The sequence below is a fragment of the Bhargavaea beijingensis genome, assembly GCF_900101985.1.
GTDB classification, from domain to species: Bacteria; Bacillota; Bacilli; order Bacillales_A; family Planococcaceae; genus Bhargavaea; species Bhargavaea beijingensis.
The window spans coordinates 1-57,671 of sequence record NZ_FNAR01000006.1 but is presented as its reverse complement, the minus strand read 5'-3'; the positions used below and the strand labels follow the sequence as shown (position 1 = coordinate 57,671).

At 53.2% G+C, this 57,671-nt stretch carries 52 protein-coding genes, 1 tRNA gene and 1 pseudogene (1 of these 54 running past the window's edge); 37 read left to right on the top strand and 17 right to left on the bottom strand.

The genetic code is table 11. The features are described from left to right. Positions 1–333, top strand: the 3' portion of a protein-coding gene (locus tag BLT01_RS06390) for a TRAP transporter permease (protein ID WP_092095964.1). It extends 1,677 nt beyond the left edge of the window; only the last 333 of its 2,010 coding nucleotides appear in the window; its start codon lies off the left edge, out of view; the stop codon is at positions 331–333. Positions 334–378: 45 nt separating this feature from the next. Here BLT01_RS06390 and BLT01_RS06385 read toward each other — a convergent pair whose 3' ends face one another. The 3 genes from BLT01_RS06385 to BLT01_RS15210 form a co-directional block, all read right to left on the bottom strand. Further along, the gene (locus BLT01_RS06385) at positions 379–867 is read right to left on the bottom strand and encodes an STAS domain-containing protein (RefSeq protein ID WP_092095961.1); all 489 of its coding nucleotides are present in this window, start codon (positions 865–867) and stop codon (positions 379–381) included. A gap of 189 nt (positions 868–1,056) precedes the next feature. Then, positions 1,057–1,129 (bottom strand) — tRNA-Val (locus tag BLT01_RS06380). A 210-nt stretch (positions 1,130–1,339) separates the two neighbouring features. Then, positions 1,340–1,483, bottom strand: a complete 144-nt coding sequence (locus BLT01_RS15210; RefSeq protein ID WP_176765069.1) for a hypothetical protein — start codon at positions 1,481–1,483, stop codon at positions 1,340–1,342. 359 nt (positions 1,484–1,842) lie between these two features. Between BLT01_RS15210 and BLT01_RS06375 the strand changes: the two genes are divergently transcribed. The 11 genes from BLT01_RS06375 to BLT01_RS06325 all read left to right on the top strand — a co-directional run bounded on the left by BLT01_RS06375 (position 1,843) and on the right by BLT01_RS06325 (position 17,625). Continuing rightward, entirely contained in the window at positions 1,843–3,231 is a 1,389-nt protein-coding gene (locus tag BLT01_RS06375) for an aldehyde dehydrogenase (RefSeq protein WP_092095958.1), read from the top strand. A 76-nt stretch (positions 3,232–3,307) separates the two neighbouring features. Then, positions 3,308–4,360: a M42 family metallopeptidase gene (locus BLT01_RS06370; protein WP_092095955.1), complete on the top strand. Its 1,053-nt coding sequence runs from the start codon at positions 3,308–3,310 to the stop codon at positions 4,358–4,360. 12 nt (positions 4,361–4,372) lie between these two features. Beyond that, a complete protein-coding gene (locus BLT01_RS06365) occupies positions 4,373–5,860 on the top strand; it encodes a UDP-N-acetylmuramoyl-L-alanyl-D-glutamate--2,6-diaminopimelate ligase (protein WP_092095952.1) in 1,488 nt (495 codons plus the stop codon). Between the two features lie 129 nt (positions 5,861–5,989). Beyond that, complete coding sequence (locus BLT01_RS06360; RefSeq protein WP_092095949.1) at positions 5,990–7,564, top strand: peptide chain release factor 3; 1,575 nt, start codon at positions 5,990–5,992, stop codon at positions 7,562–7,564. 165 nt (positions 7,565–7,729) lie between these two features. Further along, positions 7,730–10,807: an efflux RND transporter permease subunit gene (locus BLT01_RS06355; RefSeq protein WP_092095947.1), complete on the top strand. Its 3,078-nt coding sequence runs from the start codon at positions 7,730–7,732 to the stop codon at positions 10,805–10,807. 211 nt (positions 10,808–11,018) lie between these two features. Then, positions 11,019–11,783, top strand: coding sequence for a TerC family protein (locus tag BLT01_RS06350; protein ID WP_092095945.1), 765 nt, complete (start codon positions 11,019–11,021; stop codon positions 11,781–11,783). 171 nt (positions 11,784–11,954) lie between these two features. Continuing rightward, positions 11,955–12,698, top strand: a complete 744-nt coding sequence (gene sigI / locus BLT01_RS06345) for an RNA polymerase sigma-I factor (RefSeq protein ID WP_176765068.1) — start codon at positions 11,955–11,957, stop codon at positions 12,696–12,698. Next, positions 12,695–13,963, top strand: coding sequence for an anti-sigma-I factor RsgI family protein (locus tag BLT01_RS06340; protein WP_092095939.1), 1,269 nt, complete (start codon positions 12,695–12,697; stop codon positions 13,961–13,963). Before sigI ends, BLT01_RS06340 begins: the two co-directional genes overlap by 4 nt. 93 nt (positions 13,964–14,056) lie before the next feature. Continuing rightward, on the top strand, positions 14,057–15,436 hold the full coding sequence (locus BLT01_RS06335; protein ID WP_092095937.1) for a TrkH family potassium uptake protein: 1,380 nt from the start codon (positions 14,057–14,059) through the stop codon (positions 15,434–15,436). Positions 15,437–15,653: 217 nt separating this feature from the next. Further along, positions 15,654–17,096, top strand: coding sequence for a sensor histidine kinase (locus BLT01_RS06330; RefSeq protein ID WP_176765067.1), 1,443 nt, complete (start codon positions 15,654–15,656; stop codon positions 17,094–17,096). Positions 17,097–17,178: 82 nt separating this feature from the next. Beyond that, positions 17,179–17,625 (top strand): MarR family winged helix-turn-helix transcriptional regulator, encoded by a 447-nt coding sequence (locus tag BLT01_RS06325; protein ID WP_092095933.1) that lies wholly within the window; start codon positions 17,179–17,181, stop codon positions 17,623–17,625. Positions 17,626–18,027: 402 nt separating this feature from the next. Here BLT01_RS06325 and BLT01_RS06320 read toward each other — a convergent pair whose 3' ends face one another. Together BLT01_RS06320 and BLT01_RS06315 are read right to left on the bottom strand one after the other, a co-directional pair. Beyond that, complete coding sequence (locus tag BLT01_RS06320) at positions 18,028–18,735, bottom strand: hypothetical protein (RefSeq protein ID WP_092095931.1); 708 nt, start codon at positions 18,733–18,735, stop codon at positions 18,028–18,030. A 78-nt stretch (positions 18,736–18,813) separates the two neighbouring features. After that, positions 18,814–19,002 (bottom strand): YkvS family protein, encoded by a 189-nt coding sequence (locus BLT01_RS06315; protein WP_092095929.1) that lies wholly within the window; start codon positions 19,000–19,002, stop codon positions 18,814–18,816. Positions 19,003–19,112: 110 nt separating this feature from the next. Between BLT01_RS06315 and BLT01_RS15490 the strand changes: the two genes are divergently transcribed. Continuing rightward, positions 19,113–19,280 (top strand): aspartyl-phosphate phosphatase Spo0E family protein, encoded by a 168-nt coding sequence (locus BLT01_RS15490; protein WP_092095927.1) that lies wholly within the window; start codon positions 19,113–19,115, stop codon positions 19,278–19,280. Positions 19,281–19,437: 157 nt separating this feature from the next. Then, positions 19,438–20,328 (top strand): NAD(P)-dependent oxidoreductase, encoded by an 891-nt coding sequence (locus BLT01_RS06305; protein ID WP_092096190.1) that lies wholly within the window; start codon positions 19,438–19,440, stop codon positions 20,326–20,328. A gap of 10 nt (positions 20,329–20,338) precedes the next feature. Here BLT01_RS06305 and BLT01_RS15205 read toward each other — a convergent pair whose 3' ends face one another. After that, a complete protein-coding gene (locus tag BLT01_RS15205; protein WP_176765066.1) occupies positions 20,339–20,863 on the bottom strand; it encodes a YkyB family protein in 525 nt (174 codons plus the stop codon). 130 nt (positions 20,864–20,993) lie between these two features. On the opposite strand from BLT01_RS15205, the gene BLT01_RS15200 reads away from it, so the two are divergent. The 11 genes from BLT01_RS15200 (at position 20,994) to BLT01_RS06250 (ending at position 34,583) form a co-directional block, all read left to right on the top strand. Beyond that, positions 20,994–21,224, top strand: a complete 231-nt coding sequence (locus BLT01_RS15200) for a hypothetical protein (RefSeq protein ID WP_176765065.1) — start codon at positions 20,994–20,996, stop codon at positions 21,222–21,224. Between the two features lie 136 nt (positions 21,225–21,360). Then, entirely contained in the window at positions 21,361–21,804 is a 444-nt protein-coding gene (gene cbpB / locus BLT01_RS06295; RefSeq protein WP_092095923.1) for a cyclic-di-AMP-binding protein CbpB, read from the top strand. 170 nt (positions 21,805–21,974) lie between these two features. Then, a complete protein-coding gene (locus tag BLT01_RS06290; protein WP_092095921.1) occupies positions 21,975–22,853 on the top strand; it encodes a LysR family transcriptional regulator in 879 nt (292 codons plus the stop codon). A gap of 65 nt (positions 22,854–22,918) precedes the next feature. After that, positions 22,919–25,252 (top strand): hypothetical protein, encoded by a 2,334-nt coding sequence (locus tag BLT01_RS06285; RefSeq protein ID WP_092095919.1) that lies wholly within the window; start codon positions 22,919–22,921, stop codon positions 25,250–25,252. Further along, on the top strand, positions 25,249–26,184 hold the full coding sequence (locus tag BLT01_RS06280; protein ID WP_092095916.1) for an ABC transporter ATP-binding protein: 936 nt from the start codon (positions 25,249–25,251) through the stop codon (positions 26,182–26,184). Before BLT01_RS06285 ends, BLT01_RS06280 begins: the two co-directional genes overlap by 4 nt. After that, positions 26,181–27,011, top strand: coding sequence for an ABC transporter permease (locus BLT01_RS06275; protein ID WP_092095914.1), 831 nt, complete (start codon positions 26,181–26,183; stop codon positions 27,009–27,011). Before BLT01_RS06280 ends, BLT01_RS06275 begins: the two co-directional genes overlap by 4 nt. Positions 27,012–27,023: 12 nt before the next feature. Further along, positions 27,024–28,388 (top strand): hypothetical protein, encoded by a 1,365-nt coding sequence (locus tag BLT01_RS06270; RefSeq protein WP_092095911.1) that lies wholly within the window; start codon positions 27,024–27,026, stop codon positions 28,386–28,388. Positions 28,389–28,393: 5 nt separating this feature from the next. Continuing rightward, positions 28,394–29,386, top strand: coding sequence for an AAA family ATPase (locus tag BLT01_RS06265; RefSeq protein WP_092095909.1), 993 nt, complete (start codon positions 28,394–28,396; stop codon positions 29,384–29,386). After that, the gene (locus BLT01_RS06260) at positions 29,383–30,249 is read left to right on the top strand and encodes a DUF58 domain-containing protein (protein ID WP_092095906.1); all 867 of its coding nucleotides are present in this window, start codon (positions 29,383–29,385) and stop codon (positions 30,247–30,249) included. Before BLT01_RS06265 ends, BLT01_RS06260 begins: the two co-directional genes overlap by 4 nt. 16 nt (positions 30,250–30,265) lie before the next feature. Next, positions 30,266–32,029, top strand: a complete 1,764-nt coding sequence (locus BLT01_RS06255) for a vWA domain-containing protein (RefSeq protein ID WP_092095903.1) — start codon at positions 30,266–30,268, stop codon at positions 32,027–32,029. Next, entirely contained in the window at positions 32,013–34,583 is a 2,571-nt protein-coding gene (locus BLT01_RS06250; protein ID WP_092095901.1) for a VWA domain-containing protein, read from the top strand. Before BLT01_RS06255 ends, BLT01_RS06250 begins: the two co-directional genes overlap by 17 nt. Before the next feature lie 51 nt (positions 34,584–34,634). On the opposite strand, the gene BLT01_RS06245 is transcribed toward BLT01_RS06250, so the two are convergent. The 7 genes from BLT01_RS06245 to BLT01_RS06215 all read right to left on the bottom strand — a co-directional run bounded on the left by BLT01_RS06245 (position 34,635) and on the right by BLT01_RS06215 (position 41,975). Continuing rightward, positions 34,635–35,855 (bottom strand): MFS transporter, encoded by a 1,221-nt coding sequence (locus BLT01_RS06245; protein WP_092095899.1) that lies wholly within the window; start codon positions 35,853–35,855, stop codon positions 34,635–34,637. Positions 35,856–36,001: 146 nt separating this feature from the next. Beyond that, positions 36,002–37,078, bottom strand: coding sequence for an ABC transporter substrate-binding protein (locus BLT01_RS06240; protein WP_092095897.1), 1,077 nt, complete (start codon positions 37,076–37,078; stop codon positions 36,002–36,004). After that, a complete protein-coding gene (locus BLT01_RS06235) occupies positions 37,075–37,875 on the bottom strand; it encodes an ABC transporter permease (RefSeq protein WP_092095895.1) in 801 nt (266 codons plus the stop codon). Before BLT01_RS06235 ends, BLT01_RS06240 begins: the two co-directional genes overlap by 4 nt. After that, positions 37,859–38,683: an ABC transporter permease gene (locus BLT01_RS06230; protein WP_092095893.1), complete on the bottom strand. Its 825-nt coding sequence runs from the start codon at positions 38,681–38,683 to the stop codon at positions 37,859–37,861. Before BLT01_RS06230 ends, BLT01_RS06235 begins: the two co-directional genes overlap by 17 nt. Then, on the bottom strand, positions 38,673–39,779 hold the full coding sequence (locus BLT01_RS06225; protein WP_092095890.1) for an ABC transporter ATP-binding protein: 1,107 nt from the start codon (positions 39,777–39,779) through the stop codon (positions 38,673–38,675). The genes BLT01_RS06230 and BLT01_RS06225 overlap by 11 nt, the downstream gene beginning before the upstream one ends. Before the next feature lie 22 nt (positions 39,780–39,801). Then, positions 39,802–40,344: a helix-turn-helix domain-containing protein gene (locus tag BLT01_RS06220; protein WP_092095887.1), complete on the bottom strand. Its 543-nt coding sequence runs from the start codon at positions 40,342–40,344 to the stop codon at positions 39,802–39,804. Between the two features lie 173 nt (positions 40,345–40,517). Continuing rightward, positions 40,518–41,975, bottom strand: coding sequence for a magnesium transporter CorA family protein (locus BLT01_RS06215; RefSeq protein ID WP_092095885.1), 1,458 nt, complete (start codon positions 41,973–41,975; stop codon positions 40,518–40,520). A gap of 67 nt (positions 41,976–42,042) precedes the next feature. Here BLT01_RS06215 and BLT01_RS06210 point away from each other — a divergent pair, with 67 nt between their 5' ends. Both BLT01_RS06210 and BLT01_RS06205 read left to right on the top strand, forming a co-directional pair. Continuing rightward, the gene (locus tag BLT01_RS06210) at positions 42,043–42,327 is read left to right on the top strand and encodes a hypothetical protein (protein WP_092095883.1); all 285 of its coding nucleotides are present in this window, start codon (positions 42,043–42,045) and stop codon (positions 42,325–42,327) included. Positions 42,328–42,434: 107 nt separating this feature from the next. Continuing rightward, positions 42,435–43,094, top strand: coding sequence for a potassium channel family protein (locus tag BLT01_RS06205; RefSeq protein WP_092095881.1), 660 nt, complete (start codon positions 42,435–42,437; stop codon positions 43,092–43,094). Positions 43,095–43,285: 191 nt separating this feature from the next. Here the strand turns inward: BLT01_RS06205 and rnjA are convergent, their stop codons facing one another. After that, positions 43,286–44,956 (bottom strand): ribonuclease J1, encoded by a 1,671-nt coding sequence (gene rnjA, locus BLT01_RS06200; protein WP_092095879.1) that lies wholly within the window; start codon positions 44,954–44,956, stop codon positions 43,286–43,288. A gap of 4 nt (positions 44,957–44,960) precedes the next feature. Continuing rightward, positions 44,961–45,170: a DNA-dependent RNA polymerase subunit epsilon gene (locus tag BLT01_RS06195; RefSeq protein ID WP_092095877.1), complete on the bottom strand. Its 210-nt coding sequence runs from the start codon at positions 45,168–45,170 to the stop codon at positions 44,961–44,963. A 284-nt stretch (positions 45,171–45,454) separates the two neighbouring features. On the opposite strand from BLT01_RS06195, the gene BLT01_RS06190 reads away from it, so the two are divergent. Continuing rightward, positions 45,455–46,225 (top strand): Cof-type HAD-IIB family hydrolase, encoded by a 771-nt coding sequence (locus BLT01_RS06190; protein ID WP_092095875.1) that lies wholly within the window; start codon positions 45,455–45,457, stop codon positions 46,223–46,225. Positions 46,226–46,379: 154 nt separating this feature from the next. Here BLT01_RS06190 and def read toward each other — a convergent pair whose 3' ends face one another. Further along, positions 46,380–46,943 carry a peptide deformylase gene (gene def / locus BLT01_RS06185; protein ID WP_092095872.1) on the bottom strand — a complete coding sequence of 188 codons (564 nt, stop codon included), beginning with the start codon at positions 46,941–46,943 and terminating at the stop codon, positions 46,380–46,382. A gap of 143 nt (positions 46,944–47,086) precedes the next feature. On the opposite strand from def, the gene BLT01_RS06180 reads away from it, so the two are divergent. The 6 genes from BLT01_RS06180 (at position 47,087) to BLT01_RS06155 (ending at position 53,905) form a co-directional block, all read left to right on the top strand. Then, entirely contained in the window at positions 47,087–47,734 is a 648-nt protein-coding gene (locus BLT01_RS06180; RefSeq protein WP_092095871.1) for a YkyA family protein, read from the top strand. 267 nt (positions 47,735–48,001) lie between these two features. Continuing rightward, positions 48,002–49,117 (top strand): pyruvate dehydrogenase (acetyl-transferring) E1 component subunit alpha, encoded by a 1,116-nt coding sequence (pdhA, locus tag BLT01_RS06175; protein WP_092095870.1) that lies wholly within the window; start codon positions 48,002–48,004, stop codon positions 49,115–49,117. Between the two features lie 3 nt (positions 49,118–49,120). Further along, entirely contained in the window at positions 49,121–50,098 is a 978-nt protein-coding gene (locus BLT01_RS06170; RefSeq protein WP_092095869.1) for an alpha-ketoacid dehydrogenase subunit beta, read from the top strand. Between the two features lie 33 nt (positions 50,099–50,131). After that, positions 50,132–51,484, top strand: a complete 1,353-nt coding sequence (locus BLT01_RS06165) for a dihydrolipoamide acetyltransferase family protein (protein ID WP_092095868.1) — start codon at positions 50,132–50,134, stop codon at positions 51,482–51,484. A 3-nt stretch (positions 51,485–51,487) separates the two neighbouring features. Further along, positions 51,488–52,897 (top strand): dihydrolipoyl dehydrogenase, encoded by a 1,410-nt coding sequence (lpdA, locus tag BLT01_RS06160; protein ID WP_092095867.1) that lies wholly within the window; start codon positions 51,488–51,490, stop codon positions 52,895–52,897. A gap of 123 nt (positions 52,898–53,020) precedes the next feature. Continuing rightward, the gene (locus BLT01_RS06155; protein WP_092095864.1) at positions 53,021–53,905 is read left to right on the top strand and encodes a polysaccharide deacetylase family protein; all 885 of its coding nucleotides are present in this window, start codon (positions 53,021–53,023) and stop codon (positions 53,903–53,905) included. Positions 53,906–53,951: 46 nt separating this feature from the next. Here the strand turns inward: BLT01_RS06155 and BLT01_RS06150 are convergent, their stop codons facing one another. After that, positions 53,952–55,424, bottom strand: coding sequence for an aminotransferase class I/II-fold pyridoxal phosphate-dependent enzyme (locus BLT01_RS06150; RefSeq protein ID WP_092095861.1), 1,473 nt, complete (start codon positions 55,422–55,424; stop codon positions 53,952–53,954). Positions 55,425–55,559: 135 nt separating this feature from the next. Between BLT01_RS06150 and BLT01_RS06145 the strand changes: the two genes are divergently transcribed. From BLT01_RS06145 to BLT01_RS06135, 3 genes and pseudogenes are all read left to right on the top strand, one after another. Then, the gene (locus BLT01_RS06145; RefSeq protein ID WP_092095858.1) at positions 55,560–56,549 is read left to right on the top strand and encodes an NAD(P)H-dependent flavin oxidoreductase; all 990 of its coding nucleotides are present in this window, start codon (positions 55,560–55,562) and stop codon (positions 56,547–56,549) included. Then, complete coding sequence (locus tag BLT01_RS06140; RefSeq protein WP_092095855.1) at positions 56,539–56,826, top strand: UPF0223 family protein; 288 nt, start codon at positions 56,539–56,541, stop codon at positions 56,824–56,826. The genes BLT01_RS06145 and BLT01_RS06140 overlap by 11 nt, the downstream gene beginning before the upstream one ends. Before the next feature lie 190 nt (positions 56,827–57,016). Next, positions 57,017–57,671 (top strand): annotated as a pseudogene (locus BLT01_RS06135) (reverse transcriptase domain-containing protein); the annotation flags it as partial.

The window sequence follows — 57,671 nt, the reverse complement described above, 5'->3', positions numbered from 1 at the left end:
GTCAATGCGGCGAAGCTTGCCATCGCGGCATTTATCATCCCGTATATGTTTGTTTATAACCCTGCGATGTTGATGATTGACGCAAGTGTTATTGAAATCATCTGGGTAACTGCAACCGCGTTTGCCGGCATGCTCGCAGTCGGTGCCGGATTCGTCGGATTCTGGTATCGTAAGCTGAATTGGCTGGAACGCCTGCTCGCTCTCCTGGCGGGAGGGATGCTGATCTTCCCGGAAGGCATGACGGATGTGTTTGGGCTTGTTCTGTTCTCCATCCTTCTGGCTGTCCAGGTCATGACACGTAACAAAGGAAAAAAAGAGGCAGTCGTCGCATAAGCCAGGAACCCCTGCAGAAAAAATCTGCAGGGGTTCTTTTTAGGCTTATTTGGTTGCACCCGTCAGTTCCATGCCCCGTTCCTTCATTAAATGCTGCAACGCGGAGCGGAACGTCGTAAACGACTTGAGCTTATTGACGAATGGCAGTCCGGACAAGGCCACTTCGCGCGCGAAATGCGGAGTGAAGCCGACAGTGATCACTTCAATACCCATCAGGCTGAGCGAAGCCGACAGTTCTTCGATCGCTCTTCCGAAAACCGAGAGGCTTTCCGACTTTTCGATGGACAGAGCGGTAAAGTCAAGAATCGCGATTTGTGTGCCGGTGGCAGCGACATGATTCAGTACTTTGGATACAACGTCCTGTGAAAATTCGGGAGTCAGTTCCCCGGCAAACGGGACTAGGATGGTATCCGGCATAATGGAAGGGATGATCGGAACCATGATCTGGCCGATCAGGTTTTCCAGTTCCTCGACCTGTTTCCTGAGATGGTCGATGGTCTGCTGCATTTCTTCGCGGGTCAGTTGGTCATTCATTCTGGATTCCTCACTGGTCTATATTTTTTCCGGCTGGTTATCTATGACTATTATACGGGAAATCCGGAAGTTCGCCATCATTAGAGAGGGAAGGGCATGTGTTGATGTTCTCCCACCATCATAGCCTGCGGGAGAGAATGAAACAAAGAAAAACCGTCCGGTCCCCGATAAGGGCCGGACGGTTTGTGATGATTCCGACTGGGCTCGAACCAGCGACCTCTACCCTGTCAAGGTAGCGCTCTCCCAGCTGAGCTACGGAATCAAATCTGGGATGTTGGCTTGTTGTTCTCTCAAGCACATTTACAATAATACAAGGGGAGAAGAGGAAAGTCAACGCAATCCGCAAAATAAAACTTTTCAGAATTCAGGTAAACGGATAAGGACCGTCCCCGCGTCTTGATGTACGGTGGACGGTCCTTATGTATGCTCTGCATGTTCACCGGCTGACGGCAAATATCGCATGGTCACGAAGTTATTGCTCCTGAGGGACGGATTCTTCTGCTTCGGAGAAGTAAAGGAAGTTTTCTTCTTCAAGCTCCGTGATCCGCTCCCGATTCAGTCCCATCTCAAGATTTCCTGTAAACATGTGATCCCACCATTGTTCTTGTTTCATCATGTCATTTCCTCCTTGATCTTTTCGTTGTTTGACCTTCTATACCCCGCATGATCGGATTCCGAAACAGAGTGAGGAACAAAACAAGCCGGAAGACCTATTTTTCTATCTAACCGGGAAAGAGGAGCTATGAAACTGTAAGGTGCGATATTCACCGTCTGTCGACCGGGTTGCATGTTGGACAGGTAACCATTTTCCTGCCCATATCCAAAGGTTGCCCGAGTCGGCGGCCGTTTATGAGCTTCAAAAAAATTTAACAAACAGATGAGACCATTGGAGAGGTATAGGTTGTCCCGGTTTATGTTTTGATATCCGTGCTTGCCGGCGATAAGATGAAGAAAGAATGAAAGGAGTGGTTGGCGATGGCATTTACGGAGGCGCAGGCCGGAAGCATGGTTGCCCGGCAACGGAGTTTTTATTGGACCGGCACGACGAAATCGGCCGCATTCAGAAAAGACCGGCTGATGGATCTGCACCGTGCGATCCGAAAATGGGAAAAAGACATCTCGGATGCTCTGGTGAAGGATCTTGGCAAAAGTGAATTTGAATCTTATATGACGGAGATCGGGTTTGTCTTATCCAGTATCCGGGAAATGGCATCCAGCCTTGAAGAATGGATGAAGCCGGAACCGAAAAAGACGCCGATTCATTTCCAGCCCGGTAAAAGCTTCGTCATCCGGGAACCATGGGGAACCGTGCTGATCATCGGTCCGTTCAACTATCCGTTCCAGCTTGTCATCGAACCGCTCGCTGCAGCGATAGCAGGAGGAAACACGGCCATCCTGAAACCTTCCGAGACGACACCGAACGTGTCTGCTGTCATCCGTGAAATGATTGCAGAGACTTTTCCCGCAGAATTCGTGGCAGTCGTGGAAGGCGGCAAGGAAGAGACATCAGCGCTGATCCACGCGCCGTTTGACTTCATGTTTTTCACGGGCAGTGCAAAAGTCGGGTCGATCGTCATGAAGGCTGCAGCCGAGCGGCTTGTGCCTGTCGTCCTTGAGTTGGGCGGGAAAAGTCCGGCCATCGTCGACCAGACTGCAGACCTGCGGACAGCTGCGGAGCGGATTGCTTGGGCAAAATTCACAAATGCCGGGCAAACGTGCGTTGCACCCGATTATTGTCTCGTGCACCACACCGTCAAGGATGCCTTTTTAGAAGAATTCACAGAGGCGATCAGAAGCTTTTATGGCGGGGACCCTGAGAAATCACCCGATTATGCGAGGATCGTTGACGAGCGTCAGTTTGACAGGCTGAGGGAGATGCTCGATGAAGAGCGCAGCCGAATTGTTTCGGGCGGCCGGATGAACCGCGATACCCGTTACATGGAGCCGACCGTGGTCGACAGTCCGCCTGCCGGAAGCCGGGTGATGGAAGAAGAGATTTTCGGCCCGATTCTGCCGGTCTATGGCTATTCAAGCCTGACTGCGGTGATCCGTTCGATCCGCGAGCGTCCAAAACCGCTGGCTGCCTACCTGTTTTCGGAGAACCGGGCTGCGATGGATCATTTTCTTTCCGAGTTGCCGTTCGGCGGCGGCTGCATCAATGATGCCCTTTCCCATGTCGGCAATACGGCGCTTCCGTTCGGCGGTGCCGGCCCGTCAGGAATCGGCAGCTATCACGGCAAATACGGGTTCGACGCATTCACTCATGAAAAAGGGATCCTGAAGCGGGCAACGGCCTTCCCGGTCAGGGTAGCATTCCCGCCATACGGCAACCGGCTCAAACTGATCAAACGATTCCTGAAATGATGCCGGCGATTCGTGACGCACACCCCATGTAGGCGTATAATGAAAGCTGGACTTTTCCAGTCGGGGGGATACACACATGAACATACCTTTTGACATTGAAGATTCAATCAAGATTCTGGAAGAACTCGTCAATACACCGAGTCCTTCGGGCTATACGAAAGATGCCATGAAGCTGGCGGAAACCTATCTTGCTGAAAGCGGGGCGGAACTGACCCGCACAAACAAGGGGGCCGTCATCGCCACATTCCGCGGAGAAGATGATACCAGAAGCCGGCTGATCACGGCACACATCGATACGCTCGGCGCAATCGTCAAGGAAGTAAAGTCTTCCGGTCGGCTGAAACTGGATAAGATCGGCGGATTCAACTGGAATGCCGCCGAAGGGGAGTACTGCACTGTCCATACGGCGGACGGCAGAAAAATTCGCGGAACCATCTTGATGCACCAGACGACCGTTCATGTGTATCGGGATTCCGCCAAAGCGGAGCGGAGCAGCGACAACATCGAGGTGCGGCTGGATGAGCGGAGCGTCAGCGCAGAAGACACACGGGCGCTCGGCATCGAGGTGGGAGACTTTGTTTCGTTTAACCCGCGTTTTGAAAGGATCGGCGGCTACATCAAGTCCCGCCACCTCGACGACAAAGCGAGCACGGCACTTTTGCTGGAGCTTGCGTCAAGGCTGAAGGAGAGCGGCATAAAACTTCCGCATACCCTGCACCTTTACATCTCTAATAATGAAGAGATCGGCTTCGGAGGCAATGCTTCGGTTCCGCAAAACACGACTGAGTACATTGCATTCGATATGGGCGCCATCGGAGACGGGCAGGCTTCCGACGAGTATACCGTGTCGATCTGCGTGAAGGATTCGAGCGGGCCCTACCATTACGGCCTGACCCGTCATCTGGCCGATCTTTGCAAAAAGGAAGGCATTCCGCACAAGCTAGATATCTACCCTTATTACGGCTCGGATGCCTCGGCGGCCATTCGCGCAGGCTTTGACGTCAGGCACGCGCTTTTCGGCCCGGGAATCGAATCGTCCCATGCACTGGAGAGGACGCATACGGATTCCCTCGTAGCGGCGGCCGGCCTGCTGAGGGCTTACATTCTTTCGCCGCTTGCGGAAGACTGAGGAGGAAACGACATGGAAACAACAGAACTGCTGGCATATCTACCGTTCAGCAAAGTGATCGGGACGCTCCCCGCGGAGATCACTGACATCACGACCGATTCCAGAGCGGTCCAGCCGGGCGGTGCTTTTATCTGCATAAACGGATACACCGTGAACGGGCATGACTATGTGCCCCAGGCACTTGCCGCCGGCGCAAGACTCATCATTGCGGAAAAGCGGGTCGAGGCCGATCCGGACAGGGCAGCCGTAGTCATCACGGATGATACGGCACGTGCGGAAGGGCTGCTCGCCTCCGCCTTCTTCGGACACCCGTCCAAGTCGGTCCGCATGATCGGCGTCACCGGCACGAACGGCAAGACCAGTGTCGCCAATATCATTGATGGCATTCTCCGGAGCAGCGGCCGGAAGTCCGCTTCTTCAGGCACGATCGGTTTCAACCTGAATGGTGTGCTTTATGAGTCGGCCAACACAACGACCGATGCCCTCACTACACAGCGGATGATCCGTCAGGCCTCTGCGGAAGGGTGCGAGGCGATGACGATGGAAGTCTCTTCCCATGGCCTTGTCGAAGGGCGACTGTCCGGCACCGAATTTGACATAGCCGTTTTCACGAACCTGACTCACGACCACCTGGACTACCATGGGACGATGGAGCATTACGGATATGCAAAGGGGCTGTTGTTCGCGCAACTCGGCCAGGATACATCCAAGCCGAAGTTCACAGTCCTGAATGCGGATGATCCGTGGTCGGACCGGTACCGGCAGATGACGCCGCACCCTGTACTTACTTACGCTGTGGACTCTGAGGCCATGTTCCGGGCACGCAACATCCGGCTGGAGGCCGGCCGCACCGTTTTCCTGATGGATACGCCCGAAGGGGAGCGGCAGGTCGCGATGAACCTGATCGGCGGGTTCAATGTCTACAACGCATTGGCTTCCGTTGCCGCACTTTATGCATACGGCCTCGGGCTCGATGAAATTATTGCCGGACTCGGCGGGCTGCCTGCCGTGAAAGGGCGCATGGAGCGGGTGGAGACGGACTTGCCGCTTACCATATATATTGACTATGCGCATACGCCGGATGCCATCGAAAAAGCGATTGCTTCGGTCCTTCCATACAAGAAAAACAAACTCATCTTCCTTGTCGGCACGGGCGGCAACCGGGACAGGTCAAAGCGGCCGGCCATGGCGGAAAAGGCATCGGTTGCGGATTACGTCATTCTCACGACGGATGACCCTAGGCACGAGGATTATGAATCCATCACCACCGAGCTTGCCGCAGGCATGACACATGAAAACTATGCCTGCATCGGCGACCGGGAACAAGCGGTCCGCCATGCTGTGGAGGTCGCGGGCGAAGGCGACATCATCCTGTTCGCAGGAAAGGGCCATGAAGACTTCCAGATTATCGGGAATACCAAATACCCGCACAGCGACGCGCAAATCGCGTTGGATGAGGCGGAGAAGAAATTCGGGCGAAAGGCAGGCGCCCGGGACTAACCCGGAAATTGACGGGTAAACTCGGCCGGAAAGGTTCGCCTTTCCGGCTGTTTTCTGAATATCGCTTGAAATGCGCTTTTCGGTCCCTATGATGGGAAAAAGCTGAAACAGATGAGGAGAAATGAAAAAATGGAAGACCAATTAAAACAAGAGATCGCATCGCGCAGGACATTCGCGATCATCTCCCACCCGGATGCCGGGAAGACCACGATGACCGAGAAGCTCCTGTTTTTTGGGGGTGCTATACGGGACGCGGGTACGGTAAAGGGAAAAAAGTCCGGCAAATTCGCCACATCCGACTGGATGGAAATTGAGAAGCAGCGGGGCATTTCCGTCACTTCTTCGGTACTCCAGTTCGACTTCGACGGAAAACGGGTCAATATTTTGGATACGCCGGGCCATGAAGACTTTAGTGAAGATACCTACCGCACCCTCATGGCCGTCGATTCGGCTGTCATGATGGTCGACTCGGCAAAGGGCATCGAGCCTCAGACCATCAAGCTGTTTAAAGTCTGCCGGATGAGAGGCATTCCGATCTTCACCTTCATCAACAAGCTCGACCGCCAGGGCAGAGAACCGCTCGAGCTCATGGAAGAGCTTGAGGAAGTGCTCGGCATCGAGTCCTATGCGATGAACTGGCCGATCGGGATGGGCAAGGAATTCATGGGAATCTATGACCGTCACAACCGCCGGGTTGAACTCGCGCGGACAGAAGGAGAAGGCCGATATCTTGAAGTCGGTGAAGAGGGCGATTTGGCCACTCCTCACCCGATCCAGGATTCATCTTATTTCCAGCAGGCCTTGGAGGACGTCATGCTGTTGGACGAGGCGGGGAACGATTTTGATGAAGAGCGTGTGCGGCGTGGCGAGCTCACGCCTGTGTTCTTTGGTTCTGCATTGACGAACTTCGGCGTGCAGACATTCCTTGAAACCTATCTGCAGTTTGCGCCGGCACCGCAACCGCGGAACACGGCGGACGGCGGCAGTGTCAGTCCGTATGATGAAGAATTTACCGGCTTCATCTTTAAGATCCAGGCCAACATGAATCCTGCGCACCGCGACCGGATTGCATTTGTCCGGATCGTTTCCGGAGAATTCGACCGGGGGATGCAGGTGACCGTCCCCAGGATTCCAAAGACCTTTAAAGTCAGCCAGTCCACACAGTTCTTGGCGGATGACCGGGAGACAGTCAATATCGCGGTTGCGGGCGATATTATCGGGCTTTATGACACGGGCAACTATCAGATCGGCGACACGATCACGGGCGGCAAGGGGAACTTCGCCTTCGAACCGCTCCCGCAGTTTACACCGGAACTATTCGTCAAAGTGTCCCCGAAGAACGTCATGAAATCCAAGCACTTCCACAAAGGGATCTTGCAGCTTGTACAGGAAGGTGCCATTCAGTATTACAAGACGCTTTATACCGAAGAAGTCATCCTCGGAGCGGTCGGGCAGCTCCAGTTCGAAGTTTTCGAACACCGCATGAAGAATGAATACAATTCCGAAGTGGTCATCCAGCATATCGGCCAGAAAGTCGCCCGCTGGATCGAAAATGAAGGAGATGTGAAGGAATCCATGACCGGGCCGCGTGCCATGCTCGTCAAGGACCGCTACGACAAGCTCGTCTTCCTCTTCGAAAACGACTTTGCCCTCCGCTGGTTCCAGGATAAGCATCAGGACATCAGGCTATTCAGCCTTCTCTGACCCTTCCGCAGGATATCCACACACGGTAGCTGGCCGGCCCTGAAAGGAGCCGGCACGGCTGCCGTTTGTTTTGGATGGCCGGGGACAGAAGGAATAGCCGGACATTGAAGGGAGGGCTTCAGTTCCGGTATGATGGATATAGCTTTTTGAAAAGGGGAAAAAAGGATGAAGATTAGCGGTTTTTCCATCAGGCGGCCGGTCTTTACGACCGTGACCATGCTACTGGTGCTCATTTTGGGGATTGTTTCATTCATAAAGATTCCGCTGACGCTCATACCCGAACTGAATCCGCCAGTTGCGGTCGTGGTGACGAGTTATCCGGGGGCGGGTCCGGAAGAAGTGAGCGAAAAAGTCACCAAGCCGCTCGAGAACAGTTTGTCCACGCTGCCGGGTCTGGATTCCATCCAATCAACCTCGCAGGAAGGCGCGAACCTCATCTTCCTCCAGTTTGATTGGTCAACTGAGATCGATGACGTCCAGATGGATGTTCTTCAGCGAATCGACCAGACCCCTGTTCCGGACGATTCCGGAAAACCGCAGTTCATGAAGTTTGATCCGTCACAATTTCCGGTGATCCAGCTGTCTCTCCGCTCGGACGGGGAAACAGGAGATATTCGGGAAATTGCGGAAAAGCTCGAGACAGAACTGAGAAGGACGGAAGGGGTCGCAAGCGTCACCGTCTCTTCCTCGCTTGTCGAGGACGTACAGATTGTCCTTGATCCCGGAAAGCTTGAGGAATACGGTCTCGAACAGCAGGATGTCGTACAGGCTATCCAGGCCAATAATATTTCCCTGCCGGGAGAGGCGGTTGAAACGGAAGACGGCAAACGACTGACGACGCGGATTATCAGCACGCTTGCCTCGCCGGAAGACATCAGAGAACTTGTCCTGACTGTCAATCCGCTGGACGGCAAGGAAATCAAGGTCTCGGATATCGGAGAAGTGAACCTGGCCGCAGATGACGGAGAGATGGAAACCAGAACCAATGATGAGCCATCAGTCATCATGTCCGTATTGCAGGAATCCGGTGCGAACACAGCGGATGTCTCCACATCATTCAAGGAGTCTCTGGTCCATCTGCTCGGCCAGCCGGAATTCGGGGGAGTCACTGCCGACATCCTCTTTGACCAGGGAGATTACATTCAGCTGGCCATCGGCAATATCGGCCAATCCCTGATCCTCGGCGGGATTTTCGCCATGCTCGTCCTATTCATGTTCCTGAAGTCGGTGAGGAGCCCGATCATCATCGGTGTGGCTATTCCCTATTCGGTCATCGTCACGTTTGTCCTCATGTATTTTGCGGACTTCGCACTGAATATCCTGACACTTGGTGCATTGGCGCTGGGAATCGGGATGCTTGTGGATAACTCGATTGTCGTGATCGAAAACATCGAACGGCATCTGGCGATGGGGAAAAAACGGAAACAGGCCGCTCTTGACGGCACGAAAGAAGTGGGCGGGGCCATTACCGCATCCACTCTGACGACCATCGCCGTGTTTCTGCCGGTCATCTTCATCTCCGGCCTGATCGGCCGGATCTTTACGGAATTTGCATTGACGATTTCCTTCAGCTTGCTTGCTTCGTTGTTTGTTGCGCTGACCGTCATTCCGATGATGGCTTCCCGAATGCTGAAAAAACCGAAACGGGACTTGGAAACGAGGCGCAGGCGTTCAAAGTCCTATCGGAATTTCGAGCGCTCGGTGACCTGGTCCCTCCAACACCGGAAAATGGTCCTCGGATTGACGGCACTACTGCTGGTGGCAGGTGCTTTCGGATTGTACAGGGTCGGAACCGAATTCCTCCCCGCAACGGATGAGGGGTTCGTCAGCATCTCGGTCAATCTTCCGGATGGCGCTTCTTCGGAAGCCACCGGAGACGTAATCCGGCAAATTGAAGAACGACTGAAGAAAGAATCGGACGTGGACGTTTATGTCAGTCTCACAGGCGGTACTCAGCAGGGACTCGCACAGGGAACGGGAGAGGCGGATAAAGGTGAGCTCTATATCAAGCTCAAACCGCTTGCCGACCGCAACCGTTCGGTATTCGAGTTTGTCGATGACGTCCAGCCGGATATCCGGAAGCTTGCGGATGAAGACACTGAAATCACCTTCAACTTGCAGACGGCGGCCGGTTCCTCGCCAAACACGCTGACCTTTACGATGTCGGATACGGATAAATCCCGTCTTGAAGCTGTTGCGGCACAAGCAGTGGACCATCTGTCAAAGATCGAAGGTGTGACCGATGTCACCAATGACCTGACAGAAGGTGTGGAGGAAATTCTGATCGAGGTTGACCGCAATGCGGCATCTGCAAACGGTTTTGCGCCGGCTCAGATTGCTTCCACAGTCAACGATATGACCCGGGGTGTGGACGCGACACAGATTGTCGGTGAGGAAGGCGACGTACACGCCGTCCGGATCAGGACCGGCGGCAATCTCGACAGTGTTGAAGCATTGGAGCAGTTAAAACTCCGTGCGCCGTCCGGTTCTTTCGTCACGCTCGCGAGCCTGGCGGAAATTGAGATTGCAGAGGGCCCGGCTGCCATCCGCCGGGTCGACCAGGCAAACGCGGTGCGCTTCACTGTCCACTACGAGTCTTCGCGCACACTTGGTGAAGTCACAGGGGACGTGGAACATACACTGAAAAAAGCGGATCTTCCACAAGAAACCGACATTTCCTATAGCGGTGATCGCGAACTGTTCGAAGATGCGATTGATGACATGCTCATGGCGGTCATTCTCGCGGTCGTCCTCGTTTATATCGTCATGGCTGCCCAGTTTGAATCGTTCAAGTACCCATTGGTCATTATGTTCACGGTGCCGCTTATGATCATCGGAGTGGCCCTCGGCCTGTTCGCAACGAATACGCCGATCAGCGTTTCCTCGGTCATCGGGATTCTGATCCTGGTCGGGATCGTGGTGAATAACGGGATTGTTCTCGTCGACTATATCAACCAGCGCAAACAAGAAGGGATGCCGTCCCTTGAAGCCATCACCGTTTCAGTCAAGGACCGTATGCGACCGATTCTGATGACAGCACTCACGACCATTCTCGGCCTCCTGCCTCTTGCTCTTGGAATCGGTGAGGGCACAGAGATCAACCGGCCGATGGGAATCGCGGTCATCGGAGGACTGATCAGTTCGACTGCGCTGACACTCTACATTGTTCCGGTCGTTTACAGTTTGTTTGACCGGGAGACGAGGAAGCAGAGAAAATCGGAGACAAATGAACGAATACTGTGATACAATAACTTCCGGGAAAACTAAATGATCTTTGACTTAGTGTCAAAGGGGAGTAGCTATAGGGAAACCTATTTCATAATCGTCATTACATGGCATTGCCATCGGTTATGATAGCCAGAATCCGGGAATGACCGGATGTCGGCTTAGCAAGACCTTTGCCCTTTTTTCGGGGTAAAGGTCTTTTTGTTTTCCAAAAAAAGGAGGGAACAACTTGGAAGCCATCTTACTCGAATACGCATGGGTGCTTATCGTCCTTGTCGTCCTTGAAGGCCTGCTTGCAGCGGATAATGCGGTCGTCATGGCGGTGATGGTGAAGCATCTGCCACACCTGCAAAGGAAAAAGGCTCTGTTCTACGGGCTCCTTGGAGCCTTTGTCTTCCGCTTTGCGGCATTGTTCATGATTACGATCCTTGTGGACATCTGGCAGATCCAGGCGCTGGGTGCAGCCTATTTGCTCTTTATTTCTGCCAAGAACCTGTATGACATGAGGAAAAAACATGGAGAAGAAGAGGACGATCTAAAAGAACCGAAAAAACAGTCCGGCTTCTGGATGACCGTCCTGAAAGTTGAGCTGGCGGATATTGCATTCGCCATTGACTCGATGTTGGCAGCCGTAGCGATTGCCGTCACTTTGCCGGAACTGGGTGACTTCCATATCGGTGGAATCAACGGTGGGCAGTTTGCCGTGATGTTCTTTGGCGGTGTAATCGGATTGATCATCATGCGGTTTGCAGCAACTTGGTTTGTCCGGCTGCTGGACCGCTATCCTGCACTGGAGGGTGCAGCGTTCATGATCGTCGGCTGGGTCGGGGTGAAACTTGTTGTCCTGACACTCGGCCACGAGGAACTCCAGATTATCGATCCGCATTTCCCTCACTCCACAGTCTGGAAAGTTATCTTCTGGTCCGTACTGTTGCTGATCGCTGTTGTCGGTGTCCTTATCGGACTGAAAAACGACAGAAAAAAGCAAGCCTGAACAAAAAGACTGCTCCTGCGGCAGTCTTTTTTCTTTCGGCCCGGATTTCAGACCCCCTGATATCGGGGGGGCGGAACGAATGATATGTGTAAGTGCGACTTGACCGCTTTCCTAATCTAGGAATTGCCGATACAATCAATTTATCGAAATCATGGCGGGAGAGGTCTAATCGTGCTGATAACGACGTTCAACGGTTTCATAAGGAAAACCCGCGGGACCGCGAGTGTAGAAGAGCGTGTCCGCCTTGCCCAGAATGGTTCTGAAGAAGAGCTGGATGGACTGCTCCGCTCATATTCTCCGTTTCTGAAAAAAGCGGCCTATCTGGCATGTAACCGGTATATCGATGAACATGATGATGAATATAGTATCGCCTTAGGCGGTTTCCACGAAGCAGTCATGAAATACGACCGCTCCCGGGATGCCTCGTTTATGACATTTGCCCATCTCGTGATCCGCCGGAAGCTGATTGACCATCTGCGGAAAGAATCGAGGGCAGGCTTGGCCGCACTCCTTGCGAAAGGAGAGGAAGAAGCCGCAGTTGCAGCTGACGCAGCCTCTTATATCCGTTTTTCCGAACAGCAGGAAGCGGACAAGCGACGCGAGGAGATCCAGCTCTATTCTGATTTGCTTGCGGACTGCGGGCTGTCATTCAGCGAACTCGCCGACGTTTCTCCTAAGCATGCGGACGCCAGGAAGACGGCGATGGACATTGCCGTGATTATCTGCAGTTCCGAAGAGATGAAAAGTGAGACACTGCGCAAAAAGCGGTTACCGATTAAAAGAATCGAACAGATGGTGGGGGTTTCAAGGAAAACGATTGAGCGTCACCGCAAATATATTCTTGCAATGGTGATTCTACATAACAGTGATCTGCCGATGCTCCAGGAGTATTTAAAAGGATGGATGCCCGAATGAACAAGATCAAGGGGATCGTAGTGGAACAAACGAAAGAAAATGTGGTCATTCTCACTCCTGACGGCAGATTTATTAAAGGGGAGGCGGACCAACAGGAAATCGGGTCAGAAAGCCGGGTTTCGCCTGCGGGGCTAAAAAGCCGGTTGCAACTTGCCACAGTACGCAGACCTTTTGCCGTTGCGGCGCTGTTCGCAACGTTCCTGCTAATTCTGCTTACCTCGCTTTTCCTGCCGCTCAGGGAGCCTGCTCTGGCATTTATCCAGCTGGAAGTGAATCCCGCCGTCGAATTCGGAATCGACAGAGATGGGAAAATCCGGGAGCTGACACCGCTCAATGAGGACGGTTCGGCACTGATCCAAGATCTCGGGAACTGGAACGGCAAGGATGTCACCGTGCTGATTGGCGGGATCATTGCCGAGTACAGCGCAGTCAATCAGGAGCTTTCCGTCATATCGGTGAAAGCAGGAGATGAAAAGCTTGCAGCCAAAGTGAATCAGACCGTTCGCTTTATTAAAGACGCAGCGCGCGAAAAAGGAATGGAACTGAGACTGTTGGAAACTGATAGTGAACTGCGGGACCGGGCGATGGCTGAAGGTGTTCCGATCAGCCGAATCATTAACCGAGACAGTCAAGCTCCTCATCCGCCCGCATCCGAGCACAGTCAGCAGAAAAGCGATAAGACCCAAAATGAAGAACACGAGATTCAGTCAGAATCGATTGTTGAAAAAAAACAAAATCCTGAGACCGGGGACGGACAGGATCAGGACGCCCGGCAAATACCTTCAGGAAATGAAGAGGTCCGGCCGCCGGGCAACTCGGGACAGGCCCCCGGCATCCGCAAAAAAGAGGCACCTCCGGGTAACGGGACCCAAGGGAAACCGGCAGAAGAACAGAAACCGCCTGTTCATCCAAACGAGAAAGGGCAGGGTCACCCTCCCGTAAAAGGGGAACAAAAAGAGAAAACGAAAGAAGGAGTGAAAAAACAACCTTCAAAGCCGGGTAATAATGAAAGCCCTCCAATCAATGACGGGCCGGCCAAGAAAGCCCAGCCTCCAGGACATTCCCGGCAGGAAAAGCAGTCAGGGCCTCCAGACCACGCCAGGCCGCATTCAAAAGATCGGCCGGATGAAAAAATGGGAGGAAATCGGGTTTCTCCGTCTCAAAAGCAGCATCCTCCTGGAGCTGGGCAATCTTCGGACAATGGCCAAGAGAATAAGAACGGTGGCAACGGGAAAGGTGGTAATGGTAACGGCTCCGGCAAATAAGCCGGAGCCGTTACCATACACCTTTCTTTTTTCGGAGGATTTCTATAAAATGAGACATCATGTAAGGCACGACGGAAAGGACACGGGATCCATATGCCATTTAAAGAATTGACACGGAGGCAGAAGTTTCTGTCCAGCATCAGGAAGCAAAAGCTGACGCCAGCACGTGTTCTTGTCATTTATTATTTCTTTGCAATCACCATATCCGCGATTCTTCTCAATCTGCCTGGTGTGCATCGTCCCGGGGTGGACATCAGCTTTATCGACAGCTTATTCACGGCAGTAAGCGCAGTGAGCGTGACCGGCCTGTCCGTAATCGACTTGAGCGCCACCTATACAACATTTGGCGTTGTCATGTTTATGATCGTCCTTCACTTCGGAGGGATCGGTGTCATGTCGATCGGAACCTTTTTCTGGTTGGTGATCAGAAGAAGGATCGGTCTTCGGGAAAGACAACTGATCATGGTCGATCATAACCAGTACAGCATGGCCGGAGCGGTCAAGCTAATCCGGGAAATCATGAAAATCATGATTCTGATTGAATTGGTCGGTGGGAGCATTCTGACTCTTTACTTTACCAAGTACTATGAGTCGTTCCGGGATGCGCTCCTTAATGGAATGTTCCATGCGGTCACCTCAACGACAAACGCCGGTTTTACGATTAACAGCGACTCGTTGTCTCCTTATTTCAATGATTATTTCGTCCAGCTTGTGACCATGGCGCTGATCATACTCGGTGCGATCGGATTCCCGGTCCTCATTGAAGTGAAGCGGTTTTTGTCGAGCAAGGAGCCTTCTTTCCGGTTCTCATTGTTCGCCAAAATCACAACCGCGACATTTGCTATTCTCCTGGTAGCCGGAACCATTGTGATCCTTCTAATAGAATCTTTCCATTCCTTCAAGGACATGCAGTGGCATGAAGCGCTATTTGCGGCAATGTTCCATTCAGTTTCCGCTCGCTCTGCAGGGCTTACGACGATGGACATTACACAATTTAGCGAAGCAACGGATGTGTTCATTAGTTTTCTCATGTTCATCGGTGCTTCCCCGAGCTCCGTCGGCGGAGGAATCCGGACGACCACATTTGCCATTGCCGTTCTGTTTCTCATCAATTTTGCAAGGGGCAAGGATATCATTCAGATTTTCGGAAGGGAAATCAAACTGGTTGATGTGTACCGGTCCTACGCGGTCATTCTCATTGCCGGATTGCTCGTGCTTGTCTCTGTGATGATCATGTCAATCACGGAAGAAGGCATTCCGCTTACCGCATTGGTATTTGAAATTACATCAGCATTCGGAACCTGCGGCATGTCACTCGGCATCACGGGGGATTTGAGCATAGTCGGAAAAGCGGTCCTGATGTTCCTGATGTTTGTAGGCAGAGTCGGGCTGATCTCGTTCCTGTTCACTTTGGGGGGCAAGCCACAAAAACTGAATTACCGATATCCGAAAGAGCGTGTAATCATCGGCTGAACCTATCCGTCAGGGCGTTGTCCCGGGCGGATATTTATTCATTTTAATGAATATTTAGATCAGGACCTTGACCTCAACCGCTTAATATGAGTAAATAGTCTTATATTAGAAGGCTGTAAAATATGGAATAATCAGAATTAAATCTCTCGGATCATGCTTGCCGAAGTCATGATCGGTTAATCACTTTCATATGCTAGTCCAAAACGGAGAAAGGCCGGTGTGGGACGTGCCAACGAAATCGATAATGGAAACCCTCGACTTCCTGTTTGATGAAGCAGATGACGCAATTGTCATGGTCAATCGGAATAACGAATGTCTGCGTTCTAATCCTAGGGCAGTCAAAACACTTGGTATTTTCCCTGGAAGCATGATGGACAAGGTGCTCCAGAATGGACAGGAAGCCGGCTGGACGACATTTATCAGTCAAGTGAACCCCGGCCGCAAGGTGACTTCTCGTTTTGGATTGGAAAATCCCTCCGGAGCAGCCTTTCAGGATATCGAAGTCATCGGCACGGTATTCAGGCATTCCAATGATGTCATTCTCCGGTTTAAGCTGGGAGAACAGTCGGGTGTTGATCGAGAAGGGGCCCAAGCCTATCACAGTATCTTCCGCCATGAGGTCAACTGCTACCTGGTGTTCGGAAAAGATGGAACGGTCCGTGACGTCAATGACCGAATCCGTCACTTTTATGAAATGGACCCTGATCATCTGATCGGGCGCCCGCATACAGAGCTTCTTAAAATTGGACTGTCCGATAAAGACATCGAACTTGTCAAGCAAGGGCTTAAGAAAAACGGACAGGCGGAATTCAAGCACTGTTTTGTCACCGCTCAAGGAGAAGAGCGATTCTATCACATCTTTATCTACTATGAACAAAATGGGGAGTTTATCTTCGCTTCTGTCCGTGACGATACGGAAAAAGTATTGCTGAAGCGTCAGATGGAGCATAATGGATCTCTTTCCGCAATCGGCCAGCTGGCGGCAAGCATCGCGCACGAACTGAAAAATGCCATGACTTCGGTCAGAGGATTTACCGAGCTGCTGAAACTGTCTGCGGAAGGAGATTCAGTCCGCTACGTACAGGTGATTGACAGTGAAATGGACAGAATGGAATCGCTCATGGCCGAGTTTTTGACGTTGTCGAAACCGACAGACCAGGAAGACGAAGTTTTCGATCTGCACAAATGTCTCGGTGACGTGGTGACAGTCATGGAACCGCAAGCGACCATGAGGAAGGTTGCCATCTTTATGGACAACCAGATAGGGGAAGCGGCACCTGTTAAAGGGAAAAAGCATCGGATGAAGCAGGCCTTCATCAACCTGATCAAAAATGCGCTCGAAGCTTCAGGAGAAGGCACGACGCTGTTCGTCTCCCTCGAACACTATGACGACGACCATGTCGTCGTCGCGTTCAGTGACGAAGGGAGCGGAATGACCGATCTGCAGATCAAGCAGGTGTTCCTTCCATTCTTCACGACCAAGCAGGAAGGGACTGGCCTGGGATTGCCGTTTGTCCTTGAGACTGCCGAATCGATGGGAGGCCATCTGTTCGTGAAATCCGAGCTGGGAAAAGGAACGCGGATTGAAATGCTTCTTCCTGTCCATGAACGCTCCCAAGCTCAGGCTGGTGCCGAAGGGGCGGCCGTCCTCACGCCATAGACCCGCGCCGATGCAGTTTTGACACTTTCCGGAAAAGCGGCCTATAATGAGTTCATCAGTATTGTCGGCAGGGGTTGAAAGCATGCAGGAGAACGGCAGTGAACAATCATTGAAATTATTCGTGGTTCTTTCAAGGGCACACAAAGTGATCTCTGAAAAGGCAAACAAACTTTTTGCGGACTACGGCTTGAATCCGACGGAATTTGCAGTGCTTGAGCTCCTATACCATAGGGGCAGACAGCCCATTCAAAAAATCGGCAGCAAAATTCTTCTTGCGAGCGGGTCGATGACCTATGTCATTGATAAGCTCCAAAAGAGGGGCTATCTTAAGCGTACCATCTGTGAATCCGACCGCCGTGTCACATTTGTTGACATTTCAGAGGGTGGAAGGAAACTTCTGGATGAGATATTCCCGGTTCATGAGCAACATCTCCATGAACTGATGGGTGTACTCAGCCCGGAAGAAAAAGCGACCTCAATCGAGCTGCTCAAGAAACTGGGTCTGTCAATCAAGGACCTATCCAAGTGAATATAGTCCAGACCATAGACAAAACGGACCCGGAAGAAATTTTCCGGTCCGTTTTGTCATTCTAATCTATAACAAGCGGTTTGTGTTTTGAAATAGTGGACGGTTCCAGCCCCAAAAGCCGAACGGGCGGATTCGAGGAAACGACTCTGCCCTGCGGCAAAAGCGTGATCCAAAGGTCCGAGGGTTCGGACCACGTGCACGATGGGGTGCTGATTTGCACTATGCGAGGCTGATATGCATTATAGGACACCGTTCTTCACGATGTCGGTCCGTTTTGCTCCACGATATGCCATTTTGCACAATCGGACAGGGGATTCAGGGAAAATAAAAAACTGCAGACAAAGGAGCATACACCCACTTTGTCTGCAATCTTCGACCGGTCTCCCGGTCTCCCGGACCTTTTTATTTTTTGCCGATTGTCGCGCCCATGGAGAGGAGGGCGTCGGTCTGATCGGTTTCAGGCTTGTCAAAGACCGTCAGGCGCACGGTCATCCCATCTTTGGTGAAGACCGCTCCTGTCGAGAGGCCCTCTTCTGTTTTAAGTTGCCTGATGACGAGATCTTCAATTCCTGAAGACTTTTCAAGGCTGTACTCCCCGGAAACATCTGCCGCTTTTCCGCCGTCATACTCAAGAGAGCTGATCATCTGCTCGGTGAGCGTCTTCAAGTCTGTATCGGAACCGAATGTTTCAATCCTCATGAAAACCTGCTCATCTTCGTTCCAGTAGAGCACATCCTTGTTCGGTTCTTCCGAAGTGAGCTGGTAGCCGTCAAGCACATAAATGGAATAGTCCATTTCGTCACTTTCCGTCAAAGTGGCCTGGCCGGTCTGTTGGCTGCTGTCCGACTGATAAGCCAGTTCCCGCTCCGGACCACGCTCTTCCTCCTGGTCGGTGACATCCTGCGCGTCTTCTTCATCGACATTTTCGTCAGTGGTTTCTTCTTTGCCAGTTTCGGTATCAGCATTCTCGGCCCCCTGGTTCTGGTCCGCTGACTCTTCCTGTTCCATTTGCGTGTCGTTGTTGTCTGCCTCTTCTCCGGCTGTGCCGCATGCCGCCAGCATCAGGACGGCGGCTGCCGAGATGGATGCGTATTTCAATTTGTGTTTCATTATCAGATCCTCCTTGTCTTTTATGAAAATCCGGCTGTCCGGAAAATCTGTTTGGCTGATTGATCGTTATGTATTGGATCAGTCGTTGTTGCCGTACAATATTTTATAGCGCTTATGGTTGACTACGGTTTTTTCTTCCATTTCCAGTTGCTTGAAGTTTTCCATGAATGTCAAATCAACGATGACCGAGTTTTCATTGACCTTTTCCACGACGCCTTGGAGCCCGTCTTTAAACTCGATGATGTTTCCAACTTCGGCAATTTTCATCCATATCGCTCCTTCCGGTTGATTACCTAACAGTTTGCCTTATATTCTCTTTTGAGTAAAGAATTTTTAGCGGCTTTTGTGACGACACTGGCAAGGTGAGGGAGGGTTCTATGAAGCAGTCCAGAGATGAACAGATTGAAAAGCTGAGGGAGAGGATGACCGTCAGTGCAATGGAAAAAGGACGGAGGCATCCGGAAACCATAGGGTTGAGCCGGCAACTGGATGAATTATTGAACTGTTATTCCTCTTGTCATAATCGGCAACGGGAAGCGGAATAAAGGAATCTTTCGGAGAAAATGAAAAAAATGATTTTCTGATGTTTAGACTGACCAAAATCAGGATATATTACTTTTGAACACAGCAACATTCTCATTTCCCCCTTTACTTGGACGGACCGCTATGCGGGCCGTCCCTTTTTTTGTTTCGTTTGCTACAATGGAGGAAACGAATGGGGGTAAGGCGGAAGTGAAAAAAATCGCAATGATCGGAGCCGGTGTGATGGGCGGCCCGATGGCCGCACATCTGATGGAAGCCGGACACAACCTGACTGTCTATACACGAACGCAGGAAAAAGCAAAAGGGTTAATAGAAAAAGGAGCCAAATGGGCTGGCAGTCCTTCAGAAGCTGCTGACGGGGCGGATGTCGTCATGACGATGGTCGGCTATCCGCAGGACGTGGAAGACGTTTATTTCGGGGAGCAGGGTATTTTCCGGACGGTGAGGGTCGGGGCAATTCTCATCGATTTCACGACTTCATCGCCGAAGCTCGCAGTTCGGATTGCAGAAGAAGCGGCATCCAAAGGTTGCGCGTCCATAGACGCACCTGTATCTGGCGGGGATATCGGAGCCCGGAATGCGACGCTTTCCATCATGTGCGGGGGACCAGAGGACGCGTTCCGCGAGATTCTGCCTTTGCTGGAAGCTGTCGGACAAAATATTGTCCATCACGGACCGGCGGGCTCCGGGCAGCATGTGAAAATGTCCAATCAGATCGTTATTGCCACAAGCATGATTGGTGTCTGCGAGTCACTTGGCTATGCCGTAAGGGCGGGGCTTGACCCGGAACGTGTACTCAAATCGATTTCAGCCGGCGCGGCAGGTTCATGGACGCTTAGCAACCTGGCGCCGCGCATGCTGAAAGGGGACTTCGAACCGGGATTCTATATCAAACATTTTCTTAAGGATCTCCGCATTGCCCTGGATGAATCAAAATCGATGGGGCTTGAACTGCCGGGCGTGGCGCTTGCAGAGCGGATGTACTCGGCATTGGCCGAGACAGGTTCGGAAAATGAGGGGACTCAGGCATTGTATAAGGTGTACCGGTAACAGAAAGCGGTCACTGGTCGAACCAGGAGCGGTGCCGGGAAGGTGCTGGTTGCTGGTTTCGCCTGCCAGAAGCAGAAGGATGTTTTTGGGGTTCTTGCCTAAGGGGAGTGTTCCTTGACGTCATATTCCGTAAAAGGTTTTCGGGCGATGTCCGTCCGGATTCGCCTTGCTTGACGCCGGTATAGTCTTGAAGAATGTGTTTGGCTGCTTTTAACCCAAGACGTACTTTCGGATTCCGGTAGTCAGGGTCAGGCTCGCCGAGATGGGGGAGTTCTTTCATCTCTTCCCTGGTCGGCGGCAGGTGAAAATGGAATTCCCCGCAGGTGATGAGGACAGCAGACTGTCGCCGGCTAAGTTTCGGATTCGGGACAGACTGGAGGCCGATCTTCTCTGCAAAACCGTTTTCCACCATTTTCATGAGTGCCGCCTTTTTCAGTTTGTACAAAAATTCGTTGTCGGGTGCAGTCTTGGCATGTTTGTTGATGATATAGATTGCCCCGGCCAGCTGTTCCCGGTTATACAGACTGTTGGCCATCCCGTTTCCTCCGTCCTTTTTGCATGGATTTGCATCCATCCTAACATGTCTGCACGCGGATTTCATTGAAGTGGAATGAATCAGCATCATTTCGGACAAGTTAACGGAAAACGGGAAGGAGACAACGGGGATGGAAATGTGGTTGTGGCCTACAATTTTGGTATCACTGCTGACTATCGCCATCGGATTGGCTTCGATCAGGAAAATGGACCGGACTGTGGCGAAGGCGGAAAACGGGGAAGACCAGATTTCGGAGGAAGTCGGGGACCATCCGTTCACGCTGAATCCGATATTGATCATCATCGCGGTGGCTATGGTGTTTCTCGGATTTGTCATCTTTTATTATGCAGTGGCATATTGATTCTCATACAGGATGCCCGGGAAGAACTGCTTCCCGGGTATCCTGTTTTTGTAAGGTCGTCAGCCGAATAAAGGTTATGATATGATGGAAATGGGGAAACCAAAAATTGAAGGTTGACAAAGGGGTCGGGTCCTAAATGATTTCCGTTAACAACACAGAATTTCTTCATGAGCCTATCCGTGACCATGTCATTTCATCCGAAAAAGTCGCCCATGTCCAAGTCGGCAATAATTGCGAACATGCCTTGCTCGTACTGACGAAGACCGGATATTCGGCAATCCCGGTTTTGGATCATGAATACCGGCTGAGGGGCCTGCTCAGCATGGGAATGATCACCGAGTCCATCCTCGGCATGGAACGGATTGAATACGAGCGGCTGTCCGATATGAAAGTCGATGAATTGATGCAGACTGATCTTCCGATTGTGAGGATCGACACTGAGTTCAGAAAAGTGTTCGATCTGCTGATCAACCATCCATTCCTGTGCGTGGAAGATGAGGAAGGCATGTTTGCCGGAATCATGACACGCCGGGTCCTGATGAAGAAACTGAAAAAAGCGGTCTATACGATGCCGCGCTGATCAGTCGGTTCCGGAACTGTCCGGAACCGTTTTTTTATCGTCCCTTTCATTCCCGACACCGAACAATAAACTGACCTTTTCGGAGAAAGTCGGAGGTGCGGGGGCGGAAAAGGGGAATAAAGAAAGGGAAGTCCATTTTTTGTGCGGCTTACAGGAAGGATTGAAGCAAGATGAACGTGAATGAATTTACTATCATCAAAACATTGGCAGAGGAAGGAAATATGCGGAAAGCATCGGACCGGCTTTTTATCTCACAGCCGGCGCTTTCCCAGCGGCTTCGGTCCATCGAAAAAGAATGGGGCGCACCGCTGTTCATCCGGTCATCAAAGGGACTGATCCCGACTCCCGCCGGTGAGCATGTCATCCAATTTGCGCGGGAGACCCTTGTACGGTATGAGGAAGTAACGGAAACCCTCCAGGCAATGGTCCATAAGGTACACGGAACACTGAAGATCGCCTGCGCATCGATTGTCGGGCAAACTTGGCTGCCTGCTGTGCTAAAGGAGTTTGTCACTGATTATCCGGATGCGAAAATTTCTCTCATGACCGGCTGGAGCTCGGAAATCGTCAGGGCCCTCAATGACGGTGAAGCCCATGTCGGCATCGTCCGCGGCCATTCCGATTGGAAGGGGGCCAAGGTCCATTTGTTCAGGGATCACCTTTATCTGGTGGATACGATGATCCGTTCTGTCGATGAAATTCCGGAAACCGAACGGCCGTTTGTCCAGTTCAAGAGCGACTCGGACTATTACGAGGAAATCAGGGAGTGGTGGCGTCGTCATTTTCAGTCCAGTCCGGGACGGCAGATCATCGTCGATCAGATTGAGACATGCCGTCAGCTTGCCGTGAACGGCATCGGCTATGCCGTTCTTCCCTCCATTACGCTCCGTGAAGACGACCCGGTCAACAAGATTCCGCTTACCGACGGGGATAACCGGTTTGAGCTGACGAGGGACACCTGGCTGATCGGCTATGAACAGGCCCTTGCCCTTCCGCAGGTCGAAGCATTCAAGGAAATCGCGCTTCGGCACGCGGAACGCGTCAAGTAAACCGGAACCGGGCCGGAAGCAGCAACGTCAAAGTGAACAGCTGAGTTAAAGGGGGATGGGGGCAGGTGAAAACGGTAAGATGGGGAACAGCTTTGTTGATGTTTACAGTGGCAGTGCTGATGGGGGCGGGTCCCGCTGCGGCGGAACCCGAACTGACCGTCAAAGCAACGGGCGGCATAGACGGCAAAGCGAAGGAAGGAACGTCGATGCCGGTCGCGCTCGAAATCAGGAACGACGGAGATCCGTTCCAGGGAGACCTCGTCATCGATTTCGGCAATGTCTATGAATCAGGATCTGCCGTAGCAATTTCACTGAAAATCGGTGCGGGAAAGACGGAGACCGTGCACGCGACCGTCAATTCAGCAGATTCCTATGCGTTTTCGGAGCGGCAATTCCGCTTTTTCGAAGGAGGCTGGCGGAACGGGAGGGAAATCGGCTATCAGGGCGACCGTCGTCCGAATGTGAATTTTTACTATGGCGAAACTTCACTTGCAGTGATTCTTTCGGAAAGTGCGGACCGTCTCTCGGGACTCCGGGATCTGAACTTCGGAAACACGCCTGATTCCGAAGTGGCCGGACCGTTTGGCCGGAATTCCACTTTTCCCGCTGACGCGGCCGGGTGGGAGGCGGCCGATCTGATCATTGCGGATGACGGGGTGCTGGCCGGACTCCGGCAGGCCGACCAGGAGGCGATTGCCGGCCGTGTCCGGGCGGGGGCGACACTTCTGATCGGAATGACCGAAGATCCGGCTGATGCCGGGCTGTTCCGCGATGTGTTGCCTCTTGAACAGGAGGGCCGGATCGAAGTGCAGCCTGAGGCGCTCCGGGAAACGGGGATCAAAACGGCCGTGCCGGCATTCGAGGCTTCATTAAGAGGCGGCGCGCAGGCTTTGGCTGAATCGGACGGCCGTGTCCTTGCTGCCTTCTCTGAATACGGGGCAGGCACTATTGTCCAGACAGCATTTTCATTCGGTAACGAACCTCTGGCTTCCGCCCCGGATACCGCCCGGTTTATCAGCGGGGTCCTTTCGGGATTGCCGGGAAGCAGTGCTGTCTATTCCGGCATGCATGGAGACCCCACAAGTGATTTTGTCCAGCTGGCTCAAAGTGCCACAGAGCGTTTTGAAACTTTCAGGATTCCGGCAGCGGCCATCCTTCTCATTGTGATGCTTTACATCATCCTGGTCGGTCCGGTGCTTTACTTCATCCTTAAAAAAAGTGACCGGCGTGAGCAGGCTTGGTGGATCATCCCGTCTGTTGCTGTTCTGATTTCTGCCGGGATTTTCGCCTACGGTGCAAAAGACCGTCTGTTCAACCCCCAGTTCAGGCAGGCCGCCCTGTTCTTTTCCGACGGCAACGGAATGCTGTCCGGCATGTACGGAGGGTCCGTTCTGACCAATCGGGGAGGAGATCTGGAGGTGACCGCATTGTCTCCGGTGACCCTCTCTGCAGCGGGGGGGAGTACCGCTTTTTCAGGAAGTTCGGGCAACTTCGGTTACGCAGTTGCAGAACAGACCCCGCAAGGGACATTGCTGACACTCAGGGATATGCCGTTCTGGTCGGTCCGCACGGTTCATGGCGAAACCCGTATTGCGGATGCGGGAAGCCTTGAGGCCGACCTTGCTGTTTCGGGAGGCAGACTGACCGGCACCCTCACCAACCGCTTTTCATTCCGCCTCCGGGATGTCTCGGTTTGGAGCGGCACCGGTTTCATTCCGGTCGGTGATTTTGAAGCTGGAGAAACTGCGGAAATCGATGAGGAAGTGCCGGGAGGTATGCTGTTTCCGGCGGCCTCATCAGCCGCGCCCGGTTCATCAGGAAACGGCTACGGCAACCGGGAAGACCAGCGGGCCGGGAATATGATTCAGGCGGCCGGTTACTTGCTGGATAGAAGCCGCCCGGCACTTATCGGGCATACCGCTTCTCCGCTTGCCAAAGTGAATCTGGAAGGAAAACCGGAATACAATTCAATTTCGGTCATCGTGCAACCGTTCGATCCGGAAATCCGATTGTCCGGGTCATTCCGTCTGCCGCCTTCCGCAATCAGCGGATCCATTTCTCCTGAAGATCCGGACGGGTATGTGGAGCAGTATCCGGATGGCGACCTCTTTCTTTCGCCGGGGACATTTGTTTACGAGCCGTCCGTTCCGGAAACCTATGCCATTCCGCAAGTCAACTGGACCTCGTTGGGTGTCCGTGTCATCGAAGGCGCCGGCGTCTCCATCCTGAACCGGTCATCCGGCGAATTTGAAGAACTGGCAGCCGGAGCAAATGGATTGGATCCTGCAACAGACTATATCGGCCGGGATGGGGCTTTGCGGTTCCGTATCGAAAGCCCGCCGGACGGCGGTCATACCATGCTGCCGGAAATTGAATTGGAAGGAGTGGCATCGCCATGATTGAAACCAGGAATCTGACCAAATCATACGGGACTTTCCGTGCTCTCCATGATCTGAACCTGGAAGTGGGGGAAGGAAGGGTATTCGGGTTTGTCGGCGCGAACGGCGCGGGAAAATCGACGACGTTCTCGATCCTGGCAACCCTGTTGCCGCCTTCGTCCGGCGATGCTTTTGTCGGTGGTCATAGTGTGCGCACATCCCCTGCGGAAGTGCGCAGGCTGATCGGCTATATGCCTGACTTTTTCGGTGTGTATGACCAGCTGAAAACGGAGGAGTATCTTGATTTTTACGCAGCCAGCTATGGGATTCCGGCGGGAGAGCGCACGGTTCTGATCGGCCAGCTTCTTGACTTGGTGAACCTGTCTGAAAAGCGGGATGCTTACGTCGACTCCCTGTCGCGCGGAATGAAGCAGCGCCTTTGCCTGGCCCGCAGCCTGATCCATGACCCGAAAGTGCTGATTCTCGATGAACCGGCATCCGGGCTGGACCCGAGGGCAAGGGTTGAAATGAGGGAAATCATGAAGCGTCTGAAGGATATGGATAAAACGATTCTGATTTCATCCCACATCCTGCCGGAGCTTGCGGAGATGTGCGACGAAATCGGCGTCATCGACCGTGGGCGGCTGATTGCCAGGCAATCCGTGCGGGAAATCCAATCCATGATGAAAGGGGACAGGACCATCACCGTCAAGCTGAACGGCCTTGCTCGTGCTGCGGCCGGATTCCTGGAAGAAAGACCATTCGTCTCGGCTATACGCAGAGACGATGCGGCGGGCGAGGTCACATTTTCTTTTAGCGGTTCTCAGACGGACCAGGAGGAACTGCTTGCAGCGGCCGCAGCAAGCCCTCTCGGAATCCGGTCTTTCGCCGAAGAGGAAACAGACCTCGAAGATGTTTTCCTCGCACTGACGAAAGGGGATGGGGCGATATGAAGGCAAACCTCTCCAATCCGGTGCTGATGAAAGAAATCAAGCTCCGGTTCCGCTCGCCGAAAAGCTTTGTCGGCATCCTGTTTTACCTGGCGGCGATGAGCCTGTTCGTCATCGGCTTCATATACCTCATGACGCAGGACGGTTCGTCCGGCGGATATTTGGATCCGGGGCAAAGCTACCTCCTGTTCACGATGCTGACTTATATCCAGCTTGTGCTCGTCCTTTTCATCACCCCCGGACTGACGGCGGGTGCCATCAGTTCGGAGCGGGAAAAGCAGACGCTCAACATGCTGCTGACGACTTCTCAGACCTCTTTCCAGATCATCATCGGCAAACTGTTGTCATCGATCGCCTTCCTGGTATTGATGTTGGTCTCAAGCTTGCCCCTGTATAGCATCGTTTTCCTGTACGGCGGTGTGTCTCCGAAACAGCTGCTCCAGCTCTTGTTCTACTTTTTGCTGACGACGGTTGCAATCGGCAGTCTCGGAGTCATGTTCTCCACATTGATCCGTAAGACGATTATCTCGATGATTGCAACATATGGTTCGGTTCTTGCCCTGCTTGCGGTCACCGGGTTTCTCAGTGTCTTCTTTGCCGTACTCAGCCAGGGTGGTGCATCACCGGCCGCCCATCTGTTCGCGGCGATCAACCCGGCAGTGCTGACCGCCTCGCTACTTGCGCCGGATTCCGGCGGTTTCCTGCATGAGGTGACCAATTTACGGTGGCCGATCTGGCTGATTTATTTGTTGTTTTATCTGGTTGTGACGGCCACTTCTGTTTTCGTGTCGGTGAAATCTTTACGTGTCAATATGGCACGGGGAAAGTGAAGGAGGAGTGGCATGGATAGCAGGCGCAAGCTCGGCGGAGCCGTCACGCAGGTTCGTCGCAGGCTCTTGATGGAGTGGTTCGTGAGGACAGCTGTGCGGGGAGTATCTGCAGGCGCAGTGACGGCCGTTTTGCTGCTTGCTGCCTCCCGATGGTTCGTCTGGCCCGGTTACGCAGATGATGCGGTGATGGCTGCAGCACTTGCTGCAGTTGGGGTGTTTGCGTACGGATGCCGCAGGGCGCCATCAAGGTCCCAGTCGGTCCGGGTGCTGGATTCGTTTAGCCGTGACAATGTCATCCTGGCAGCAGAGACAGACGGAATCCGGGAGGGCCCTCTCTCTGCCGCCCTTGCGGATGAGGCTGCCGAAGCGGCTGGCTTGGCACTGGCGCGATTCAGAAACAGGAAAGGGAAGTGGACAGAGCACAAGCCGCTTCTGGTTGCCTGCAGCGCCTTCGCCGTCGCGGCGGCGCTTGCCCTGTTCCCCTCCTCCGCACAGCAGGAAGCGCAGGAAGCCGAGGAAGAGCGGGGGATCATCGAAAACCTTGCTGATCATGTAAACGAACTGGCAGACCGGACGGAAGATCGGGAAACAGAAAAACGCCTTGTCGATCTGTCGGAAAAAATCAGATCAGCCGATACTCCGGAAGCTGCCGTCCGTGAAACAGTGAAGCTGCAGCGTGAACTGTCCCTTGAAGAACGTCTGGCGGACCATCCAGGAAAAAATGCGGGCCAGACAGCAGGAGAACGGATCCTGACGCCTGGAGAGGCGGCTGAGGCACTTGCCGCATTTTCCGGAGATGCTGAAGAACGGCTGGCCCGAATGGGACGCACGTCAGAAGCGGAAAAACATGCTTCTGACGGAGAGCAGCGGACAGGCTCCCCCGGAAATGCTGACCGACATGAAAGGGGGGAGCCGCAATCAGGGAGTTCGTCCGGCAATGGCGGTGACGGTGAAACCGAGGGGAATGGAGACAAAGCGCAGAACAATGACGGACGTGGAACGGAGAGCGGAAGCGGGGACGGAAACAATGAAGCCGGTGACACGGGATCCGGGTCAGGAAGCAATGGCGGAAAAGGTGCCGGCTCCGGGAGTGGGCGTTCCGGACAAGATTCGGGTAATAATGACCGGAATCTCGTCAGTACACCGCGGTCCATTCCGGATCCGGAAGAATCCGTGCTGGATCCGGGTCCGCAAAAAGATGGCACATCGGCAGCGGACAGCGTCGTTCCCGCTGAAAAAGGGGATGTCCGTCCCTATGAGGAAGTTCAGGGCGAATACTTGGATGCCTATGTGGAACAAGCCGGCCGCCTTAACCTTCCGGAAGACCTCCAGCAGGTCCTGTCCGATTACTTTTCGTCAATCGACAAGAGGGAGTGAGGAATATGGGGATCACGAAGGAAGATTACAGGGAGATGAGCCTGATCATCGGCAAGGTGAAAGAAGAGGTGGGAACGTTCATTGTCGGGCAGGAGGAAGCGGTGGACTTTATCCTCTATTCCATCCTTGCCGGAGGACATACCCTTCTCGAGGGACTGCCGGGACTTGGGAAAACGATGCTGATCCGGACGTTTTCCGAAGTGCTGGACTTGGGCTTTTCCCGCATCCAGTTCACGCCGGACCTGATGCCTTCTGACATCACGGGAACGACGGTGATTGAAGAAACCCCGGACGGACGCAAGGACTTTGTTTTCCGGGAAGGTCCGCTGTTCAGCGAAATGGTGCTCGCCGATGAAATCAATCGCGCCACGCCGAAAACACAAAGTGCGCTTCTCGAAGCGATGGGAGAGCGGACAGTGACCGTACTCGGTACGACGCGCCCGATGAAGGAACCGTTTTTTGTGCTCGCCACTCAAAACCCGATTGAACTGGAGGGAACCTATCCGCTTCCCGAAGCACAGCTTGACCGCTTTCTCTGCAAAGTGATCATCCCGAATCCGGAAACGGAAGAACTTAAGGAAATCATCCGGCGAACGACCGGCAGCCGATCTGTCGGCCTTCGGAAATTGATGGGACCGGAAGAAATCCGTCGGGCCCGAAAAATGGTGCGGGAAGTGATTTTGCCGGAAGAAATGCTGGATGTGGCCGCCCGGATCGTGACCGGTACACATCCGGACGATTCGCCGTTGGACGAGGTGCGGCGCTGGATCCGTTTCGGAAGCGGACCCCGAGGGCTGCAAAGCCTGGTCCTGGCGGCGAAAGCACGGGCGCTCGCCGAAGGCCGTTTTCATGTGTCAATCGGCGATTTGAAAAAGTGTGCGGTACCGGCGCTGCGGCACCGTCTGCTGTTCAATTACGAAGGCGAAGCGGCGGGCATTCCCGCGGATGAACTGATCACCCGGCTTGCGGACATGGCCGCTGGTGGCCGTATGTCATGACAGAAGTATTTTTTTCGTCATCTGATATTGTTTCTGCCGGCAGGCTCCGGCACCTTGTCCGCACTGCTCCGAGAGGGATGCATCATGGCGGGAATGCATCGGGGAGGAGCGGGACGTCTCCTGATTTCTCCGACTTCCAGCCCTATGCTCCGGGCGACGATATCCGCAAAGTAGACTGGAATATCTACGCCAGAACAGACCAGTTGTTCATCAAGCAGTTCATGGACGAGCGCGAGCTCCGTGTGTCGGTGATCCTGGATGCCAGCAGGTCAATGAACGGTGCCCGGTGGCTGTTTGCCCGGAGGCTGTGCGGAATGCTCGGGCTGATGGCTCTTTCCGGCGATGACCATTTCCATTTCTTTACTGCAGGGGGATCGGTGCCGTCCGTCTTTTCGGTGAAGGGCATCCGGAACAGACATCGTTTCCTGGATCATCTGGAACAGCTGCCGTCTCCCGCGGGGGCAGGCTTTGCAGAGGCGGCGGTTCCAAAAAGCCTGCCTGGCGCATCGGTCCGGTATATCGTGACCGACGGGCTCGAGCCGCCGGCATCGTTCCGACCTCTATTCCGTAAACTCGGGAAAAGCGCGGGAGAGGTGCGGATGATCTTGCTTCGACAAGAACGTCCGGACATTCCGGACCGGGCCGGAGATGTCCGATTTATCGATTCAGAGACCGGCAAGGCGGTGGATGTTGCACTTACGGCAAATACCATCAGCAGACAGCGGGAACTACGGGAACAGCATTTTTCAGAGCTCGCAGCCATCAGCCGGGAGTATGGCATTGCCGTGCTTGAGGCGGAGGAACAGGAAGGTGCCGCAGCGTTTGTGTTGAGGAAAATGAGAAAAGCGGGATGGGTCCGCTGAGCAGGGAGGAGATCGGGTGGGATTCGGTTCAATCAGTATGATCTGGACGCTGGCCATTCCCGCCATCGTCTTCCTTTATTACTTTTTCAGGAAGAAGCATGAGGAGCGTACGGTGCCTTCTGTCCTGTTCTGGGAACAGTCAAGGAAGCACACGGAAAGCTCGCCCTTTGTCAATCCTCTGTACCGGAATGCCCTGTTTTACCTGCAGATGGGGACCCTTTTGCTGTTCGTGCTTCTGCTCATGAAGCCAGTACTGACGGGTTCCGGCAATCGTTCGGAACATCTGATCATTGTCGCGGATGTTTCCGCCACGATGCTGGCCGAAGAAGACGGCGAGCCGCTGATGGAACGGCACAAAGCCCGGATGGAATCATTGATCCGTGACAGTAAGGGTGCACGGTTCACCATCATCCGTGCAGGGGCCGCACCTGATGTCCTGCTTCAAGGTTCCGGACAGTCGGATGAGGCGATCAGGACGATCCATGATTTGAAACTGACTTATGCCCATCAGGATCTGGCCGCTGCAATGGCCCTGGCTGGAACAGTTGCCGGCGGGGAACAGGCCGATGTCCATGTTTTCACTGACTCCGCTGACCCGGAGGAACTTCCGGCAGCCGGGCCTGGAGTGGTTTACAGCATCCATACCGCTTCGGCACTACCGGAAAACGTATCGGTCGTGCAGTTCGGGATTGCTTTGGAGGAAAATAGCCTGTCGGCGATTGCTGTTGTGACCAATGATTCCCCGACAGACAAGAAAGTGATGTTTTCTCTTCAAGACGGGAAGGGCAGTGCGGTCGGGCAACCGCATGAGTTGACTATAGGCTTGGGAGAGGCGGAAAGGGTTGTTTTCGAGGACCTGCCGGCGGTCCGGGCCCTGGAACTTAACATGAAGACAGATGACGGTTATCCTGCGGATAACACGATTCATGCTGTTTCCGGGGGAGGGGAAGAATTGCCGGTTTTTGCAGAGGCCGGACTGCATGAACTGGTCCATCAGGCACTCTTGGCAACCGGTGCTGATGTGACCGCTTACGGAAGGGACGAGGCGGGGCAACTGCCGGAAGAGGCGATCGTCGTGACCGGTTCGGAAAAAACGTTCCTTGAACGCCGGGGACGCACCGTTCTGTTTGGGCGTGAGGGGCAGGTTAATGAAAATCCGGTGTTCATTAAACTTTCCGAGGATCCGCTGTTCACTTTTGCGCAGGATGAAGACATCTATGCATCGGGCCTGTATCCGCCTTTCGCTGACATGGAGACGGTTGCCGGTCCGGAGCAAAGCCCGCTGATCCAGAGGGCTGGGGACGGCAGGATCGCTATTTTGGCTGACCCGTCCATGACGGACTGGCCGCTCCGTCCGTCATTCCCCCTATTTCTTTGGAGTGTCATTGATGGATATTCCCGGGAACAGGCAGGAGCCGGCACGTTCCTCCCCGGGGAAAGTCGAGCCATCACGCCTTCCCTTGTAGGGGGCTGGCAACTGTACACCGCAGAAGGAGAGTACCTGTCTGAATTCGGTTCCAGCGAGGCGCTGACCGCGCCGGACGAACCCGGATTGTACGTTCTGCGGTCCGGCAAAGAAGAGCGCTACCTGGCCGTCATCCTTCCGGAGGAGGAGCGCGCGGTGAGCGCCGGGCCTTCGTTTACGATGGGAGAGAAGGGGGAGCACGGGAAATCAGAATCTGCAGGAACTCTACCGGTTGCCGTGCCGCTTATTCTCCTGCTCTTGTTTCTGATTCTTGCGGAATGGGAGGTGCAGCGCCATCATGGACTTTCGTATTGAACATCCGGCTTATCTTCTGTTCCTCCTTCCGGCCCTCGGCTATCTGATCTGGTCATGGAACCGGGAACGCGGAAGAACTGGACGCACAGCCCTGGTGCTGCTGATTTTGAGAATAGCGGCCGCCACTCTGCTCATAGTCGCCGCAACTTCCCCCTATTTTCAGATGCGGGCAAAGGAGGAGAAATTGATTTTTCTTGTGGACCGCTCCGCCTCGATGGAAGGGACAGAGGAAGAGACCGCAGCCTTCGTCGCTGATGCCGTCAGCAAAGGGCAAGGCCGCGATATCGCGGTGCTTTCATTTGCCGGTGAAGTGACGAATGATACGCAGGAATCCTCGGGGGCGGCTATTAGCCGCAGTGAGGGAGAAACGGATATAGAAGGCGCACTCCGGTATGCGTCTGCCGCCTCGGCAGGACACCCTGCCAGGATTGTGGTTTTGTCCGACGGCAGGGAGACGATGGGAGATGCTCTCGAGTATATCCGCAGCCAATTTCCGGCCGGCGTCACGGTCGATACAGCATTGTTCGCCGCCCCGGAGTCAGAAGACGTTTCCGTCTCTTCGTTTACCGTTCCGGCCACAGGAAGAAAAGGGGAATCCCAACAGCTGGAAGTAACCGTGCGGGCGACCGATTCCGCAACTGCCCGACTGGTTCTTTTCCGTAATGACCGGCCGATTGCGGAGCGGAATATTGATCTTGCCGTAGGGGAAAACAAATTTTCATTCATTGATGTGCAATCGGCAGAGGGACTTGTGAAATATGAAGCCCAGGTCATGATGGAAGGGGACGGCATTCAGGAAAACAACCGGATGGCCGCCGTTACGGAAATCGAAGGGCCGCCCCGTATACTGATTGCGGATACCGCAGGAAATCCGAGTCCGCTTGGAAACCTGATCGGAAAAAGCGGGGTCATTGTCCAAACCATTCATGCTGAAAACCTTCCGCATGACCTCTCGTCTTATCTGCAGTATGATGCTGTCATCTTCGACAATGTGCCCGGCCATCTGGTCGGTGAAGATCGGATGACTGTCATCCATCAGGCCGTCAGGACATTCGGCCTCGGCTTCATGATGGTCGGCGGTGAAGGGAGCTTCGGTCTCGGCGGTTATTTCCGCACTCCGATGGAGGAGATGCTTCCCGTCGACATGGACGTGACCGGTAAACAGCTTATCCCGTCACTGGGCGTAGTCATCATCCTCGATCGCTCGAGCAGCATGAGCGGCCGCAAGCTGGAGCTTGCAAAGGAGGCGGCTGCGCGGTCCGCCGCTCTCCTCAGGGAAGACGATACACTCGGCTTCATCGCCTTTGATGACAGCCCGTGGGAAGTGATTGAAGCGTCGCCGATCGGTGATCCGGAAGAAGTCTCGGGGGAAATCATGTCGGTCACACCGGGCGGCGGCACCAACATCTACCCTGCGGCCGCACTGGCCTACGAGCGGCTCCGCGGCCTGCAATTGGAGCGCAAGCATATCATTCTTCTGACGGACGGAATGTCCGCTTCGGGCGGAGATTACGCGGCGCTTGCAAAGGATGGCGAAGCCGATGGAGTGACGATGTCGACGGTTGCAATCGGCGCGGATGCGGACCGGCAGCTGCTCCGACAGCTCTCTGAACAGGCGGCAGGCCGCTACTATGAAGTGACGGATGCCGATTCGGTGCCGTCAATTCTTTCAAGGGAGACGGCGATGCTGTCCAGGACGTACATTGTCGACGAGCCGTCCACGCCCGCTGTACGCGAGGCAACTGGATGGGATGCATTGTTCGGCAACGGCCTTCCTCAGATCAACGCTTATATTGCGACGACTGCAAAGCCTTCATCGGATGTCATTCTCGAAAGTCCGAAAGGTGACCCGATTCTTGCGGAAGGCCGATATGGTCTCGGCAGGACACTTGCCTATACGTCGGATTCCGGAGCCTGGAGCGGCGCGTTCGCATCTTGGGACCGCTGGGGCGAGATGTGGATAACCGCGATTTCAAGAATCCTTCCAACATTCCGGAACGAACCGTTCGATGTCCGCAGGAACACGGACGGTTCCTATACGGTGGCCGGACCAAAGTCCGTGCCGTTTCTGGACATTGCCGTTGTCGATGAAAAGGGCCGCCAACTCCAGGCAACAGTGGAACCGGTACGGCCGGGCACCGCACGTGTACGGATCCAGTCCGGTCCGGGGCTCGTCTACTTCAGGATATCCGGGGACGGGGAGACGGTTTCAAAGGCCGGCATCACGATTCCCTACGGAGAGGAATATCGGCCGGGCCCGCCTGTTAAAGAGCGCCTTTTGGCTCTTGCAGAAGCGTCAGGCGGCCGCTTGCTGGAATCCCCTGAAGAATCCCTGAGATCGCCCGAATCCTCAAAGAAAGACATCTTGCCGGCCTGGAGCTGGTTTGTACTGTTGTCAATGATGATCTTTTTCGCGGATATCACCCTGAGGCGATTCGGAATGCCGCGTATCCTCAAACCCGGATGGACAGTAATAGGGCAGAAAAACGCAACAGGGAACCGGGAAGAGACAACCGTGGGAAAACTGCTGAAAGCTAAAAAGCTGGAAAGATAATATAGGAGACAAGATAACCCGCCATGCATTTGCATGGCGGGTTTGGTTGGCTTAACGCGCTGCCGCAACTTTCCCGGAGCGAAGCGCCTGGAGCTGTTTTCGGTGAATGCTTGCCCAGGCGACAGTGATACCGAAGCAGACGAGCAGGACGGCGGTCCCGAATATATAGGGAATGGCCATATTGAGATCGAACAGCGTGCCTGCCAGCGCGGGGCCGAACATGTTACCGAGACTCATGTAGGCATTGATCAGGCCAGCGGCAAATCCCTGCTCATTGCCGGCCATCTTCGAAATCAGTGTATTCAGGGCCGGCCGGAGCAGCGAAGTGGCCGTGAAAAAGAAGGTGGAGATGAGCATGAGTGACCAGAACCGCTCAACAAAGAGAATCCCCGACATTGAAACCGCCGCGATCAACAGGTTCACGAGGATGACCCGCATCTCACCGTATTTGCGGAACAGCGGATCAACAACAAATGTCTGGACGACCACCCCGACAAACCCGCCAATCGTCATCAGAATCGCAATCTCGGACGGCGAGTACGCATATTTCTTATCCATATACATGGAAATGGTCGCCTGGAAATTGGCAAGTCCGAATGAGAAGACAAGCATAATGATGAGCAGGATAAAATAGTTCACCGCAATGGAGCGTTTTAGCTGGCCAAGAATGTTCTCCTGTTCTTTGGGCCCCTCATTTTCCGGCTCTTTTTCCGGACGCGGGTCCGGAAGAATCCATGCAGAGGACAAGGCGGCAATCAGGGCAACGCTGCACGCGATATAAAAGGGGAACTGAAGACTGACATTTGAGAGGAATCCTCCGATGGACGGGCCGATCATGAAGCCCAGGGACATGGAAGCACCGAGCCATCCCATTCCTTTTCCACGGTCATCAAAAGATGTAATGTCAGCCACGAAGGCCATCATCGGCGGGATCAGAAAAGCCCCCCCGAACCCAGAAATGAACCGGGCGACAAACAGCATCCACAGCTCCGTTGCAAGTCCGAAAGCAAGTTGTGACAGGCCGAAGACGACCAGGCCGAAGACAATCAGCTTCTTCCTCCCAAATCTGTCGGACAGATTTCCGGAAATCGGGGAAAATAGAAATTGCGCCAGCGCAAAGGCAGAGATGAGAAAGCCAAGCACCTGCCCTGCCGCCCCGAATGTCTCCAGGTAAGCCGGCATGATCGGGATGATCAGCCCGATGCCGGACATCGCGATAAACATGTTGAACATGAGGATATACAATGCAAAACGATTGGTCCCCTCCGCCATGCCCGGACCCCCTTTCAGAAAGTTTCGTGTGTCAAATTATCTTACCACACCCGTATGACCTGTATCACTACTTACTGAAGCGGCAAATCAAAATTTCAGGACTTTAAAAAGCAGCCCGGAAATATGCACATTCCGGACTGCCTGTTTTAGTTCATTCCCATCTTGAATCTTAGGAAGCGTTCGTTGTATTCACCGGTCATTTCCGGTCCGAGGTTCCTGTACACTTCCAGATTCTCACGGATTTTCTCATCTGGATAAAAGCGCTTATCACCGGTCACTTCCGGATCCATCAATTCAAGCGCAGCGGCGTTTGGCGTGGAGTAGCCGACCCAGTCAGCATTTTGCGCCGCAACTTCCGCCTCCAGCATGAAGTTGATGAACTGATGAGCCCCATCAACATTGGCCGCCGTCTTGGGAATGATCATATTGTCGAACCAGAGATTGGACCCTTCCTCCGGCACGGAAAAGTCGATCGATTCGTTGACGTACATCATGTCAAGGGCCTGGCCCGACCAGGTGAGGGCAATCGCGGCTTCATTCCGACGCATCATTTCGACGATCTCATCGCCAATAATCGCTTTGACATTCGGCGTAAGCTCATCCAGCTTGGCGGATGCAGCATCCAGTTCAGCCCCGTCGGTCGAGTTGAGGGAGTATCCGAGACTGTTTAGTCCCATTCCCATCACCTCACGGGCACTGTCGACGAGGATGACCTGCTGTCGCAGCTCAGGGCTCCACAAATCTTCCCAGCTTGTGAAGTCGAAATCCTTCTTGAGCAGGTCGGGGTTAAAGGCGATTCCAACCGTTCCCCAAAAGTAGGGGACGGAATATTCATTGCCCGGGTCGAACGGCAGATCCAGGAAATACGGATCGATGTTTTCCAGGTTCGGGATCTTGGAATGATCAAGCGGGACGAGGAGGTTCTCTTCCTTCATCTTTTCAATCATGTATTCAGATGGCATGGCAACATCATAAGATGTCCCACCTTGCTGGATTTTCGTCATCATCGCTTCATTCGAATCGAATGTCTCGTAGACGACGCGGATGCCGGTTTTTTCCGTGAATTGTTTGAGCAGTTCCGGATCCAGGTATTCTCCCCAGTTATAAACGGTGATGGTGTCGCTCCCCGTGCTGCCCGACGTTTTGCCGAGCTGGCTGTTGATGTAAAGGAGCAGTGCGGATACGGCGATCACGGCAACTGCTGCCCGGATGATTTCCTTCATTTCTTCACCCCCGTGACAGGTGTGCGGTTGCGCGAATTAAGCGCATAGTAAACGATAACGAGCCCGACGGTGACGATGAAGATCAGGCCGGAAAGTGCATTGATCGTCAGCGTAATCCCGGCGCGGGCCATCGAGTAGATTTCGACGGAGAGGGTACTGAAGCCATTTCCTGTGACGAAGAATGTCACGGCAAAATCATCAAGCGAGTAGGTGAGTGCCAGGAAGAACCCGGCAAAGATGCCCGGTTTGATGTAAGGGATGATAACGCGCGTGAGGACGTCCTTTCCGGATGCGCCGAGGTCGCGTGCGGCATCAATGAGCGAGTCGCTCATCTCCAACAGTTTCGGCAGCACCATAAGGACGACAATCGGCACGCTAAAGGCAATGTGTGAAATCAGAACCGATGCAAATCCGAGCCGCACACCGACCGCGGTGAACAAAATCAGGAACGATGCTCCGATGATGACGTCCGGGCTTACGATCAGCACGTTGTTCAAAGACAGCAGTGTGCTGCGGAGTTTCCGGTTTTTCAGGTAGACGATCGCAAGCCCGCCGAGGACACCGATGACCGTCGAGATCAGGGCCGACAAAAGGGCGACTATGACCGTGTTGAAGACGATCATGATCAGACGGGTGTCTTCAAAGACGGCGGCGTAATGCTCCAAAGTAAACGAATCAAACGACGACATTGTCCCATTCGAATTGAACGAGTAGAAAATCAGAAAGAAGATCGGTGCATACAAGATGATGAATACAAGCGTGAGAAAGATCTTTTGCACATTACTTGGTTTTGCCATCAGATGCGCCTCCTTTCTCCTTCTGGCCGGTGAACAGCATGATGACGAACATGAATAGGATCAGGAAGACCGCGATCGTCGAGCCCATTCCCCAGTTTTGGGTCACGAGGAACTGCTGCTCAATGGCTGTCCCGAGCGTGATGACCTTATTTCCGGCGATGAGCCGGGTAATCATGAACAGCGAAAGGGCCGGGATGAAGGTGACCTGGATGCCCGATTTCACACCGTTCATCGTAAGCGGAAGGATGACCCTGCGGAATGTCGTCCACGGGCTTGCCCCGAGATCGCGCGATGCATCGATCAGTGCCGGATTGAGCCGGTCGATCGCATTGAAGATCGGAAGGATCATGAACGGGATGAAAATATAGACCGACACAAAAATAAAACTGAAGTCCGTGAACAGAAGCTGTGTGGAACCGATTCCGATCGCCGTGAAAAAGGCGTTGATCGGCCCGTATTGGCCGAAAATCCCGATGAAGGCATACGTCTTCAGGAGCAGGTTGATCCAGGACGGGATGATGATCAGCAGCAGCCAAAGCTGCTTGTGCTTTGTTTTCGTCAGGAAGTAGGCGGTCGGATACGCGATCAGCAGTGAAAACAGAGTAATCAGGAAGGCGTACCAGAAAGAACTGAGCGTCAGTTCCAGGTATACCGAAGAAAAGAACGCCCTGTAATTGGCAAAGGTGAAATCGCCGTGAATATCGAACAGGGAATAATAGACGACAAGCGCAATCGGCGCGATGACAAACAGGATAATCCAGGCGCTGTAAGGAATCAGGTAAAGTGCGCGTGTCGATTTATTCTGCATGGTCCGGCACCTCGTACGACTCGAGCCTCCGGTCGAAATCTTCTTCCGATTCATTCAGCCTCATGACATGGATGGCTTCAGGGTCGAAGTCGAGGCCGATCTCATCGCCGACCTGTGCTTTTTTGGTGGAATGTACGAGCCACTCGTTGCCGTCTTTGTCATAGGTCGACAGTTCATAGTGGACACCTCGGAAAAGCTGAGTATCCACAGTGACGACAAGCTTCCCGCGGTCCGGGGAAGTGATCTCCAGATCTTCCGGCCGGATGACGACCTCGATTTTTTCGTTCGGGTCAAGTCCGGCATCGACGCATTCAAATTCCCTTCCCGCAAACCGGACCAGGTGATCACGGATCATGACACCGTCCACAATATTGGACTCACCGATGAAATCAGCGACAAACCGGTTGATCGGCTCATCATAAATATCGATCGGCGTGCCGGACTGGACGATTTCGCCGGCGTTCATGACGAAGATTTCATCCGACATCGCGAGCGCCTCCTCCTGGTCATGGGTGACGAAGATAAATGTCTTTCCGAGGCGCTGCTGCAATTCTCGGAGCTCATACTGCATCTCAGTCCGTAGTTTCAGGTCAAGTGCGGACAGTGGCTCATCAAGGAGGATGATTTCCGGGTCATTGACGATGGCGCGGGCGATGGCGACACGCTGGCGCTGGCCGCCTGACATTTCCGAGATCTCCCGGTTTTCATATCCCTGCAGATTGACGAACCGCAGCGCTTCTTCTACACGGCGCTTGACATCCGCCTGCTTGATTTTCTTGATACGGAGCCCAAAAGCAACGTTCTCGAAGACATTCAGGTGAGGAAAGAGGGCATAGTCCTGAAAAACGGTATTGACCTGCCGCTCGTTCGGAGGAGTGTCATTGATTTTCTTGCCGTTAAACTGGATTTCGCCGCTGCTCGGCTCGATGAATCCGGCGATCAGGCGGAGGATGGTCGTCTTGCCGCAACCGGACGGCCCGAGAAGAGTATAAAACTTGCCGCGTTCCATTTCGAAGCTGATGTTGTTGAGGACGGACGTCTGTTCATTGTACCGCTTGGAGACGTTGTCGAAGCGGATAATAGGCTGTTGGGTCATGTCTTACCTCCAGTATCAATAATCACAAATAAGATTCTGTGGCCACGAGCAGGCATCTGGCCTCCCCGGGACCGGCATTTGACAGCCGATGATGGTGCGATGCCTCGTAATAGAGGGCGTCTCCTTCATCGGCCTCATATCTCTCTGTACCCAATTGGAGTACGATTCGCCCTTCCAGTACGTAAATGAATGTCTGGGAGAGGGAGGGTTCGAACTCCTTGAATTCTCCATTCGGTGCAAGAGACAGCAGGACGGGCTCCATTTCTTTTTCATTTGATTCGGATACGAGCCATCGGACAGAATAACCTCTGTCCTCATCGGTGTTCATGATATGTTCGTCCTTGCCGAAGACAACCTTGGCGGCCGGGCTTCCGTCATCGAAGAATTCCTTCGGGGATGAACCGAGCACCTCCAAAAGGGAGAACAGGGTTTCAATCGACGGCGAGGTAAGATCGCGTTCAAGTTGGGAGATGTAGCCCTTGCTCAAATCCGTCCGTTCTCCGAGCTCTTCCTGTGTAAGTCCTTTTTTCAGACGGAGCTGCTTGATTTTTTTCCCGATTTGCATGGGACAGCCTCCTGTGGAGTTTACTTATAATAAACTTTAAGTTTAGCAATAGCGGATTTTATTATACAAAATTCGTCTGTGATTGCAAGAGAAAATTCGCAGCAGTGAATTGTTTTTTTCTGAAAGGCACATGAAAAGCCCGGCATGCTGCTTTAGCATGCCGGGCTGATGAGTCAGAAGTTCAAATCGTCAAGCCTTCTCTTGAGTTTTCGCCATACGATGCGGCCGAGATAGGTGAAGAACAGATAGATCGACATGCCGATTCCGAGAACGGCAGTCAGGAGGGCAGTCCATTCAAACAATCCATACTTGGAAATCTCGTTTAGGCTGGTATCGTTTTTCCAGTCCTCGATGACGAGGTTCATCCCATAAATGCCTGAGATCACAGTAAAGACGGTGAGGAAGAAGAGCAGCAGATTCATCCGGTTCGCCGCTGCGTTTTCCTGTGTCCGGTATAGCTCATCCAGTGTGGTTCGCACTTCCTGGAACAAATCATCCAAGTTGAATGCCTTCCTGAAAAGCAGCCCCAATTCCCGTCCTTCCTGGCGGACACTGACATGTTTGAAGTAGTACCAGGATGAGAAAATTGTGATCAGTTCGATCAGCCGCTTTAAATACTCTTCGTCCTTGTCCCATTTGAGCCGGCTATATTCGAAGGAAACCCGGAGGAGCATGATCCGGTAAAAATAATGCAGCAGGAAGTTATAGTAGTGCGTTCCCATAAAGTGGGCGAGCGGACGTTGCATCTCCTCAGGACTCTTCGTAGTCACATTGGTATAAGAGAAATCGGTGGCAAGCGTATACAGATCCGGCGCCCAGCGGTCATGAAGATAGTTGTCCAGATAGTCCCTTATGTACGCCATGTTCGAGGCTGAGATGAACGGTTTGCCATCAGGGCTCAGGCCGTCGACCCTGCCGATCCTGAACAACTGCTCTTCACTGAATTCCGTCCCCGGTTCAGCGAACAGAAAGGAAGTGACAAACATCCGTTCATCCTCGAAATAGGGGAGACTTCCAAAGTAGCCAGTGAGCCGCTCATCGTGGAAGATAAACGGCCGGATAGCCGAGGCGAGGCGGTCAACGAGAAATTCGTGAATGCTTGAAAACCTCTTGCCGTCCCCGCAATAGATGACCGATCCCTGTTCCTCTTTGAGTTTGTTTTCTATCGCACGGAAATGTTGCATAAAGTTCAGGACGGAGGACAGCGGAAGGTTTTTATCCAGCAGGCGTACCCTGGACGTGAGAAAGCCGATGCCGAAAGGGCCCAGTGTCACATCCAGGCTCATGAAGCGGAATGGGTACCGCTCACCGTCGGCCGTCAGTGTGAACTCTTCTCCGATGATTTTGTAAAAGCGATGAAAGCCGTATTCTTCGATGGTCGGCGGGAAGATTTTGCGTTCCACATATGGGAGGAAATACTGGTCCAACTCTTCTTGGGAAATCTCGGTCGATCCCTCATAAAGATCGTTGATCCGACCGCCGGGATCTTCCAGTGTGAAAAAGTGGAAGCCGTCTTTCTCAAGAGCATCTGCGGCTTTCCGTATCTGTTTTTTTCTGTAGGCAAACGGCAGGATAAAAGAGAGATAGCCGTCTTCAACGGTGAAGTCTTTCGTATCCGGAACCTCTGTCATGTTTTCACCGCCATTCATTGTAGTTTTGGGATGATGTGGTACACTATTGGAAAAAGGAGTGGTGGCAATGGGCAAGAACAATTTCTTCCCGGGTCCGGACCATGGCCGGGGGCGCAGCCGGAATGGCGTGACGCCCGTCATCGAAGGGGTTTTCCTGATGACTAAAGATCGCATCATCCCTTACGAAGAACTGGATGATTACTGTGAATGCTGTCTGGAACCGCTGTCCTATGACGCCACCTACGATTCCGCGTATTGCGCCGGATGCAATGAGTGGCGCGAAGAAACATGCACCGATCCGAAATGCCAATTTTGTACGGACCGGCCCAAGCGTCCGTATGACCGGGGCTGATCGGCCTCCCTCTCATCCTTCCCTTTTACAGGGGAGTCGTAAACGGGATTTGACCTGTAATTTGCTAGAGGTCCGCATGGGCGGGCCGACTGCTGGAGGCATGGAAGATGAAAAAGGAATTTGTTGTAGTCGGGCTGGGACGATTCGGCGGCAGCATCTGCCGGGAACTGGTTGAGCAGGGCGCGGACGTCCTGGCAATCGACCAAGATCCCGAACGGGTGGACGAGTTCGCTGCGATCGCTACACAGGCCGTCGTGGCGGATACGACCGATGAGCAGACGCTCGTATCGCTCGGAATCCGCAACTTCGAACATGTGATTGTCGCAATCGGCGAAGATATCCAGTCAAGCATTTTGACCACGCTGATCATGAAAGAACTGGGTGTCGAAAAAATCACGGTAAAAGCACAAAACGATTATCACGCGAAAGTGCTCCAGAAAATCGGGGCCGACCAAGTAGTCCACCCGGAGCGGGACATGGGCATCCGGATTGCAAACAATATGATTTCCAACAATATCCTTGATTATTTGGAGTTATCGGATGAGCATTCCATCATGGAGATCAAGGCGAATGAAATGCTTGCGGGCCATACCATCCTGGACCTTGATATCCGGGCCAGATACGGCATCAACATCGTGGCCATCAAGCGTGGAGAGGATGTAGTGGTTTCCCCGATGGCGGAAGAACCGATTCATGAAGGGGATATCCTGATCATTATCGGTTCCGATGCGGACATTTTACGATTTGAGAAAAAAGCGTTGCACTAAACGGCGAGAAAAGCCCCGGCAGAAATTTATTCTGCCGGGGCTTTTCGGCTGTTGCGGAAACGAACAAGCTGCACGGAATCTGAATTCCGTGCAGCTTGTCTAAGGATTGACCATGATTGTCCGGTTTGAAACGAGGAGCTCCGGATTGCACCATGGCCATCCGGAGCTCACGAAATATGCAACTTGGGTGATCACACTTCCATAACGACCGGAAGAATCATCGGCTTGCGTTTTGTCTGTTCATACAGGTACGGGCCGAGAATGTCCGTAATCTGGTTTTTCAGCGCTTCAGTATCCGGTGTGTCAGAGTTGGCCACCGACTGTCGGAGCCGCCGGTTCAGCATCGATTGGGCCTCATTAATCATCTGCCCGGATTCACGCATATAAACGAATCCGCGGGAGATGAGATCGGGACCTGCAACGATTTTGCCTTTTGCGGCATTAAGCGTCACGACTACGATGACGAGTCCATCCTCCGACAGGACGCGGCGGTCACGCAGGACAACGTTGCCGATATCGCCGATTCCGCTGCCATCGATGTAGACATCGCCGGACGGGATCCGGCCCGCCAGATGGGCTTCATCCGAACTGAGGGCCAGAACGTCACCGTTTTCCATGATAAAAATGTTTTCTTCCGGCACATCGCACTGGACGGCCAGACTGGCGTGTGTCTTCAGCATCCGGTATTCGCCGTGGATCGGCATGAAGAACTTCGGCTTGATCAGGCGCAGCATGAGTTTTTGCTCCTGCTGGGAACCGTGGCCGGATGTGTGAATGTTATTGAGCGATCCATGGATGACTTCAGCGCCTGCACGGAACAGCAAGTTGATCGTCCGGTTGACACTGGCGATATTGCCCGGGATGGGGGAGGAAGAGAAAATGACCGTATCCCCTGGTTGGATCTGGATCTGGCGGTGCGTCCCGTTGGCAATCCGTGAAAGTGCCGCCATCGGTTCGCCCTGGCTTCCCGTGCAGAGGATCATGACTTCATTGGCAGGCAGACGGTTCAGCGTCTGCGTATCCACGAACATTTCCTTTGGCGCATCGATATAACCGAGTTCCGTGCCGATGGTAATGGCGTTGTCCATGCTCCGTCCGAAAACGGCGATTTTCCTGCCGTGCCGTACGGCGGCTTCAACCGCTTGCTGGAGCCGGTAGATGTTGGAGGCGAATGTCGCAAAAATGATGCGGCCGTTTACTTTGCGGAAAATCTCATCGATGCTTTCACCCACGGTTCTCTCGGACATCGTGAAGTCCGGCACTTCCGCATTCGTACTGTCGGAGAGAAGGCAGAGAACGCCTTCTTCTCCGATCTGGGCCATCTTCGCGAGGTTCGCAGGTTCGCCGACAGGAGTGAAGTCAAACTTGAAATCCCCTGTATGGACAATATTGCCCGGCGGTGTTTTGACGACAATCCCGAATGCATCCGGTATACTGTGGGTCGTCCTGAAAAAGCTGACGGATGTCTTTCTGAACTTGATCACATCATCTTCTTCTACTTCGATCAGCTTTGTGCGGCGAAGGAGGCCATGTTCTTCAAGCTTGTTGCGCAGAAGGCCCAGTGCCAGCTTGCCGCCGTAGACCGGGATGTTCACTTTTTTGAGCAGGTAGGGAATGCCGCCGATATGGTCTTCATGGCCATGTGTGACGAAGAGGCCTTTTATCTTGTCAACATTCCGCTCGATGTACGTGTAATCCGGAATCACATAGTCGATGCCGAGAAGATCATCTTCAGGGAACATGATCCCTGCATCGATCAGGATGATTTCATCCTGGAATTGGACCCCATACGTGTTTTTGCCGATTTCGCCCAGTCCGCCGAGCGCAAATACGGCTGTCTGATCATTCTTGACCGATTTCATCGGGTCACACCTGTTCGACGTGGAAGTCAGGCGATTTTTTCTCATACTCCAGATGGCCGTCTTCCAAGGCTTGGATGTGTTCGATGTACAGTTCGCGCTCTTTCAGCGCAGCGCGGACGGCACGGACAGATTCTGCTTCGACATACATGGCTTTTGTGTTTTCGCGGACTGGCACTTCATGCATGTTTTCTTGATAGTACACTTTGTAGATCATGGTCTACTCTCCTTTATCACGTTCAAATACTTGCCATATCGTTTATAATAGCATGCAGGTCCATTGAAATAAAGAAAAGCAAAGAAAAGCCCCCGTAAACGCGGGGGCATAAGTTCACTATGCAATGGACTTCTTGCCGAGGATGCCATTGAGCCGCTTCAACCATTTGCGTTTCAGGCGTTTCAGCATGGCTATCACTCCTTGTGACCTATTATAGGTCTTTTTGAATGTTCTGTCAAGGGTGGTTTTTCAGGAAATTATATAGGAAGGCGGAGATTCAAACGATGAAGAAAATCCTCTTTTTCGATATCGACGGCACCCTGTACGACCATGACAAAAAATTGCCCGAGTCAGCCAAAAAAGCGGTGACGGCCGCGCGGGAAAAGGGTCACCTCGTTGCCATTGCAACGGGCAGGGCGCCTTTCATGATCGGCCCGGTTCTTGAAGATCTGGACATCGATACATACATTTGCTTTAACGGGCAATATGTCGTCCATGAGGGCGAACTGATCCATGGCGGTGTCATCGAACCTGAAATCCTTGCTCGTATTAAAGAAAAGGCGGACAGGGACCGCTTCCCGCTCATTTTCATGGATGACCGTGAAATGGTGGCGACCGAGACCGGTCACCCGCATGTCGGTGACAGCCTGGATTCACTGAAAATGCCTTATCCGAGAGAATCGGAAACGTTTCATATGGAGAGGCCGATCCATCAGGCACTCCTATTCTGCACCGAAAAGCAAGAAAAGTCCTATGCCGAAACATTTCCGGAAATGAAGTTTGTCCGCTGGCATCGCACATCCACTGATATCCTTCCGGCGGGAACGTCCAAAGCCGAAGGGATGCAGCGGATCCTCGACCGGGAAGGCCTGACGATGGGAGATGCCGTGGCATTCGGAGACGGTCTCAATGACATTGAGATGCTCGAGGCGGCTGGCGTCGGTGTGGCGATGGGGAATGCCCACGAAGAAGCCAAAAAACGGGCAGATTACATCGCGGGTGATGTATCCGATGACGGCATCGCCCGCATCCTTGATCGGCTGGAACTTATCTGATAATTGGGGGTGTCCAAAAGTATGGAACACTCCGCAAGACTGAAAAAAGCAAGGACACCGGGCGGCTTCGGAAAGCAACCGGAGTCCTTGCTTTTTGCTTTTTCTCTGAGCCTTTGGGGCTCCATTTCGTCTACACCCTGAGAGAGATCTGCAATTACTCTTCTTCAGCCTTCAGCGGTTCTGCATCCGGGTATTCGCGGAATGGTTCGTCCGGGTCGATGTGGTCGTAGAACATAACCCCATTCAGGTGGTCAAGTTCATGCTGGAAAGCGATTGACTGCAATCCTTTCAGACGCTTTTTGATTGGCTCGCCATCGGGCGTGAAACCTTTAACGGTAATCTTGGAATAGCGCGGCACGAAGCCCGGTACATCCCTGTCGACGGACAGGCAGCCTTCTCCTCCCGGGAGATAGGATCTTTTGGCGGAATGACTCACGATTTTCGGATTGATAATCGTCATGCTGAGCGGGTCCGTGTCCTCATCGACGATATGCAGGGCGAACATCCGTTTCGGCACATCAATCTGGTTGGCCGCAATCCCGATTCCTGCCCGAAGTCCATATTTCTCGGCGATTTCGGGATCTTGGCTGTTTTTCAGGAACTCGAGCATCTCGTCGGCAATTTTCTTTTCTTCTTCCGCGAGCGGAAACTTCATTTCCTCCGCTTTTTTCCGCAGCGTCGGATGACCTTCACGGATAATCTGATCCATCGTAATCATGGTGGTTGACTTCCTTTCATACGGTATACCTTGTCTTTTATTATATACGCTCCGTTAAGTTGATGAAACAAAATGTCCCGTCTGATTGAAATCGGTGCGCCCATTCAATATAGTAGAAATAGGAAAGGGAAGGGGAGACCGAGATGAAAAAACGATTGGCAGGCACAGCGCTTGCTCTGGCGATGCTCCTTTCCGCCTGCTCGTTCGGCAGTTCTGCCGAAGGACGGCTTTCCGATGCAATCGGAAAGATCCAGGAAAAGGAGCAGCCATTCCTTGAAGCACAGGAGAAAATGGCATCGCTTGAAAAAGAAGAGTTCGGGAAGTTCGGCGAAATGATGGAACTTACCCAGGAAGACCGCGAGGAACTGTCGAAGCTGGCGGGAGAGGCGGACAAGTCAGCAGACGAACGTCTCGGGCTTCTTGAAGAAGGGAAAAAGGCACTCGGTGAAGCGGAGAAGGAATTGAACAGGCTCGATGAAATCGAAAAAGATGAAAAAGAGGCTGTCCAAGAGGCTGTCCGAAAACTGAAACAATCCATGTCGGACCGGTATGCCGTTCATGAGGAATTCTCCGAGGTCTATGAAAAGACTGCCGGCCTTCAAAAAGAGTTGTACAGTCTGGCAACGGATGAGGAATCTGATTTCCAGAAGATCCAGGAGAAAGTGGAAGCCGTCAATAACGGAAATGCGAAAGTGGCGGCGGCGGCGGATGCATTTAATGAAACAACGGAGACCGTCAATAAACAGAAAAAAGAAGCTTATGCAGCTATCAGCGATTCTGAAGAAAATTGAATGCCTTTCAGCCCGGAAGCATGGCTTTCCGGGCGTTTTTTCGGTTTCATAAAGGGAATACTGGAAATGTTGGAGGGCGCATCTCTAAAACAAAATCTCGTCATGTGTTAATACAGATAGCTGTTCGTTCACTTGTGTACTAATACTAAAAGCGCTTTCAAACCCTTATATTGACTAGCATTTTTCTGTCTTGTATAATTCAAAACGAATCAAGTGTACTAATTTTAAAAAGAAAAACGATAATACAGCTAAAGGAGAGTTGCCGCAATGGCTGCCAAAAAGGCGAACGCATTCGATCCGGAGCAGAGCCTCCGTGAAATCGAAGATAAATTCGAAATGCTCCAGATTCTCAATGAAGAAGGGGAGATCATCAATAAAGAGATGGACCCGGGGATGAGCGATGAGCAACTGACAGAGCTGATGACACGTATGGTCTGGACAAGAATTCTGGACCAGCGCTCCATTTCCCTCAACCGCCAGGGGCGCCTCGGTTTCTATGCACCGACTGCAGGCCAGGAAGCCTCCCAATTGGCTTCCCAATTTGCATTGGAAAGCGAAGACTTCATCCTGCCCGGTTACCGTGATGTGCCCCAGATTATTTTCCACGGCCTTCCTCTTGAACAGGCATTCCTATGGTCCCGTGGTCATTTCCAGGGAAGCGATGTGCCGGACGGCGTCAATATCTTCCTGCCGCAAATCATCATCGGTGCACAGTACATCCAGGCTGCAGGAGTCGCGCTAGGCAAGCAGAAGCGCGGAGAAAAGTCGGTCGTCATTACGTATACTGGGGACGGCGGCACATCCCAGGGTGATTTCTACGAAGGAATCAACTTTGCGGGTGCATTTAACTCGCCTGCAATCTTTGTCATCCAGAACAACCAATACGCGATCTCGACACCGCGTTCTCTTCAGACAAAAGCGAAAACACTCGCCCAAAAGGGCATCGCTGCGGGAATTCCTAGCGTGCTCGTCGATGGGATGGATCCGCTGGCGGTTTACGCAGTCACGAAGCAGGCCCGCGAACGCGCGCTGAACGGCGGAGGCCCGACTCTCATCGAAACGATGTGCTACCGTTATGGCCCGCACACGATGGCAGGGGATGACCCGACACGATACCGTACGTCCGAAACCGATTCGGAATGGGAAAAACGCGATCCGCTGATCCGTTTCCGCAAGTATCTGGAAGCCAAGGGCCTCTGGAACGAGGAAAAGGAAAACGAAGTGATCGAACGCGCCAAGGAAGAAATCAAAGCCGCCATCAAGAAGGCGGATGCCGCTCCAAAACAGAAAGTGAGCGACTTCCTCAATATCATGTATCGCGGTGAAATGCCGCAAAACGTGAAAGAACAGCTTGACATCTATACAGAGAAGGAGTCGAAGTGACCGATGGCACAAATGACGATGATCCAGGCGATTACGGATGCACTCCGTACTGAGCTGAAAAACGATGAAAACGTCCTCGTCTTCGGGGAGGACGTCGGCAATAACGGAGGCGTCTTCCGTGCTACGGAAGGACTCCAGAAAGAATTCGGTGAAGACCGGGTGTTCGATACGCCGCTGGCAGAGTCCGGCATCGGCGGATTGGCAGTGGGACTTTCACTGCAGGGGTTCCGTCCTGTTCCGGAAATCCAATTTTTCGGGTTCGTTTATGAAGTGATGGACTCGATCAGCGGCCAGCTCGCTCGCATGAGCTTCCGCAGCGCGGGGCATTTCCACGCACCGGTGACGATCCGTTCACCATTTGGCGGCGGAGTCGCTACACCTGAGATGCACGCCGACAGCCTTGAAGGGCTTATGGCACAGCAGCCGGGTCTCAAAGTTGTCATCCCGTCCGGGCCGTATGATGCTAAGGGACTTCTGATTTCCGCAATCCGTGACGATGATCCGGTCATCTACCTTGAGCATATGAAGCTTTATCGTTCGTTCCGTGAAGAAGTTCCTGAAGAGGAATACACGATTCCGCTCGGCAAGGCGGCTGTGAAAAAGGAAGGCACGGACCTGACGATTATCTCTTACGGCGCGATGGTGCGCGAAAGCCTCAAAGCGGCCGAGGAACTTGAAAAGGAAGGACACTCCGTTGAAGTGATTGACCTTCGCACGGTGCAGCCGCTTGACATTGACACAATCATCTCGTCGGTCGAGAAAACCAACCGCGCAATCGTTGTCCAGGAAGCACAGCGCCAGGCCGGCATCGCAGCGAACGTGGTTGCAGAAATCACGGAACGTGCAATTTTGAGCCTGGAGGCACCTGTACTGCGTGTGGCGGCCCCTGATACCATCTATCCATTTGCACAGGGTGAGAACACTTGGCTGCCAGGCGCTAAGGATATTGTAGAAACTTCAAAGAAAGTACTCGAATTCTGATAGACGATTTCCATAGAAGAAAGGGTGAGAGGCGTGGCATTTGAATTTCGTATGCCGGATATCGGTGAAGGAATCCATGAAGGCGAAATCGTAAAATGGTTCGTAAACAAGGGCGATACCATCCAGGAAGATGACGTCCTATGTGAAGTGCAGAACGACAAAGCGGTCGTTGAAATCCCTTCCCCTGTAGGCGGAACGGTAGAAGACATCCTGGTCGGCGAAGGTGAAGTTGCAGTCGTCGGCGATGTCCTCATCAAAATTGATTCCCCTGACCATGCAGACGGTGAAGAGGAAGCGGAAGATGCCGGCGCGGAAAAAACTGAAGAGCAGGTTCAGGCTTCTCTTGAATCCGGCCAGGACATTAAAAAAGAAGAAACACCGAAAACAGAGAAAGACCAGGGGACGGCGCCGGCTGCTGCCCGGAAATCGGGTAAGCCAAAGGGCGGCCGAGTGATTGCCATGCCATCGGTCCGGAAGTACGCACGGGACAATGATGTGGATATCCATGACGTTGAAGGAAGCGGCAAAAATGGCCGGATCCTTAAAGAGGATGTGGATGCATTCATGAGCGGCGGTCAAAAACCGGCTGGTGAAGAAGTACCAGCTGCAACTGCAGGAGAAACTGCTTCTGCTGGCGAAGAGGCGGCACGTCCGGCTGCTGCGGCGCAATTGCCGGAAGGGGAATTCCCGGAAACCCGGGAGAAGATCTCGCCGATCCGGAAGGCGATCGCCAAAGCGATGGTCAACTCGAAGCACACTGCTCCTCACGTTACGCATCTTGATGAAGTCGATGTCACGGCACTTGTCGAACATCGCCGGAAATTCAAGGAGATTGCAGCGGAGAAAGGCATTAAGCTGACGTACTTGCCATATGTCGTAAAGGCGCTTGTCAGCACACTTCGGGAATACCCTCAACTTAATGTGTCTTATGACGAGACGACCGAAGAAGTCATCCAGAAACACTACTTCAATGTCGGCATCGCAGCGGACACTGACCGCGGGCTTCTCGTACCGGTCATCAAAAATGCGGACCGCAAATCTGTTTTTGCCGTCTCCGATGAAATCAACCAGCTTGCAGTGAAAGCACGCGATGGAAAACTGGCGCCAAATGAGATGAAAGGCGGCTCGATGTCCATCTCGAATCTTGGTTCCGCAAGCGGCCAATGGTTCACCCCGATCATTAACCACCCGGAAGTCGCGATTCTCGGAATCGGCAGGATCGCCGAAAAACCGGTTGTCAAAAATGGTGAAATCGTGGCGGCTCCTATGTTAGCATTGTCATTGAGCTATGATCACCGGATGATCGACGGCGTCACTGCCCAGCAGGCGCTGAACCATATCAAGAAACTGTTGTCGAATCCGGAACTTTTACTAATGGAGGCGTAAATCATGGTAGTAGGTGATTTTCCAATTGAAACGGACACACTCGTCATCGGGTCCGGCCCGGGAGGATATGTTGCAGCGATCCGCGCAGCACAAACCGGCCAGAAAGTGACGATTGTAGAACGTGAAAACCTTGGAGGCGTTTGCCTGAACGTAGGGTGCATTCCGTCCAAAGCCCTTATTAATGTCGGCCACCGCTTTGTTGAAGCTAAAGGCGCTGACAGCATGGGCATCAGCACTTCCGATGTGAAAATCGACTTCTCCAAAGCCCAGGAATTCAAAGACAGTGTCGTCAAAAAATTGACCGGCGGTGTTGAAGGCCTCCTGAAGGGCAACAAGGTTGAAATTGTAAGAGGCGAGGCTTATTTTGTCGACGCCAATACAGTCCGTGTCATGGATGACAAGTCCGCACAGACCTACAAATTCAAGAATGCGATTCTCGCAACAGGATCCCGTCCAGTCGAGATTCCATCCTTCAAGTACTCAGAGCGGATCATTGATTCGACTGGCGCCCTTGCGCTGGAAGAAATCCCTGGCAAGCTCGTCGTCATCGGTGGCGGCTACATCGGCACAGAGCTGGGCTCGGCCTATGCGAACCTCGGTTCCGAAGTAACAATCCTCGAAGGTGCGAAGGACATTCTCGCAGGCTTCGAAAAACAGATGACACAGATCGTCAAGAAAGGCCTTAAAAAGAAAGGCGTCGAAATCGTCACGGAAGCAATGGCGAAAGGCGCTGAAGAAACCGAAAACGGTGTGAAGGTCACTTACGAGGCAAAAGGCGAAGAAAAGACAGTCGAAGCGGACTACGTGCTCGTCACAGTCGGACGTCGCCCGAACACAGATGAAATGGGCCTCGAGGAAGCCGGCGTTAAAATCGGCGAGCGCGGTCTCATTGAAGTGGACCGCCAGGGCCGCACAAGCGTCTCCAACATCTTTGCGATCGGCGACATTGTTCCTGGTCCGCAACTTGCTCACAAAGCTTCGTATGAAGGGAAAGTGGCTGCAGAAGCGATTGCCGGCGAAAAGTCCGAAGTGGACTACATGGCAATCCCGGCTGTGTGCTTCACGGATCCTGAGTTGGCGACTGTAGGCCTGAATGAAGAACAGGCGAAAGCGGAAGGCTACGAAGTGACTGCGGGCAAATTCCCGTTTGGCGCAAACGGCCGCGCACTGGCGCTTGAAGCGACAGATGGGTTCGTCAAACTTGTGGCGCGCAAAGAAGACGGTCTCCTCCTCGGAGCTCAGATTGTCGGTGCCGGCGCTTCCGATATGATCGCGGAACTCGGTTTGGCAATCGAAGCGGGAATGACGGTGGAGGACATCTCGATGACCATCCACGCACATCCTACGCTCGGTGAAATTTCGATGGAAGCAGCGGAAGTCGTTCTCGGCAACCCGATCCACATCCTGAAGTAATCAAGCATGGAAGAGAGCGGATTTTCCGCTCTCTTTTTTTATTTCCTGAATCTCCCTTTGTCGGATTGTGCCGAGGGTTGCGGCGATGATAGACTGGTAGAGGAGAGAGGAAGTGACTCGGAGATGAAACTTAGATTAAATTGGATAGCTGGTGCTGCATTAACGGCCCTGTTGCTTGGAGGCTGTTCAGGCCAGGAAAATGAAGAGAACAGCGGAAAGGATGACGTGCCTGACCGTCAGGATGAACAAGTTGAAGAAAAAGCGGACAACGGCGGAGCCAATGAGGACATGTCGGAAGAATCCGCCGGGGAAAATGGAGAAAGCGACAAAGACAAGCAGGTACCGGCTGCAGCAGAACCGGCGGAACCGCTTTATGAACTGAATGAAGCCACCTGGTCTTTCCAGCCGATCGGCGATGCCGATCCGAAAGCGGCCCTGCTGACGATCGATGATGCGCCGGACAAGCATGCGCTTGAGATGGCGAAGACGCTGAAAGAATTGGAGGCGCCGGCGATCTTTTTTGTCAATGGCCACTTTATTGACACCGATGAAGAAAAGGCTGTGCTGAAGGAGATCCATGAAATGGGATTCCCGATCGGTAATCATACAATGACACACGCAGATCTTCAGCAGATTTCCGAGGAAGCCCAGCGTGAAGAGATTCTCGGCGTAAATGAAATCGTGGAGCAAGTGACGGGTGAGAAGCCCAGATACTTCCGGGCGCCTTTCGGCCAGAACACGGATTTCAGCAGGCGATTGGCAGCCGACGAGGGAATGCTCCTTATGAACTGGACATACGGCTATGACTGGGAACCAAAGTATCAGAACGGCGAAGCCCTTGCCGATATCATGCTCAATACGGAGTATTTGAACAACGGTGCGAACCTGCTTATGCACGACCGTGAATGGACGGCAGCCGCCCTTCCGAAGATTGTTCAGGGGTTGCGTGACAAAGGATTCAAACTGATTGATCCCGCATCGATTAAATTGCCGGAAACGGCTGAATGAAAAATAATGGAGAGCACCGAAGTTTTTCGGGCTCTCCATTTTCTGTTTATGAAACGATTGGCATCCTCTCTTTGATGACAAGGAGGTTCTGCAACGTATTGTCTTCGGGTCCTTGTACAGGAAGACCTGCTTCTATGTTCATCCGGATATAGTCGATGTTATCCTGTGTGACGATTTCACCCGGAATGACAATCGGGATTCCCGGTGGATACACCATGATGAATTCGGCTGAGATTCGCCCTTCCGCCTCATCAAGAGGAATGGCTTCTGTCTGAGCGTAAAAAGCATCTCTCGGGGTGAGCGCGAGTGCAGGGATTTCGGGAAGTGCGACGAATGGCGGGCGCTCCGAGCCATCAGGAGCAAACGTGTCGGCCATTCTTTTGAGTGCATTGACCAGGAGGCTGACTTCTTTTCCGGTATCGCCGATCGTCAGAATGCACAGGATATTGTACAGGTCGGACAGTTCAACCTCTATATTGGCATTTTCCCTGAGCCACACTTCAGCTTGGCTGCCGGTGATCGACAGGTCTTTGACGCTGATCAGTAGTTTTGTCGGATCAAAGTCGTAAGTCGCCGAACTCCTGATCAGTTCCCGGCCCGGGCACCAGAGGCCGGGGATTTTATTAATCCGCTTTCTAGCGTCTTTCGCCAATCGGATTGTTTCGTACAACAGGTCGTTCCCGTGCATGGCAAGCTGCCTGCGTGCGCAGTCGATCGATGCCAGGATCGGGTAAGAGGTGGAGGTGGTCGTCAGCATCGACAGGATGGACTGGACACGTTTGGTTGACACAAGCCCTTCCCGGACATTCAGAACTGACCCCTGGGTCATCGCGCCACCCAGCTTGTGGACGGATGTCGCGGCCATATCGGCACCTGCCTGCATGGCGGATACGGGCAGGCTGTCACTAAAGTGGGTATGGACCCCATGCGCCTCATCGACCAGCACCGGTATGCCACGGGCATGGCTGATGCCGACAATGCGTTCCAGATCGGCACAGACACCGTAATAGGTCGGATTGATGACGAGCAGCCCTTTCGCATCGGGATGGGCTGCAAGTGCTGTTTCCGCGGCTTCCGCGGAGATTCCGTGCGAGATGCCGAGTTCCGGATCGACTTCGGGATGGATAAACACCGGCACGGCCCCGGCAAAGACAATTGCGGACATGACCGATTTATGGACATTGCGCGGAACAATGATTTTATCTCCCGGCTCACAGACGCTGAGAATCATCGTCATAATGGCGCCGCTCGTCCCCTGTACGGAGAAAAAGGTGTAATCGGCCCCGAACGCTTTGGCGGCCAGTTCCTGCGCTTTGTGGATGGCCCCCTTTGGCGAATGGAGGTCATCCAGCGGGGCGATGTTGATCAGGTCGATCGACAAGATATTGTCTCCTGCAAATTCCCGGAATGCGGGATCCATTCCATGGCCCTTTTTATGTCCGGGGATGTGGAATTGTATCGGATGGCGGTTCCTGTGTTTCAGGAGCGCGTCGAATAATGGTGTTTCGAGCTGTGACAATCTGGAGCCCCCTTGTTCTCATGATGCAGGATTTCAAGGGCATATTATAGCATCGTCAGCCACCGGTTGTCACAGAAATACATGGGTTCAACTTCTCCTTCCCATAAGATAAGATGGAAGCAAGGGGGGATTGACATGGAATGGAACACGAGGATCACTGAACTGCTTGGCATCCAGTATCCGATCATCCAAGGGGGGCTGGCTTATCTCGCTTATGCGGACCTCGCGGCTGCGGTATCGGACGCGGGAGGGCTCGGGCAAATTACCGCAATGAGCCTGCCCGGGCCGGAGGAGCTTCGACGGGAAATCCGCAGAGTGAAAGAGATGACGGACAAGCCGTTCGGTGTCAACTATGCCATCGGCCAGCACGGACGTCCCTATGAACACATGCTGGATGTGGCCATTGAAGAGGGAGTTCCTGCGGTCACGATGACAGGGGGAAATCCGGCACCGCTTCTGGAACGGCTGGAAGGGACCGGCATCCGGAAACTGGTGCTTGTTGCTGCGGTGCGGCAGGCACAGAAAGCGGAAAGCCTAGGGGCGGATGCCGTCATGGTCGTCGGACAGGAAGGCGGCGGGCATCTCGGCCGGGACGACATCGGCACGATGGTCCTTGTGCCCCGTGTTGTCGACAGTGTCTCGATTCCGGTGGTCGCTTCGGGAGGGATCGGCGATGGCAGAGGCTGGATGGCCGCGCATGCACTGGGCGCGGAAGGAATCGAGATGGGAACCCGGTTCATCGCCACAAAGGAATGCGTGGATGCATCGGATGCCTATCGGAAAGCGCTCCTGGCCGCAACCGAAACAGGAACGAGCGTCATCAAGCGGTCGATCGGTGCCCCGGCACGTGTGCTGAAGGGCGGCTGGTCCGAGAAGATTCTTGAGATCGAGCAGGAGAGTCCCACGTATGAAGCCTTGAAAAGTTATATTAGCGGGGAAGCGAACCGGCGCTTTATCCATGAGGGGCGGGCGGATGAAGGGTTCGGCTGGGCCGGCCAGGTCGCAGGCCTTATCGAAGATGTGCCGACGGTATCGGAACTGTTCGGCCGCATGGTGGAAGAAGCCGGTCAGATCCGCGCAAGGTGGGGGAACGGCAAAACGGGAGGAATCAATAATGGCAACTGAAGGTTACTCTTATCCGCTACGAACGGATTGGACCACCAATGAAATCATTGATGCAATAAAGTTTTTCGAAGCGGTGGAAAAAGCTTACGAAAACGGAATCAGGCGGGGGGAGCTCATGAATGCCTACCGCAGATTCAAGGACATCGAACCATCCAAGTCCGGGGAAAAGAAACTGCTTGCCGAGTTCGAAGAAGCAAGCGGCTATGCGGCTTATCCGGTCATCAAGAAGCTGAAGGACTTTCCGGATGAAGCTATCATAAAAGGAGCGGGGCGATAAGCCGCCGCTCCTTATGTTTGGTGCGCCTGGTATGGGCGCAGTCTATAGGGTGCAAGTCCCGAACTGTGAAGGCAGAAGTAGCAGTTAGCCTAACGCAAGGGTGTCCGCCGCGAGGAGGAATCTGAAGGAAGCGGGCGGCAAACCTCCGGTCTGAGGAACAAGAACTCCATATAAGGCTATGTATGGTTGGGTGAGCTTGCCAACGTGGAGGGAAAGACTGCGCTCTTACCCGGGGAGGCCTACGGATACGCCGGGCATACCCGGTAACTTCTCAGAACACAGTTATGGGTTCCGCCAGGGCAGAAGCGCACACGACTCGGTCCGGAAAGCCCAAAACTATATCCGGGAAGGCTAGCGTTGGGTGGTGGACATCGACTCGGAGAAGTTCTTCGACCGGGTTAAACCGACTGATGTCGACTCTCGCAAAGCGCGTTCAGGATAAGCGGCTTTTAAAACTGATTAGAAGCTTTCTGAATTCAGGTGTCCTCGAGGACGGCCTTGTCAGGCCAGTCACGGAGGGAGCACCTCTAGGCGGACCCTTAAGTCCGCTCCTATCCAATATTATCCTCGATGAACTGGACAAAGAATTGGAGAAGCGAGGTCACCGCTTTGTCCGCTACGCCGATGACTGCAATATCTACGTGAAGTCCAGACGGGCAGGCGAACGAGTGATGGAATCAGTGACAAAATTCATCGAAGGGAAACTGAAACTCAAGGTGAACCGAAAGAAGTCGGCAGTAGTGGACCGGCCGTGGAAACGAAAGTTTCTCGGCTTCAGCTTCACTCCAAATCGCAACCCGAAAATAAGGATAGCCAACAAGAGTAAGGCAAGGGCGTCAGGGAGA

Coding starts and splice junctions, on each gene's coding strand:
- BLT01_RS06220 (WP_092095887.1), bottom strand. CDS start 40,344: ATGCAAATCGGGAAAAAAATCAAGCAGCTCCGTCTGAAAAAAGGACTT.
- BLT01_RS06320 (WP_092095931.1), bottom strand. CDS start 18,735: ATGAAACACAAATTGAAATACGCATCCATCTCGGCAGCCGCCGTCCTG.
- BLT01_RS06245 (WP_092095899.1), bottom strand. CDS start 35,855: ATGGCGGAGGGGACCAATCGTTTTGCATTGTATATCCTCATGTTCAAC.
- BLT01_RS06215 (WP_092095885.1), bottom strand. CDS start 41,975: ATGACAGAGGTTCCGGATACGAAAGACTTCACCGTTGAAGACGGCTAT.
- BLT01_RS06305 (WP_092096190.1), top strand. CDS start 19,438: ATGGAGGAAACGAATGGGGGTAAGGCGGAAGTGAAAAAAATCGCAATG.
- BLT01_RS06190 (WP_092095875.1), top strand. CDS start 45,455: ATGAAGAAAATCCTCTTTTTCGATATCGACGGCACCCTGTACGACCAT.
- pdhA (WP_092095870.1), top strand. CDS start 48,002: ATGGCTGCCAAAAAGGCGAACGCATTCGATCCGGAGCAGAGCCTCCGT.
- lpdA (WP_092095867.1), top strand. CDS start 51,488: ATGGTAGTAGGTGATTTTCCAATTGAAACGGACACACTCGTCATCGGG.
- BLT01_RS06205 (WP_092095881.1), top strand. CDS start 42,435: ATGAAAAAGGAATTTGTTGTAGTCGGGCTGGGACGATTCGGCGGCAGC.
- BLT01_RS15205 (WP_176765066.1), bottom strand. CDS start 20,863: ATGGCCAACAGTCTGTATAACCGGGAACAGCTGGCCGGGGCAATCTAT.
- BLT01_RS06315 (WP_092095929.1), bottom strand. CDS start 19,002: ATGAAAATTGCCGAAGTTGGAAACATCATCGAGTTTAAAGACGGGCTC.
- BLT01_RS06335 (WP_092095937.1), top strand. CDS start 14,057: ATGCCATTTAAAGAATTGACACGGAGGCAGAAGTTTCTGTCCAGCATC.
- BLT01_RS06240 (WP_092095897.1), bottom strand. CDS start 37,078: ATGAAGGAAATCATCCGGGCAGCAGTTGCCGTGATCGCCGTATCCGCA.
- BLT01_RS06370 (WP_092095955.1), top strand. CDS start 3,308: ATGAACATACCTTTTGACATTGAAGATTCAATCAAGATTCTGGAAGAA.
- BLT01_RS06385 (WP_092095961.1), bottom strand. CDS start 867: ATGAATGACCAACTGACCCGCGAAGAAATGCAGCAGACCATCGACCAT.
- BLT01_RS06180 (WP_092095871.1), top strand. CDS start 47,087: ATGAAAAAACGATTGGCAGGCACAGCGCTTGCTCTGGCGATGCTCCTT.
- BLT01_RS06365 (WP_092095952.1), top strand. CDS start 4,373: ATGGAAACAACAGAACTGCTGGCATATCTACCGTTCAGCAAAGTGATC.
- BLT01_RS06265 (WP_092095909.1), top strand. CDS start 28,394: ATGGGGATCACGAAGGAAGATTACAGGGAGATGAGCCTGATCATCGGC.
- BLT01_RS06275 (WP_092095914.1), top strand. CDS start 26,181: ATGAAGGCAAACCTCTCCAATCCGGTGCTGATGAAAGAAATCAAGCTC.
- BLT01_RS06225 (WP_092095890.1), bottom strand. CDS start 39,779: ATGACCCAACAGCCTATTATCCGCTTCGACAACGTCTCCAAGCGGTAC.
- BLT01_RS06170 (WP_092095869.1), top strand. CDS start 49,121: ATGGCACAAATGACGATGATCCAGGCGATTACGGATGCACTCCGTACT.
- BLT01_RS06145 (WP_092095858.1), top strand. CDS start 55,560: ATGGAATGGAACACGAGGATCACTGAACTGCTTGGCATCCAGTATCCG.
- BLT01_RS06375 (WP_092095958.1), top strand. CDS start 1,843: ATGGCATTTACGGAGGCGCAGGCCGGAAGCATGGTTGCCCGGCAACGG.
- BLT01_RS06195 (WP_092095877.1), bottom strand. CDS start 45,170: ATGATCTACAAAGTGTACTATCAAGAAAACATGCATGAAGTGCCAGTC.
- BLT01_RS06260 (WP_092095906.1), top strand. CDS start 29,383: ATGACAGAAGTATTTTTTTCGTCATCTGATATTGTTTCTGCCGGCAGG.
- def (WP_092095872.1), bottom strand. CDS start 46,943: ATGATTACGATGGATCAGATTATCCGTGAAGGTCATCCGACGCTGCGG.
- BLT01_RS06210 (WP_092095883.1), top strand. CDS start 42,043: ATGGGCAAGAACAATTTCTTCCCGGGTCCGGACCATGGCCGGGGGCGC.
- BLT01_RS06360 (WP_092095949.1), top strand. CDS start 5,990: ATGGAAGACCAATTAAAACAAGAGATCGCATCGCGCAGGACATTCGCG.
- BLT01_RS06230 (WP_092095893.1), bottom strand. CDS start 38,683: ATGCAGAATAAATCGACACGCGCACTTTACCTGATTCCTTACAGCGCC.
- BLT01_RS06140 (WP_092095855.1), top strand. CDS start 56,539: ATGGCAACTGAAGGTTACTCTTATCCGCTACGAACGGATTGGACCACC.
- BLT01_RS06340 (WP_092095939.1), top strand. CDS start 12,695: ATGAACAAGATCAAGGGGATCGTAGTGGAACAAACGAAAGAAAATGTG.
- BLT01_RS15490 (WP_092095927.1), top strand. CDS start 19,113: ATGAAGCAGTCCAGAGATGAACAGATTGAAAAGCTGAGGGAGAGGATG.
- BLT01_RS06235 (WP_092095895.1), bottom strand. CDS start 37,875: ATGGCAAAACCAAGTAATGTGCAAAAGATCTTTCTCACGCTTGTATTC.
- BLT01_RS06270 (WP_092095911.1), top strand. CDS start 27,024: ATGGATAGCAGGCGCAAGCTCGGCGGAGCCGTCACGCAGGTTCGTCGC.
- BLT01_RS06155 (WP_092095864.1), top strand. CDS start 53,021: ATGAAACTTAGATTAAATTGGATAGCTGGTGCTGCATTAACGGCCCTG.
- BLT01_RS15210 (WP_176765069.1), bottom strand. CDS start 1,483: ATGATGAAACAAGAACAATGGTGGGATCACATGTTTACAGGAAATCTT.
- BLT01_RS06250 (WP_092095901.1), top strand. CDS start 32,013: ATGGACTTTCGTATTGAACATCCGGCTTATCTTCTGTTCCTCCTTCCG.
- BLT01_RS06325 (WP_092095933.1), top strand. CDS start 17,179: ATGCAGGAGAACGGCAGTGAACAATCATTGAAATTATTCGTGGTTCTT.
- BLT01_RS15200 (WP_176765065.1), top strand. CDS start 20,994: ATGGAAATGTGGTTGTGGCCTACAATTTTGGTATCACTGCTGACTATC.
- BLT01_RS06355 (WP_092095947.1), top strand. CDS start 7,730: ATGAAGATTAGCGGTTTTTCCATCAGGCGGCCGGTCTTTACGACCGTG.
- BLT01_RS06290 (WP_092095921.1), top strand. CDS start 21,975: ATGAACGTGAATGAATTTACTATCATCAAAACATTGGCAGAGGAAGGA.
- rnjA (WP_092095879.1), bottom strand. CDS start 44,956: ATGAAATCGGTCAAGAATGATCAGACAGCCGTATTTGCGCTCGGCGGA.
- cbpB (WP_092095923.1), top strand. CDS start 21,361: ATGATTTCCGTTAACAACACAGAATTTCTTCATGAGCCTATCCGTGAC.
- BLT01_RS06280 (WP_092095916.1), top strand. CDS start 25,249: ATGATTGAAACCAGGAATCTGACCAAATCATACGGGACTTTCCGTGCT.